Source organism: Burkholderia guangdongensis, from assembly GCF_013403875.1.
Classification (GTDB): Bacteria; Pseudomonadota; Gammaproteobacteria; order Burkholderiales; family Burkholderiaceae; genus Burkholderia; species Burkholderia guangdongensis.
Window position 1 is genome coordinate 1 of record NZ_JACBNX010000001.1, and the last position, 56489, is coordinate 56489.

52 protein-coding genes and 1 riboswitch (1 of these 53 running past the window's edge) are annotated in these 56489 nt (G+C 67.4%); of the genes, 34 read left to right on the forward strand and 18 right to left on the reverse strand.

Annotated features, from left to right (window positions below; translation table 11 throughout):
• Positions 1-599 (reverse strand): collagen-like triple helix repeat-containing protein (locus HZI36_RS27310; RefSeq protein ID WP_179400559.1); only part of this gene is annotated, 599 nt, incomplete at its 3' end.
• Here HZI36_RS27310 and HZI36_RS27315 point away from each other — a divergent pair.
• Positions 574-1185 (forward strand): hypothetical protein, encoded by a 612-nt coding sequence (locus HZI36_RS27315; RefSeq protein ID WP_179400560.1) that lies wholly within the window; start codon positions 574-576, stop codon positions 1183-1185. The genes HZI36_RS27310 and HZI36_RS27315 overlap by 26 nt on opposite strands.
• Positions 1186-1414: 229 nt before the next feature.
• Complete coding sequence (locus HZI36_RS00015) at positions 1415-1813, forward strand: carboxymuconolactone decarboxylase family protein (protein ID WP_179400561.1); 399 nt, start codon at positions 1415-1417, stop codon at positions 1811-1813.
• A gap of 63 nt (positions 1814-1876) precedes the next feature.
• Here the strand turns inward: HZI36_RS00015 and HZI36_RS00020 are convergent, their stop codons facing one another.
• Together HZI36_RS00020 and HZI36_RS00025 are read right to left on the reverse strand one after the other, a co-directional pair.
• On the reverse strand, positions 1877-2872 hold the full coding sequence (locus HZI36_RS00020; protein WP_179400562.1) for an alpha/beta fold hydrolase: 996 nt from the start codon (positions 2870-2872) through the stop codon (positions 1877-1879).
• 73 nt (positions 2873-2945) lie between these two features.
• A complete protein-coding gene (locus tag HZI36_RS00025; protein WP_179401027.1) occupies positions 2946-4562 on the reverse strand; it encodes a flavin-containing monooxygenase in 1617 nt (538 codons plus the stop codon).
• Positions 4563-4682: 120 nt separating this feature from the next.
• Between HZI36_RS00025 and HZI36_RS00030 the strand changes: the two genes are divergently transcribed.
• Positions 4683-5345: a TetR/AcrR family transcriptional regulator gene (locus HZI36_RS00030; RefSeq protein ID WP_179400563.1), complete on the forward strand. Its 663-nt coding sequence runs from the start codon at positions 4683-4685 to the stop codon at positions 5343-5345.
• 43 nt (positions 5346-5388) lie between these two features.
• Here the strand turns inward: HZI36_RS00030 and HZI36_RS00035 are convergent, their stop codons facing one another.
• Positions 5389-6117: a hypothetical protein gene (locus HZI36_RS00035; RefSeq protein ID WP_179400564.1), complete on the reverse strand. Its 729-nt coding sequence runs from the start codon at positions 6115-6117 to the stop codon at positions 5389-5391.
• A gap of 203 nt (positions 6118-6320) precedes the next feature.
• On the opposite strand from HZI36_RS00035, the gene HZI36_RS00040 reads away from it, so the two are divergent.
• On the forward strand, positions 6321-6863 hold the full coding sequence (locus HZI36_RS00040; RefSeq protein ID WP_179400565.1) for a MarR family winged helix-turn-helix transcriptional regulator: 543 nt from the start codon (positions 6321-6323) through the stop codon (positions 6861-6863).
• A 160-nt stretch (positions 6864-7023) separates the two neighbouring features.
• On the forward strand, positions 7024-8652 hold the full coding sequence (locus HZI36_RS00045) for a Fic family protein (protein WP_179400566.1): 1629 nt from the start codon (positions 7024-7026) through the stop codon (positions 8650-8652).
• A gap of 39 nt (positions 8653-8691) precedes the next feature.
• Here the strand turns inward: HZI36_RS00045 and argG are convergent, their stop codons facing one another.
• From argG to HZI36_RS00060, 3 genes are all read right to left on the reverse strand, one after another.
• The gene (gene argG / locus HZI36_RS00050; protein ID WP_179400567.1) at positions 8692-10026 is read right to left on the reverse strand and encodes an argininosuccinate synthase; all 1335 of its coding nucleotides are present in this window, start codon (positions 10024-10026) and stop codon (positions 8692-8694) included.
• A 94-nt stretch (positions 10027-10120) separates the two neighbouring features.
• A complete protein-coding gene (locus tag HZI36_RS00055; RefSeq protein ID WP_218883523.1) occupies positions 10121-11311 on the reverse strand; it encodes an FUSC family protein in 1191 nt (396 codons plus the stop codon).
• A gap of 23 nt (positions 11312-11334) precedes the next feature.
• Positions 11335-12873, reverse strand: a complete 1539-nt coding sequence (locus tag HZI36_RS00060; RefSeq protein WP_179400568.1) for a sensor domain-containing diguanylate cyclase — start codon at positions 12871-12873, stop codon at positions 11335-11337.
• A gap of 364 nt (positions 12874-13237) precedes the next feature.
• On the opposite strand from HZI36_RS00060, the gene HZI36_RS00065 reads away from it, so the two are divergent.
• Both HZI36_RS00065 and HZI36_RS00070 read left to right on the forward strand, forming a co-directional pair.
• Entirely contained in the window at positions 13238-14788 is a 1551-nt protein-coding gene (locus HZI36_RS00065; RefSeq protein ID WP_179400569.1) for an amino acid permease, read from the forward strand.
• Positions 14789-14832: 44 nt separating this feature from the next.
• Positions 14833-15630 (forward strand): alpha/beta fold hydrolase, encoded by a 798-nt coding sequence (locus HZI36_RS00070; protein ID WP_179400570.1) that lies wholly within the window; start codon positions 14833-14835, stop codon positions 15628-15630.
• Here HZI36_RS00070 and hutC read toward each other — a convergent pair.
• Positions 15614-16309: a histidine utilization transcriptional repressor HutC gene (gene hutC, locus HZI36_RS00075; protein ID WP_179400571.1), complete on the reverse strand. Its 696-nt coding sequence runs from the start codon at positions 16307-16309 to the stop codon at positions 15614-15616. The genes HZI36_RS00070 and hutC overlap by 17 nt on opposite strands.
• Positions 16310-16641: 332 nt before the next feature.
• Between hutC and HZI36_RS00080 the strand changes: the two genes are divergently transcribed.
• Genes HZI36_RS00080 through HZI36_RS00095 form a run of 4 tightly spaced genes read left to right on the forward strand, consistent with a single transcriptional unit; the run spans position 16642 to position 19677 of the window.
• Positions 16642-17415, forward strand: a complete 774-nt coding sequence (locus HZI36_RS00080) for an ABC transporter substrate-binding protein (RefSeq protein ID WP_179400572.1) — start codon at positions 16642-16644, stop codon at positions 17413-17415.
• Between the two features lie 56 nt (positions 17416-17471).
• The gene (locus HZI36_RS00085) at positions 17472-18161 is read left to right on the forward strand and encodes an ABC transporter permease (protein WP_179400573.1); all 690 of its coding nucleotides are present in this window, start codon (positions 17472-17474) and stop codon (positions 18159-18161) included.
• Positions 18158-18871 (forward strand): histidine ABC transporter permease HisM, encoded by a 714-nt coding sequence (locus tag HZI36_RS00090; RefSeq protein ID WP_179400574.1) that lies wholly within the window; start codon positions 18158-18160, stop codon positions 18869-18871. The genes HZI36_RS00085 and HZI36_RS00090 overlap by 4 nt, the downstream gene beginning before the upstream one ends.
• Before the next feature lie 38 nt (positions 18872-18909).
• The gene (locus tag HZI36_RS00095; RefSeq protein WP_179400575.1) at positions 18910-19677 is read left to right on the forward strand and encodes an ABC transporter ATP-binding protein; all 768 of its coding nucleotides are present in this window, start codon (positions 18910-18912) and stop codon (positions 19675-19677) included.
• A gap of 39 nt (positions 19678-19716) precedes the next feature.
• Here the strand turns inward: HZI36_RS00095 and HZI36_RS00100 are convergent, their stop codons facing one another.
• The gene (locus HZI36_RS00100) at positions 19717-21099 is read right to left on the reverse strand and encodes a polyhydroxyalkanoate depolymerase (protein WP_179400576.1); all 1383 of its coding nucleotides are present in this window, start codon (positions 21097-21099) and stop codon (positions 19717-19719) included.
• A gap of 281 nt (positions 21100-21380) precedes the next feature.
• On the opposite strand from HZI36_RS00100, the gene HZI36_RS00105 reads away from it, so the two are divergent.
• The gene (locus tag HZI36_RS00105) at positions 21381-22043 is read left to right on the forward strand and encodes a glutathione S-transferase family protein (protein ID WP_179400577.1); all 663 of its coding nucleotides are present in this window, start codon (positions 21381-21383) and stop codon (positions 22041-22043) included.
• Between the two features lie 13 nt (positions 22044-22056).
• On the opposite strand, the gene HZI36_RS00110 is transcribed toward HZI36_RS00105, so the two are convergent.
• A complete protein-coding gene (locus tag HZI36_RS00110; protein WP_179400578.1) occupies positions 22057-22548 on the reverse strand; it encodes an Lrp/AsnC family transcriptional regulator in 492 nt (163 codons plus the stop codon).
• Positions 22549-22688: 140 nt separating this feature from the next.
• Between HZI36_RS00110 and HZI36_RS00115 the strand changes: the two genes are divergently transcribed.
• The 3 genes from HZI36_RS00115 to HZI36_RS00125 all read left to right on the forward strand — a co-directional run bounded on the left by HZI36_RS00115 (position 22689) and on the right by HZI36_RS00125 (position 25832).
• Complete coding sequence (locus HZI36_RS00115; RefSeq protein ID WP_179400579.1) at positions 22689-23894, forward strand: amino acid aminotransferase; 1206 nt, start codon at positions 22689-22691, stop codon at positions 23892-23894.
• Between the two features lie 33 nt (positions 23895-23927).
• The gene (locus tag HZI36_RS00120) at positions 23928-24314 is read left to right on the forward strand and encodes a RidA family protein (protein ID WP_179400580.1); all 387 of its coding nucleotides are present in this window, start codon (positions 23928-23930) and stop codon (positions 24312-24314) included.
• A 111-nt stretch (positions 24315-24425) separates the two neighbouring features.
• Entirely contained in the window at positions 24426-25832 is a 1407-nt protein-coding gene (locus HZI36_RS00125; protein ID WP_218883524.1) for a tetratricopeptide repeat protein, read from the forward strand.
• A 94-nt stretch (positions 25833-25926) separates the two neighbouring features.
• On the opposite strand, the gene HZI36_RS00130 is transcribed toward HZI36_RS00125, so the two are convergent.
• The 4 genes from HZI36_RS00130 to HZI36_RS00145 all read right to left on the reverse strand — a co-directional run bounded on the left by HZI36_RS00130 (position 25927) and on the right by HZI36_RS00145 (position 29665).
• Positions 25927-27552 carry an amidohydrolase gene (locus tag HZI36_RS00130; protein ID WP_179400581.1) on the reverse strand — a complete coding sequence of 542 codons (1626 nt, stop codon included), beginning with the start codon at positions 27550-27552 and terminating at the stop codon, positions 25927-25929.
• A gap of 216 nt (positions 27553-27768) precedes the next feature.
• Complete coding sequence (locus tag HZI36_RS00135; RefSeq protein WP_179400582.1) at positions 27769-28611, reverse strand: helix-turn-helix transcriptional regulator; 843 nt, start codon at positions 28609-28611, stop codon at positions 27769-27771.
• Positions 28612-28714: 103 nt separating this feature from the next.
• A complete protein-coding gene (locus HZI36_RS00140) occupies positions 28715-29110 on the reverse strand; it encodes a DUF2471 family protein (RefSeq protein ID WP_179400583.1) in 396 nt (131 codons plus the stop codon).
• A gap of 135 nt (positions 29111-29245) precedes the next feature.
• A complete protein-coding gene (locus tag HZI36_RS00145) occupies positions 29246-29665 on the reverse strand; it encodes a DUF2628 domain-containing protein (protein ID WP_179401029.1) in 420 nt (139 codons plus the stop codon).
• A 139-nt stretch (positions 29666-29804) separates the two neighbouring features.
• Here HZI36_RS00145 and HZI36_RS00150 point away from each other — a divergent pair, with 139 nt between their 5' ends.
• Entirely contained in the window at positions 29805-31091 is a 1287-nt protein-coding gene (locus HZI36_RS00150; protein ID WP_179400584.1) for a DUF445 domain-containing protein, read from the forward strand.
• A 10-nt stretch (positions 31092-31101) separates the two neighbouring features.
• Positions 31102-31188, forward strand: a riboswitch (Fluoride riboswitch).
• A gap of 75 nt (positions 31189-31263) precedes the next feature.
• On the forward strand, positions 31264-32505 hold the full coding sequence (locus HZI36_RS00155; protein ID WP_179400585.1) for a voltage-gated chloride channel family protein: 1242 nt from the start codon (positions 31264-31266) through the stop codon (positions 32503-32505).
• Positions 32506-32533: 28 nt separating this feature from the next.
• On the opposite strand, the gene HZI36_RS00160 is transcribed toward HZI36_RS00155, so the two are convergent.
• The gene (locus tag HZI36_RS00160) at positions 32534-34438 is read right to left on the reverse strand and encodes an ABC transporter ATP-binding protein (protein ID WP_179400586.1); all 1905 of its coding nucleotides are present in this window, start codon (positions 34436-34438) and stop codon (positions 32534-32536) included.
• Positions 34439-34905: 467 nt separating this feature from the next.
• Between HZI36_RS00160 and HZI36_RS00165 the strand changes: the two genes are divergently transcribed.
• Positions 34906-35793: a Dyp-type peroxidase gene (locus tag HZI36_RS00165; RefSeq protein ID WP_179400587.1), complete on the forward strand. Its 888-nt coding sequence runs from the start codon at positions 34906-34908 to the stop codon at positions 35791-35793.
• Positions 35794-35870: 77 nt separating this feature from the next.
• Here the strand turns inward: HZI36_RS00165 and HZI36_RS00170 are convergent, their stop codons facing one another.
• Positions 35871-36272, reverse strand: a complete 402-nt coding sequence (locus tag HZI36_RS00170) for an OsmC family protein (RefSeq protein ID WP_179400588.1) — start codon at positions 36270-36272, stop codon at positions 35871-35873.
• Between the two features lie 644 nt (positions 36273-36916).
• Here HZI36_RS00170 and HZI36_RS00175 point away from each other — a divergent pair.
• Positions 36917-37681: a Rossmann-fold NAD(P)-binding domain-containing protein gene (locus HZI36_RS00175; RefSeq protein WP_179400589.1), complete on the forward strand. Its 765-nt coding sequence runs from the start codon at positions 36917-36919 to the stop codon at positions 37679-37681.
• Between the two features lie 142 nt (positions 37682-37823).
• The gene (locus HZI36_RS00180) at positions 37824-38840 is read left to right on the forward strand and encodes an NADP-dependent oxidoreductase (RefSeq protein WP_179400590.1); all 1017 of its coding nucleotides are present in this window, start codon (positions 37824-37826) and stop codon (positions 38838-38840) included.
• Between the two features lie 9 nt (positions 38841-38849).
• Here HZI36_RS00180 and HZI36_RS00185 read toward each other — a convergent pair whose 3' ends face one another.
• Complete coding sequence (locus HZI36_RS00185; protein ID WP_179400591.1) at positions 38850-39902, reverse strand: AI-2E family transporter; 1053 nt, start codon at positions 39900-39902, stop codon at positions 38850-38852.
• Positions 39903-40698: 796 nt separating this feature from the next.
• Here HZI36_RS00185 and HZI36_RS00190 point away from each other — a divergent pair.
• The 8 genes from HZI36_RS00190 (at position 40699) to HZI36_RS00225 (ending at position 47584) form a co-directional block, all read left to right on the forward strand.
• Entirely contained in the window at positions 40699-41052 is a 354-nt protein-coding gene (locus HZI36_RS00190) for a YciI family protein (protein WP_179400592.1), read from the forward strand.
• Between the two features lie 123 nt (positions 41053-41175).
• Positions 41176-41598 (forward strand): YciI family protein, encoded by a 423-nt coding sequence (locus tag HZI36_RS00195; protein ID WP_179400593.1) that lies wholly within the window; start codon positions 41176-41178, stop codon positions 41596-41598.
• A 41-nt stretch (positions 41599-41639) separates the two neighbouring features.
• On the forward strand, positions 41640-42059 hold the full coding sequence (locus HZI36_RS00200; RefSeq protein ID WP_179400594.1) for a VOC family protein: 420 nt from the start codon (positions 41640-41642) through the stop codon (positions 42057-42059).
• Complete coding sequence (locus tag HZI36_RS00205; RefSeq protein WP_179400595.1) at positions 42056-43327, forward strand: DUF6596 domain-containing protein; 1272 nt, start codon at positions 42056-42058, stop codon at positions 43325-43327. Before HZI36_RS00200 ends, HZI36_RS00205 begins: the two co-directional genes overlap by 4 nt.
• A gap of 168 nt (positions 43328-43495) precedes the next feature.
• A complete protein-coding gene (locus HZI36_RS00210; RefSeq protein ID WP_179400596.1) occupies positions 43496-43918 on the forward strand; it encodes a rubrerythrin family protein in 423 nt (140 codons plus the stop codon).
• A gap of 170 nt (positions 43919-44088) precedes the next feature.
• A complete protein-coding gene (locus tag HZI36_RS00215) occupies positions 44089-45426 on the forward strand; it encodes a (Fe-S)-binding protein (RefSeq protein WP_179400597.1) in 1338 nt (445 codons plus the stop codon).
• A gap of 42 nt (positions 45427-45468) precedes the next feature.
• Entirely contained in the window at positions 45469-46050 is a 582-nt protein-coding gene (locus HZI36_RS00220) for a DUF3501 family protein (RefSeq protein WP_179400598.1), read from the forward strand.
• Positions 46051-46558: 508 nt separating this feature from the next.
• On the forward strand, positions 46559-47584 hold the full coding sequence (locus tag HZI36_RS00225) for a transposase (RefSeq protein ID WP_179400599.1): 1026 nt from the start codon (positions 46559-46561) through the stop codon (positions 47582-47584).
• A gap of 79 nt (positions 47585-47663) precedes the next feature.
• On the opposite strand, the gene HZI36_RS00230 is transcribed toward HZI36_RS00225, so the two are convergent.
• Complete coding sequence (locus tag HZI36_RS00230; protein ID WP_179400600.1) at positions 47664-49217, reverse strand: mannose-1-phosphate guanylyltransferase/mannose-6-phosphate isomerase; 1554 nt, start codon at positions 49215-49217, stop codon at positions 47664-47666.
• Positions 49218-49648: 431 nt separating this feature from the next.
• Between HZI36_RS00230 and HZI36_RS00235 the strand changes: the two genes are divergently transcribed.
• The 6 genes in view from HZI36_RS00235 to HZI36_RS00260 are tightly spaced (at most 50 nt apart) and all read left to right on the forward strand, a layout consistent with a single transcriptional unit that may run on beyond the window.
• Positions 49649-51028 (forward strand): undecaprenyl-phosphate glucose phosphotransferase, encoded by a 1380-nt coding sequence (locus HZI36_RS00235; protein WP_179400601.1) that lies wholly within the window; start codon positions 49649-49651, stop codon positions 51026-51028.
• Between the two features lie 47 nt (positions 51029-51075).
• Entirely contained in the window at positions 51076-52488 is a 1413-nt protein-coding gene (locus HZI36_RS00240; protein WP_179400602.1) for a UDP-glucose dehydrogenase family protein, read from the forward strand.
• Between the two features lie 17 nt (positions 52489-52505).
• On the forward strand, positions 52506-52946 hold the full coding sequence (locus HZI36_RS00245; RefSeq protein ID WP_179401030.1) for an arsenate reductase/protein-tyrosine-phosphatase family protein: 441 nt from the start codon (positions 52506-52508) through the stop codon (positions 52944-52946).
• Positions 52940-54115 (forward strand): polysaccharide biosynthesis/export family protein, encoded by a 1176-nt coding sequence (locus HZI36_RS00250; protein ID WP_179400603.1) that lies wholly within the window; start codon positions 52940-52942, stop codon positions 54113-54115. Before HZI36_RS00245 ends, HZI36_RS00250 begins: the two co-directional genes overlap by 7 nt.
• 50 nt (positions 54116-54165) lie before the next feature.
• Complete coding sequence (locus HZI36_RS00255) at positions 54166-56391, forward strand: polysaccharide biosynthesis tyrosine autokinase (protein WP_179400604.1); 2226 nt, start codon at positions 54166-54168, stop codon at positions 56389-56391.
• Between the two features lie 17 nt (positions 56392-56408).
• A protein-coding gene (locus HZI36_RS00260; protein ID WP_179400605.1) for a glycosyltransferase family 2 protein crosses the window boundary here: on the forward strand, positions 56409-56489 show its start. Its footprint extends 882 nt past the window's final position; 81 of the gene's 963 nt are visible here — the first part of the coding sequence; the start codon lies at positions 56409-56411; the stop codon falls past the right edge of the window.

The following is a 56489-nucleotide window of genomic DNA, read 5'->3' on the forward strand; positions in this document are numbered from 1 at the left end:
CCGCCGTTCACGAGACCGCCGACGCTGGTGACGGTATTGCCGAGCTGGGTCACGACGTTGCCGAGATCGGTGCCGGCCGGGTTGGCGGTGGTGCCGGCGATTTGCCCGCCGGCGATGCCGAGGTCGTGGCCGATGGTGGTCAGCAGATTGTTGCCCGGGGTGCCGAGGCCGGTGGAGGTGCCGCCGGTCTGCGTCGTGTTGGAGAGGGCGTTGGTGATCGGGTTGATGAGGCTGTTGGCCTGGGTCTCGATCTGCAGGATAGGCGTGTTGCTGATCGTGGCGTTGAGGCCGGAGGCGGCGGTCTGGACGACGTTGCCGACGGTGGAGAGGAGGCCGCCGGCGGTGGTGGTGACCGGTGCGAGCGGGGACAACTGACCGGAGCCGGCGCTGGTCACGCCGACGCCGAGGTCGTTGACGGCCGCGCCGACGTCGCCGAGCAGGCCGGTGGTGGAGGAGAGCGTGGGAGCGGTGGGATTGGCGGCGACGCCGATGTTGCCGAGGCCGGAGTAGATGCCGTTGCCGAGTGCCTGGACGCCGGCGCCGAGCGCGGAGACGGAGTTGCCGAGCGCGGATGTGGTGGCGCCGTTGGCGCCGGGCACGGAGGTGCTGCCGACCTGGGCGCCGCCGTCGACGACGGCGGTGCCGACGTTGGTGGTGAGCGTGCCGACCTGCTGCAGGATGCTGCCGAGCGGCGAGACCCCGCCGGACGACGACGAAGACGACGAAGACGACGAGGTCGGCCCGGAGGACGACGACGAAGACGACGACGTCGGGCCGGACGATGACGACGAGGACGACGTCGTGCCGGAAGAAGACGACGACGTGGTGCCGGACGACGAGGAGGACGTCGTGCCGGAAGAAGACGACGACGTGGTGCCCGACGACGAGGACGACGTCGTGCCGGAAGAAGATGACGACGTGGTACCGGATGACGACGAAGACGACGTGGTACCGGATGACGACGAAGACGACCCGCCGGACGACGACGTGCCCGAGGGCGAGGCACCGGACGACGACGATCCCGAACTACTCGAGGAAGTCCCCACCCCGCTGGGTTTGATCGGCTCCGACGGACTGTCGATCGATCCGCAGCCGTACACGGTCAGCAGCGAGAAAATGGCGAGCGCGATGGTTTTTTTAGTGAAATGGTCATGCATGATGGTCTCTCGGGTTGGGTGTTTGTAATATTCGAGAAGCAATTCTTGCGCCATAGTCAACAATGCCGGAATGGCCCGCGTATTCGCGTCGGATGGATCGTTTGCGCCGGCATTGGCGCGCCCCGCGCGGACTACCCGTCGCGCGTAGTCGGCCCCGCCCCGGTGATGTTCCCGCGCGGTCCGTAACGAATACGGGAACGTTACGTAGCACCGGTATGTTTTTCCGATGCGTTCTACTTTGACGAAAAGGAAGCGATATGAGCGAGCAGGACAAGGAGCACGGCAAGGCACGGCGCGCGCAGGTGATGGGCGACGCGTTCGTCGAACGGGCGATGCGGGATCTCGACGGTTTCTCCCGGCCGCTGCAGGACTGGCTGAACGAGCACGCGTGGGGCAGCACGTGGCGGCGCGACGGGATCGACCTGAAGACGCGCAGCCTCTGCACGTGCGCGATGCTGGCCGCGCTGGGCCGCGAGACGGAGCTGAAGGGGCATCTGCGCGGCGCGATCAGCAACGGCGCGAATCTCGTCGAGATTCGCGAGGTGCTGCTGCACAGCGCGCTCTATGCGGGCGCGCCGGCGGCCGTCGCCGCATTCCGGATCGCCCGCGAGGTGATCGCGGAGCTCGGCCTGACGCTGCCGGACGACGCGGCCTGAGCGCGCGGTCGACCGTGCCGGCGATACATCCGGCTATCCCGACCTATCGCCGCGCATCTTTGACTATCGCGATTCCCGCGCCGGCTGCGAGGCTGGCGCGGCGGCGTCGGCGTCGACCGGCGCCGACGCGATGTCCGCGAGCCATTCGGTCGTGATGTCCGGAATCGTCACCGGCAGCATGTGCCCGCCTTCGACGACGCGCAGCCGCACGCGCGGCGACTTCCGCGCGAGCGCCTCGCCGTGGACCTTCCAGTTCAGGATCTGGTCGCCGCGGCCGTACAGCACGTCGACCGGCAGCGTCAGGCCCGGATAGCCGCGTTCCATCGCGGGCAGGTCGTCCGGCGCCGCGATCAGGTCCGACGACGTCGCGAAGAAGCTGCCCGGCCGCATCCCGAGCAGCCCGCCGCCCTTGACCGGGAAATCCCGCGGCGCCGCTTCGGGCCCGAACACGACCGCGAGCATCTTCTCGCCGTGCCGGATCGACATCGGGATCGCGAACGTCCACGAAACGAAGCGGCGCACGACCCGCGACGGAATCAGCAGAGCACGGAACGCCCCCGGCGCCGCGTCGACGAAATGCGAGAGCGGCGCGATCAGCGCGAGGCGCGACACGCGTTCCGGATGATTGAGGCCGACCGCGAGCGCGATCGCGCCGCCGAGCGAATGGCCGACGAGCACCGGCTTGTCGAGCTTCAGCGCGTCGATGAAGCCGGCGACCGTGCGCGCCTGCGCGAAGATGTTCGCCTGCGAGTGCGCGCCGCGGACCGAGTGCCCGGCGCCGGGCCGGTCGATCAGGATCGCGCGATGCCGCTCGGCGAGCCGCTGCAGAGGCAGGTACGCGAAATTGCGCATCTGTCCGCCGAGCCCGTGCACGAACACGATCGGCGGGCCGCTGCCGTATTCGACGTAATGGATCCGGTCGTCGCCGACGTCGACGAAGCGGCCGTCCGGCGGAAATCCGCGCGCCACGCGCCGGGCGACGTACGCCGTGAACAGCGCGAGCGCCCCGAGCACGGCGGCGATCGCGATCAGCACGATCTGAATCAGGTGGATCATCATCGTTTCCTGGCGATTCCGAGGATTCCGGGCGGATTGCCCGGCGACATGTTCAGCCGCATTTTCAGCCGCGTGTTCAGCGCGTTTCGAGCTCGGCCCGCCGCGCCGGCGCGCCGGCCGAGTCGGCGGTATGGGCCGCGTCCGGCTTCGCGCGGCGTTCGAAGTGCATCGCGGCGTCGGTCAGCGTACCGAATTTCAGCGACGCGAGATCGAGCACGTAGTTCTGATGGAACTTCCACGGCTTCCGGTGCCCCTGTTTCGGCAACTCGCCGGCCGCCCGCTGCACGTAGCCGGAGGTCAGGTTCAGCGTCGGCTCGGCGCCGAGGTCGCCGGCGCCGAGGCGCGGCACGCAGGTGTCGTAGCCGTTCGCGCGCATATGGTTCAGCAGCCGGCACACGTAGCGCGCGATCAGCTCGGCCTTCAGCGTCCACGACGCGTTCGTGTAGCCGAACGACGACGCGAGGTTCGGCACGTCGCTGTACATCATCCCCTTGTACGACACAGTCCGAGGCAGCTCGACCGGCTTGCCGTCGACGGTCATCGTCGCGCCGCCGAGCAGTTGCACCTTGAGGCCGGTCGCGGTGACGATCACGTCCGCGTCGAGCTGCCGGCCACTCTTCAGCGCGAGGCCGGTCGGCGTGAAGCGCTCGATCTCGTCGGTGACGATCGAGGCCTGGCCCGCGCGGATCGCGCCGAACAGGTCGCCGTCCGGCACGAGGCACAGGCGCTGGTCCCACGGCTTGTAGCGCGGCGTCAGGTGCGTCTTCACGTCGAATTCCGGGCCGAGCTGCCTGCCCGCCGCGCGGACGATGAACTTCGCGGTCGCCTCCGGCTTGCGCCGCGCGAGGTTGTAGAAGTAGATCGTCAGCAGCACGTTCTTGATCCGCACGAGCCGGTGCGCGAGCCGCGACGGCAGCCAGCGGTGCAGCGAGTTCGCGATCGCGTCGCGCGCTGGGCGCGACACGATGTACGTCGGCGAGCGCTGCAGCATCGTCACGTGCCGCGCGGTGCCGGCCATCGCCGGCACGAGCGTCACCGCGGTTGCGCCGCTGCCGATCACGACGACGCGGCGGTCCGAATAGTCGAGATCCGCGGGCCAGTGCTGCGGATGCACGACGCGGCCCTCGAAGCGGTTCATGTCGGCCCAGTCGGGCAGATAACCGCGGTCGTAGTCGTAGTAGCCGCTGCACATGTACAGGAAGCGGCAGGTCATCACGCAGGTTTCGACCTGGTCGCCGTCGGTGCGCTCGACGCGCACGGTCCAGCGCGCGCGGTTCGAGTCCCAGTCGGCGGCAACGACCTTGTGCCCGTAGCGGATCGACTTGTCGATGCCGTACGTGCGCGCGGTGTCCTGGATGTAGTCGAGGATCGTCTGGCCGTCGGAGATCGCCTTGTCGCTGTGCCACGGACGGAAGCTGTAGCCGAGCGTGAACATGTCGGAGTCCGAGCGGATGCCGGGATAGCGGAACAGATCCCAGGTGCCGCCCATCGTCGTGCGGCTCTCGAGGATCGCGACGCGCGCGCGCGGGCAGCGCTTGCCCAGGTGATACGCGGCGCCGACGCCCGACAGCCCGGCGCCGACGATCAGCACGTCGAGATCGGAGTCAGCGGAGTCAGCGGCATCGGCGCGGCCCGCTGGGGCCGACTGGTCGAAGGCGCGCGCGTGCGGCGTGCCTGAGCCTGCGCCGGTCATGGCGGCGACCTTGCCGGAAAATCCGTTCATCCGCTGTCCCTCCCGTTCTCGCTTGCGAAGCGCCGCCGGCGCGTCTAAATTTGGTGTTGATCGTCACCACTTTAGGTTCGACGCGTTCTGATGTCAAATAGCGGGATGGAGAACATTCTCGAAACGGACAAGACGGACAAGCGGGGTCGGCCGTACGGCGGCGTGGCGCCCGAGGCGCGGGCGGCGGAGCGGCGCGACGCGCTGATTCGCGCGGCGACGCGCGTATTCGGCACGGTGGGGTTCCGCAAGGCGACCGTGCGGTCGATCTGCCAGGAGGCGAAGCTGAACGATCGCTATTTTTATGCGGCGTTCGACGGCATCGAGGATCTGCTGCGCGCGACGTATCTGCATCATGCGGAGCAGTTGAGGCTCGCGATCGAGCGGGGCGCCGAAGCGTGCACGGGCCTGGACGCGCGCATCGACGCGGGGCTGCGCGCGTTCTTCGGGTTTCTGCGCGATCCGCACGCGGCGCGCGTGCTGCTGCTCGAAGTGATGGGCGTGAGCGCGGAAACCGACGCGACGTACCAGCGCGTGCTCGTCGGGTTCGGCAGGCAGCTGGTCGCGATCGGCGCGCCGGGCGACGCGGCGACGGACGCCGAGCGCGTCGATCGGCGGCTGATCGGGCTCGCGTTGATCGGCGCGATGACGAACGTCGGCGCCGCCTGGCTGCTGACCGGCTATCGCGATCCGGAGGAGCAGATGATCCGCAGTTGCCGGCGGGTGCTGCTTGGGACGTTGCGGGCGGATCGTTGACCGCGCGCGGCGCGCCGGCTGCCCGGGGTGGGCGGCGCGCCCGTCAGCCGCTTCCGTCTCCGTCTCCGAGCCCCAGGTTGTAGTACACGACAGCGGTGTTCTTCATCCATCGGATCAGCTCATGGTCCTTGCCGATGTAGTCGATTTGCATCCAGCCCATCCTGCGGGCCTGGATCGCGACCGGGTCGTGCTCGATCAGATACGCTTTGGTCATTTTGTCGTCCGCGGGCTCCGAATAAAGTGCGACCTTGGCATTCATTAGGGAGCCGATGATGCTCCAGGGGCGTGCGGAGACGAGCCTCAGAATGTCGCCCCGGACGATCGAAGGTCTCGGGCAGTGCTCCAACGGGCCCGTATAGACGACGTCGTGATATTCCGGCGTGACGCGCCACGTGCCGTCCTTTCGCTTTTCGAGAACGATAGTGCCGGGTGGATGGGAGGTGTTCTTCGTATCCCAGGTTTCGGGAAACAACTCGATCCGGTTCGGCGACAGCTTGTCGTCCGTGTTTCCCTGCAGAAAGAAACGGCATGTGTCGTCGACGCCCGCTTTTTTCGGCCCCGGAGAAGGGTTGTCGTAATAGCCCGTGATACTGGTGTCGGTGACCGCCAGGAACAGCTTGCGTCCGGGTAGCGCGACGCCGTCATCGGAAGTGCGAGGCGAAAGCTCGTAGATACCGGAAATCAGCTGTGTGCCTTCAGCGTGAGCCGGAGACGGCACGCCGGGCAGGATCGTCAGCAATGGCAACGCGGCAAGAAAGGAACGTGCGCTCATTTCAAGTCGATCTCTCAGGTTTCGTATGAATTTCGGAAGTGCGTCAGCTTAGCGTTTATTCGTGCGGAACAGTGTGATCGGGGCGATTGCCACGGCACCGGTCGGAGGTCGGGGCGCGTGACGGGCAGGGCTGGCGCTCGCCCTGCCGCCGTATAATCTCGCGTCGAATTCAACTACGCACACCAGCCGGGAGCACGGATGTCATGGCGAAGCAGCCCGAAGAACATGTCCTGACGATCACCCATCCCGCGTGCCTGGTCGATGGCGAGGATACCGAGTTCCGGCATCTGATCAACGGGCTGCTGCCGTTCGCGGCGCGGCTGCTGTCGGTGCGCGACGGCTTCGGCTCGCTGATCGGGCTGACCGGCATCCAGTATTCGCTGCTGATCTCGGTCGCGCATCTGTCGCACGACGACGACGTGACCGTCAACCGCCTCGCCGATCACCTGCATCTGAGCGGCGCGTTCGTGACGATCGAAACCGGCAAGCTGAAGAAGCTCGGCCTGATCGACAAGCGCGCGCATCCGGGCGACAAGCGCAAGATGCGGCTGACCGTGACGTCGGCGGGCTCGAAGCTCCTGAAGGAACTCGCGCTGACGCAGCAGCGGATCAACAACGTGCTGTTCGAAGGCGTGACGAAAACCGAATTCCGCGTGCTGTGCTCGGTCGTGGATCGGCTGGTCGCGAACGGCGATCGCGCGACGATCGATCTGTCGCATCTGATCGCGCGGCAGGAGAAGGGCTGAACTTTCAGAAAGGTGGGAGCCGCGGCGAAGGCTTACCCAGAGCGCGTAACGGGGCGGGGAAGCAGGATTCTAGTGAGATAGCGAAGCACTATTCTAGTGAAATAGTCGAGCATAATTCTAGTGATATAGTGAGGCACTATTCTAGTGAAATGCTCAAACCATGGCTTCTCCTCACGAAAAACTCGCCGAATCGCTACAGGTACTGAAGGCCCTGCAAGATAAGGGCATGAGGGTATTTCGGGCGTCCGAGCTGCCAGCCCTCACGCGCGTTCATCGGGAGCGGCTTCTCAAGGCGGGTTTTCTGAAGCTGGTCATCAAGGGGTGGTATCTCGCCAACAACCCCGAAGACGTGGATGGTGACTCCACGCACTGGTACGCGAACATGGAGGGGTTCGTGGCGGCCTATGCCAAGTCCCGCTTTGGTCGGGACTGGCAACTCGGTGCCGAACTGTCGGTGCTGAAGCATAGCGGTCACACCAGCATCGCGAAGCAACTGCAGATTCAGGCGCCGTCTGCAGACAATCAGCCGCAATCGCTGCCCTTTGACTGCTCCATCTTCTTCTACCGCGTTTCCGCCACGCAACTGGCGTCAACGCGTGTGCCGGACGCCAGTGGAATGCTGCTCATGCCTTTGCCGGAGGCGTTGATACGGGTAAGCCCAACGTTTTTCGCGCAGCACGAGATGGCCGCACAGATTGCCGTGCGGCAGGTCGACATTACGCAGCTCGTCGAAGCACTTCTCGCAGGTGGCCACAGTGTGGTGGCGGGGCGGCTGGCAGGTGCGCTTCAGGCGGTGGGGCGTGCGGCTGAAGCCAACCAGTTGCTCCTCACCATGCGGGCCGCTGATTTCAACGTGAATATCGACAATCCGTTCCAGCGGCCGCTCGCGCAGATTCGCGGTGGCCGAAACGTGTCTCCGTACGTGATGCGCATCCGGGCCATGTGGTCCGCGATGCGCGAGACAGTCATCCGTTTGTTTGAGACCGTGCCGCGCTCCGTGCCGGCCGACGCAGATGCACTGATATCCGACATCATGGCCCGGTACGTGGCGGATGCGTATCACTCGCTGTCCATCGAGGGTTATCGGGTCAGTGCAGCGCTGATAGAAAAGGTTCGCACGGGGCAATGGAACCCGGAGACCCATCCAGAGGACCGGCAGACCCGCGATGCCATGGCAGCGAAGGGATATGCCGAGACCCATGCGCACGTCAAGGCGCTCATCGGTCGCGTGGTACGGGACGGTGAGCGGCCAGCCGATGCTTTCGGCGCGGACTTCTTCCAGTGGTATCTGACGCTCTTCTCGCCCAGCGTGCAAGCGGGCCTTCTCAAGGTCGGAGACCTGGCGGGCTACCGGAATACCCAGGTCTTCATCCGCAACGCACTGCACGTGCCGCCAGCGCCCGACGCTGTGCGCGACTGCATGCCCGCGCTGATGGAACTGCTCGAGGAGGAGGGGCATCCGGGCGTTCGGGCCGTGCTGGGTCATTTCATCTTCGTATTCATCCACCCGTACATGGACGGCAACGGCCGGCTGTCGCGCTTCATCATGAATTTCATGCTGACCACTGGGGGCTACCCGTGGACAATCGTGACGGTTCAGTCGAGGCAGGCCTACCTTGCCGCGCTCGAGCAGGCGAGTACGTATCAGAACGTCGAGCCCTTTGCGAGCCTCATCTGCGAACTCATCGCCACGCAAGCGAACACGCCCGTCGAGCGCATCACGCAACGGCCAGAGTCAAGTAGCTGGACCGAGCCTTCGGTGAATGCGCCAGACGGGCGTCAGCCGTGATCCTCCAATAACCGCCCGATCCGGCCGTGTGCGCGCCGCTTACCGATCGTCGCTCTTGATCTGCGGCAGCGCCGACGATTCGCTCGGCGTCAGCAGCCCGGCTTGCGTGTAGACGCGCAGCTTGTCGCGCGTGTCGGTGATGTCGAGGTTGCGCATCGTCAGCTGGCCGATCCGGTCGCGCGGCGAGAACGTCGACGCGACCTTCTCCATCGACAGGCGCTCCGGCTGATACGTGAGGTTCGGCGACTTCGTGCTCAGGAGCGAATAGTCGTTGCCGCGGCGCAGCTCGATCGTCACTTCGCCGGTGATCGCGCGCGCGACCCAGCGCTGCGCGGTCTCGCGCAGCATGATCGCCTGCGGGTCGAACCAGCGGCCCTGATACAGCAGGCGGCCGAGGCGGCGGCCGTTGTCGCGGTATTGCTCGATCGTGTCCTCGTTGTGGATGCCGGTCACGAGGCGTTCGTACGCGATGAACAGCAGCGCGAGCCCCGGGGCTTCGTAGATGCCGCGGCTTTTCGCCTCGATGATCCGGTTCTCGATCTGGTCGCTCATCCCGAGCCCGTGGCGGCCGCCGATCCGGTTCGCCTCGAGCAGCAGCTCGACCGCATCCGGGAAGGTCTGGCCGTTCAGCGCGACCGGCTGGCCGTTCTCGAAGCGGACCGTCACCTGCTCGGCGTCGATCTTCACGTCGTCGCGCCAGAACGCGACGCCCATGATCGGGTTCACGATCTTGATCCCGCTCTCGAGGCTCTCCAGATCCTTCGCTTCATGCGTCGCGCCGAGCAGGTTCGAGTCGGTCGAGTACGCCTTCTCGGCCGACATCTTGTATTCGAAGCCCGACTGGCGCATGAACTCCGACATCTCCGAGCGGCCGCCGAGCTCGTCGATGAACTGCTGGTCGAGCCACGGCTTGTAGATCTTCAGGTCCGGGTTCACGAGCAGGCCGTAGCGGTAGAAGCGCTCGATGTCGTTGCCCTTGTACGTGCTGCCGTCGCCCCAGATGTTCACGCCGTCTTCCTTCATCGCGGCGACGAGCATCGTGCCCGTGACCGCGCGGCCGATCGGCGTCGTGTTGAAGTACGTGAGGCCGGCCGTCGACACGTGGAACGCGCCGGCTTGCAGTGCCGCGATCCCTTCCGCGACGAGCTGCGCGCGGCAGTCGATCAGCCGCGCGCCCGCCGCGCCGTACGAGATCGCGCGCTTCGGGATCGAATCGTAGTCGTCCTCGTCGGGCTGGCCGAGGTTCGCGGTGTACGCGTACGGCACGGCGCCCTTCAGCTTCATCCAGTGCAGCGCGGCGCTGGTGTCGAGGCCGCCGGAGAACGCGATGCCGACTTTCTGGCCGGTCGGGAGACTTTCAAGAATCGTGCTCATAGGTATTACCGTTGGAGAGGGAGTCCGGGAGGTGCTTTCGCGTGCGGCGATTTTACCTGAATGCGCGCGCGCGGCGGCGCGGCGGCCGCGCGCGTCAGATGTTCCACGAGCGCGCGGTGTCGAGCAGCCGCTCGCGAAGCTGATCGATCTCGTCGACGAGCTTCGCGGAGATCGACACGTAGCCGGATAGATGCGCGGGCACGCCGGCGTGCGGCACGGCAGCGGACGGTGCGCCCGCGGACAGAGTGCCGGCGGCCGGCGCGCCGCCGGACAGTGCACCGCCGGACAGCGCGCCACCGGACAGCGCACCGCCGGCGGCCGTGCCGGCATCGGCGTCGCCCGGCCGGCTTGGGCGCCGTGCGAGCCGGCCCGGCGAGCCGGCCTTCAGCGCGCGGCTCGCGCCGGCGAGCATGCCGCGGATCCGCCGGTTCTGGTCGGCTAGCGCGCCGCGCACGAATGCGCGGCCGGCCGCGTCGTCGCTCGCCGGCTGCGCGCTCGCGAGAATTTCGAGGTAGCTGATCACGAGCCGCAGGTTGCGCTGGATCGCCTCGAGCTGCGCCATCGGCAGATCGCATTCCTTCGACACCGACGGCATCAGCGAGCGCATCTGCACGAGCCGCTTGCTGATCGCGGCCATGTCCTTCAGATGCGCGTCGTCGCCGACGTGCCGGTCGCCGGCGATCCGCGCGTGCACGGCCGCGCAGCCGCGCAGCGCGTTGGCGAGCGCGTAGCGCCACGAGTAGGTCGCATAGAGCGGCAGCGCGAACGAGAACGCAAGCGCGATCGCGATGCCGACGAGCACGTTCACCGTGCGCCACAGGCCGTCGACGATCTCCGCGTTGCCGTGCCCGGCGACGATCACCATCGTGATCGCCGACAGCAGCGCGGTGTAGCCGGCCTTGCCGATCGCGTGGTATGCGCACACGCCGCACGCGGCCGCCATCACGAGATACGTCAGCAGCGGCAGATGGACGGCCGACTCGAGCAGGATCAGCGCGAGCCCGGCGAGCGCGCCGAACGACGTGCCGAGCGCGCGCTCGGCGGACTTCTTGCGGATGTTGCCGTGATGCTGGAGGCCGCCGACGACGACCAGCACCGTGATCGTCGACCATTCGCCGTGCGGGATCCGCAGGCCCGTCGACAGCGCGATCGACGCGAGCACGGCGAGCGACACGCGCGCCGCGTGGATCAGCTTCGCGTGCCGGTAGCGGCGGTACGGGTCGAGCAGCGGACGAAGCGCGTGGCGCACGAACGGCGGCAGTCGGGATGAAAGCGTGGTGGTCATGGCGTCGGGGAGAGAGGGCCGTGTCACGCGGCGCTTTCGTAGCGGGCGCCGTCTTCGCAGATCCGGTTGCGGCCGCCCGATTTCGCGCGGTAGAGCGCGTCGTCGGCCCGCTTGACGAGCGTGGCCGCGTCGATCGGCGCGTGAGCTTCATGCGTCGCGACGCCGATGCTGACGGTCACGTGGCTGTACGGACTGCGCGCGTGATCGATCCCGAGCCCGGCGATCGCGCGCCGGATCGCCTCCGCGACGTTCGCCGCGCCTTGCGCGTCGGTGTCCGGCAGCGTGACGACGAATTCCTCGCCGCCGTAGCGCGCGACGTGATCGCCCGGCCGCTGCAGGCAGCGCGACGCGCGTTGAGCGACCGCGCGCAGCACGTCATCGCCGGCCGGGTGGCCGTAGTAGTCGTTGTACGCCTTGAAGTGATCGACGTCGACGAACAGCATCGACAGCGGCTTGCCGTTCCGGTTCGCGCGCCGCGTCTCGCGGTCGATCACCGTGTCGAAGCGGCCGCGGTTGTCGAGCCCGGTCAGCGCGTCGGTGTGCGCGAGGCGGTAGAGCTGCGATTCCGCGAGCTGCCGTCGCCGCAGCTCGTGCGACAGCAGCAGCGTGCCCGTCATGACGATCGCGCTGAAGATGCCCATCAGCACGGCGAACCACGCCGCGCGCGTCTGCCACGGCGCGTAGACGTCGCTTTCGGCCGGCGCGACGTCGACGCTGAGCGGCAGGTCGGCCAGATGCCGGTACACGTAGATGCGCCGCACGCCGTCGATCGCGGCCGCGCCCGCGAGCACGCCTTCGCGCTGCGCCATCGACTGCGTGAACAGCGGCGACGTGTGCACGTCGCGGCCGACCATCCGCGGATCGAACGGCAGCCGGCAGACGACGGTGCCGTTGTCCTCGAGGATCGCGGCGGTGCCTTGCCTGCCGACCGCGATCCCGTGCAGCAGCGCGCGGAAGTAGTCGATGCTGAGCGTGCCGACGACGACCCCGCCGAACGAGCCGTCCGGCCGCGTGATGCGGCGGCTGAGCGCGATCGTCAGCGCGCCGTTGCGCAGCCGCGATGCGTAGGGCCGGCTGATGTAGAGGCCGTGGAAGTGGCCGTCGCGGTGGATCGCGAAGTAGTCGCGATCGGCGAAGTTTCCGCGTCGCGGCGGCGTCGCGCCGGAGTCGATCGTGATTGCGCCGTGTTCGTTCATCACGAAGATCGAGCCGAGATACTTGCCGTTCGCCGCGCGGTCGAACAGCACCTGGTCGCGCAGCCGCGGGGGCAGCGCCATCGCGTCGGGGTCGGCGATGCCGTCGACGACGTTCTGCAGCGACAGGTCGTAGAGCTCGATGTTGCGCGCGATGTCGCGCTCGATCAGCAGCATCAGGTTCCGCGCGTTCTCGACCGCGTGGTTGTACGCGTCGCGCCGGGATTCGATCAGCACCGACGCGCACAGCGTCCAGCCGAACAGGGTCAGCACGAGGCCCGATACGATCACGCCGCGCGGCGACAGCGTCCGCGCGATGATCGCGGAGAACTGGTGGCGCAGGGCCTGAGGCAGCGGGTTGAACATCATCCTGTCGGGAGCGGGGCGGTGGGCGCGATGCGTTCTGTCGTTTCGTTCTTCGGTCTTGTGCGGCGAGCCGATTGGAAAGAGCGTCATTATCACGCGAATTGTCGCGATCCGATTCCGGTATGTCGGGCATCTGCCCCCGGTTGCGCGGGCGCATTGTTACGATTTGTTACGCAGGCGCGCGGCGTGCGTAATAGTGACCGGGAAGTGACCGGGAAGTGACCGGAACGAGCCGGCGCACGATCGGGACCGGTCAATTTTTCGCGACGACGGTGGCGGGCGCGATGTGTCATCCGGCGGCGCGCGTCGGCGATTCGGGTAGAATCCGCGCGGGCCGCAGCGGCCCGCTTTCCCGTTCGTCCCGTTTATGTCCGCACATCCGACTCCCGACTTTCCCGATTCCTCCTCCCCGGATTCTCCCCGGCTGCATCGCGCGCTGAAGGCGCGCCACCTGACGATGATCGCCATCGGCGGCTCGATCGGCACGGGCCTGTTCGTCGCGTCCGGCGCGTCGATTTCGCAGGCCGGCCCCGGCGGCGCGATGCTCGCGTATCTGCTGATCGGCGTGATGGTCTACTGCCTGATGACGAGCCTCGGCGAGATGGCCGCGTTCATGCCGGTGTCGGGCTCGTTCGCGACCTACGGCGCGAAGTACGTCGACGAGGGCTTCGGCTTCGCGCTCGGCTGGAACTACTGGTACAACTGGGCGGTGACGATCGCCGTCGAACTGGTCGCCGCGCAGCTCGTGATGAACTACTGGTTCCCGCACGTGCCCGGGCTCTGGTGGAGCGCGGCGTTCCTCGCGGTGATGTTCCTATTGAACGCGCTGACCGTGCGCGGCTTCGGCGAGGCCGAATACTGGTTCGCGCTGATCAAGGTCGTCACGGTGCTCGCGTTCATCGGCGTCGGCCTGCTGATGATCTTCGGGATCATGAAGGGCGCGCCGGCCAACGGCTGGCACAACCTGACGATCGGCGACGCGCCGTTCGCGGGCGGTCTGCCCGCGATGATGGGCGTCGCGATGATCGCCGGCTTTTCGTTCCAGGGCACCGAGCTGATCGGCATCGCGGCCGGCGAATCGGAAAATCCGCGTAAGACGATTCCGCGCGCGGTCAAGCAGATCTTCTGGCGAATCCTGCTGTTCTACGTGCTCGCGATCTTCGTGATCGGCGTGCTGATTCCGTATACGGACCCGAACCTGCTGAAGAGCGACGTGACCGATATCGGCGTGAGCCCGTTCACGCTCGTGTTCCGCCACGCGGGCCTCGCGTTCGCGGCGGGCGTGATGAACGCGGTGATCCTGACCGCGGTGCTGTCGGCGGGGAACTCGGGGATGTACGCGTCGACGCGGATGCTCTACACGCTCGCGACCGAAGGCCGTGCGCCGAAGCTGTTCGCGAAGCTGTCGCCGGGCGGCGTGCCGCGCAACGCGCTGTTCGCGACGACCGCGGTCGGCGCGCTGTGCTTCCTGACGTCGCTGTACGGCGACAAGACGGTCTATCTGTGGCTGCTGAACACGTCGGGGATGACGGGCTTCATCGCGTGGCTCGGCATCGCGGTCAGCCACTACCGGTTCCGCAAGGGCTTCGTCGCGCAGGGCTACTCGGTCGTGCAGCTGCCGTATGCGTCGCCGCTCTTTCCGTACGGGCCGATCTTCGCGTTCGGGCTGTGCGTCGTGATCGCGCTCGGGCAGGACTATCAGGCATTCCTCGCGAACCGGATCGACTGGGTCGGCGTGCTCGCGACCTATGTCGGCATTCCGCTGTTCCTCGCGGTGTGGGCCGGCTATCGGCTCGTGCGCGGCGGGCGCTTCGTCCGCTACGATGAGATGGAGATCGCGCCGTGGATCGCCGCGCATCGCGACGCGACGCGCGGCGGGGCGCCGGCGACGATCGACGTGCCGGAGACGGTAAGCTGAGCGCGGCGAATTTCCACCTGGACGACGATGCCCGACGATTCCCGATGACGACACCCGCAACCGACGAAACCTGGATCGACACGCCTCACGGGCGTCTCTACGCGAAACGCTGGCGCGCGACGCCGGCGGCCGGCGATGCGCGGTGCCCGATCGTGCTGCTGCACGATTCGCTCGGCTGCGTCGCGCTGTGGCGCGATTTTCCGGCGCGACTGGCGCAAGCGACCGGGCGCGACGTGATCGCGTACGACCGGCTCGGGTTCGGCCGGTCCGATCGGCATTCGGGCGGGCTGGAGACGACGTTCGTGCGCGACGAGGCGGACCATGCGTTCGCCGCGGTGTGCGCGCGGATGGGCATCGACGCGTTCGTCGCGTTCGGGCACAGCGTCGGCGGCGGAATGGCGGTCGCGTGCGCGGCGCGGTTTCAGCACGCGTGCCGCGCGCTCGTGACCGAGTCGGCGCAGGCGTTCGTCGAGGATCGCACGCTCGACGGTATCCGCGACGCGCAGCGGGCGTTCGCCGAGCCGGGGCAGATCGAGCGGCTCGCGCGCTATCACGGCGACAAGGCGGAATGGGTGCTCGGCGCGTGGGTCGACACGTGGCTCGCGCCGGCATTCCGGGACTGGCATCTCGACGATGTGCTGGCGAACGTGCGGTGCCCGGTGCTCGCGATTCACGGCGAGCACGACGAATACGGCTCGCTGGTGCATCCGGAGCGGATCGCGGCGCGGGTCGGCGGGACGGCGACGGTCGAGATCGTCCGCGATTGCGGGCACGTGCCGCATCGCGAGCATCCCGATCGGGTGCTGCTGACGGTGGAGACGTTTCTCAAAAGTGTCCGGTAAACCGGTAGCGGCTTCCCGGATGCCACAGATTCACCGTCGACGCGACGAGGCCCTGCGACCACGTCCGCCGATGCAGCATCAGGCACGGCTCGCGCTCGTCCATCTTCAGCAGCCGGCGCGTGTCCTCGTCGGGCATCGCGGCCTCGATCCGGTATTCGACGCGCTGCAGCGGCGCGACGCGCATCAGGTACTGGTTCGGCGTCGTCGCGGTGAAGTCCTGCAGCGCGTATTCCGGCGCGACGTCCGGATTCACCCAGCGCTCCTCGAACTGCACCGGCGTGTCGTTCTCGAAATGCAGCACGCGCGAATGGAAGATCGGGCTGCCGGCGCCGAGCTGCATCTCGTCCGCGAGCTTCGCGTCGGCGACCGCCGCGCCGACCTCCAGCACCTGCGCGTGATAGCGATGGTCGCGCGCGACGATTTCGTCCGAGATGCTGCGGATCGCGACCAGCGTCGATTCGTACTTCGGCTGCGCGACGAACGTGCCCGCGCCGCGCGTGCGGGTCAGCACCTGCTCGGCCGTCAGCTCGCGCAGCGCGCGGTTGACCGTCATCCGCGCCACGTTGAATTCGCGCGCGAGCTCGTTCTCAGACGGCACCTGATCGCCTTCCGACCATTCCCCGGCGTGAATCCGCGCGAGGATGAAGTCCTTGATTTCCTGATAGATCGGTGTGGTCATTGCGTGGTTGTCGTTCCAGTGGGGGCGGCGTGTCGTGCGCGCCATCGCGGTGCGCCAAGTCTAGACAGGTTTGCGGAACGTGAAAATGCTCCGATGCCCGAATAGAAAGCCAATCTTCATCCGGATGTAATCAATAATTAATTGAAAAATAAGGAAATTTACGTTTCACGAATACAAACGTCCGACAATTAGAGAGAAACACGTATTGCCGGCGACGGGCGCGCAAGGCAAAGTTGTATGTACAACTTGGGTGACGCCAGCGCGGCGCACAGGTTGGGCGGGCGCCGGACTGCGCTCGCGGTCCGATCCCGATCGTCAATTACAGGAATGTCATGAAAAAACTCGCGCTCAGTCTTGCCCTTGCCTGCCTCGCCGTCGGCGCCCATGCCAAGGATTGGTCGACGATCCGCTTCGGCGTCGACGCCAGCTATGCGCCGTTCGAATCGAAGGCGCCGGACGGCAAGCTCGTCGGCTTCGATATCGACCTCGGCACCGAAATCTGCAAGCGCCTGAACGCGAAGTGCGTGTGGGTCGAGAATGACTTCGACGGGATGATCCCCGCGCTGAAGGCGAAGAAGTTCGACGGCGTGCTGTCGTCGATGTCGATGACGCCGCAGCGCGAAGAGCAGATCGCGTTCTCGAACAAGCTGTTCAACACGCCGACGCGCCTCGTCGCGAAGAAGGGCACGAGCCTGCTGCCGACGGCCGACTCGCTGAAGGGCAAGACGGTGGGCGTCGAGCAGGGGACCATTCAGGAAACCTACGCGAAGACGTACTGGGCGCCGAAGGGCGTGCAGATCGTGCCTTACCAGAACCAGGACCAGGTGTACTCGGATCTGATCTCGGGCCGTCTCGACGCGGCGCTGCAGGACGCGGTGCAGGCCGACATCGGCTTCCTGAAGTCGCCGCGCGGCGCGGGCTTCCAGTTCGCGGGCGGCGATATCAACGATCCGAAGACGCTCGGCTCCGGCGCCGGCATCGGTCTGCGCAAGGACGACGCCGACCTGAAGCAGAAGCTCGACGGCGCGATCGCCGGGATGCTGAAGGACGGCACGTACCAGAAGCTCGAGAAGAAGTACTTCGCGTTCGACGTCTACGGCAACTGATCGCAATCGCGGCGCGTGCCTGAACGCGCGCGCCGCGCCTCATTGGATGTACTGACATGATCTTCCAGGGATTTGGCCCGCTGCTATGGGCCGGCACGCTCCAGACCGTGCAGCTCGCGGTGCTGTCGCTCGCCGCGTCGCTCGTGCTCGGGCTCGCCGGCGCGGCCGCGAAACTGTCGACGAACCGTGTGCTCGCGGCGATCGGCACCTGCTACACGACGCTGATTCGCGCCGTGCCCGATCTCGTCCTGATGCTGTTGCTGTTCTACGGGATGCAGATTCTCCTCAACCATTTCACCGATCTGCTCGGCCTCGACCAGATCGATATCGATCCGTTCGCCGCGGGCGTCGTGACGCTCGGCTTCATCTACGGTGCGTACTTCACCGAGACGTTCCGCGGCGCGTTCCTCGCGGTGCCGCGCGGCCAGCTCGAAGCCGGCGCCGCGTTCGGGATGAGCGGCTGGCGCGTGTTCCGCCGCATCCTGTTTCCGCAGATGATGCGCTTCGCGTTGCCCGGCATCGGCAATAACTGGCAGGTGCTCGTGAAGGCGACCGCGCTCGTGTCGATCATCGGCCTTGCGGATGTCGTGAAGGCGTCGCAGGACGCAGGCAAGGCCTCGCTCGAGTTCTTCTACTTCACGCTCGTCGCGGGCGCGATCTATCTCGTGATCACGACGGTGTCGAACGTCGTGCTCCATCACCTCGAAAAACGCTATTCGGCCGGCGTGCGGAGGCTTGCACTGTGATCGAGATCATCAGCCAGTATTGGCAGAACTATCTGTACTCCGACGGTTATCGGCTGAGCGGGCTCGCGATCACGCTGTGGCTGCTCGTCGTGTCGATCGGGCTCGGCTTCCTGCTCGCGATACCGCTCGCGATCGCGCGCGCGTCGAGCAACCGCTGGGTGTCGGGGCCGGTGTGGCTCTACACGTATGTGTTCCGCGGCACGCCGCTCTACGTGCAGCTGCTGATGTGCTACACCGGCATCTACAGCCTGCACTTCGTGCACGAGCACGCGCTCCTGAACGAATTCTTCCGCGACGCGATGAACTGCACGCTGCTCGCGTTCGTGCTGAACGAATGCGCGTACGCGACCGAGATCTTCGCGGGTTCGATCAAGGCGACGTCGGCGGGCGAGATCGAGGCGGCGCAAGCGTATGGGATGTCGAAGTTCACGATGTACCGGCGCATCATCCTGCCGTCGGCGCTGCGCCGCGCGCTGCCGAGCTACAGCAACGAAGTGATCCTGATGCTGCATGCGACGACGCTCGCGTTCACCGCGACCGTGCCCGACATCCTGAAGGTCACGCGCGACGTCAATTCGGCCACCTATATGTCGTTTCAGGCGTACGGGATCGCGGCGCTGCTGTACGCGTCGGTCGTGTTCGCGCTGATCTGGGCGTTCCGGCGGCTCGAGTCGCGCTGGCTCGCGTTCCTCGGGCCTCGCAGCCACTAATGCGTCGCAGCCACTAATCGAATTCGCAAGGAAGTCATATGTACAAGCTCATCGTTGAGGATCTGCACAAGAAGTTCGGCGACAACGAGGTGCTGAAAGGCGTCTCGATGAAGGCGAAGGCCGGCGACGTGATCAGCATCATCGGGTCGAGCGGCTCGGGCAAGAGCACGTTCCTGCGCTGCATCAACTTCCTCGAGCAGCCGTGCTCGGGGCAGATCACGATCGGCGCCGAGGCGATCCAGACGACCCGCGACAGGAACGGCGCGTTGCGCGTCGCGGACCAGAAGCAGCTTCAGCGCATGCGCACGAAGCTCGCGATGGTGTTTCAGCATTTCAACCTGTGGGCGCACATGACGGTGATGGAGAACATCATCGAAGCACCGATGTGCGTGCTGGGCTTGAGCAAGGAAGAAGCGCAGGCGCGCGCGCGCAAGTATCTCGAGAAGGTCGGGCTGCCGGCGCGTGTCGAGACGATGTATCCGTCGCATCTGTCGGGCGGCCAGCAGCAGCGCGTCGCGATCGCGCGTGCGCTCGCGATGGAGCCCGAAGTGATGCTGTTCGACGAGCCGACGTCGGCGCTCGATCCGGAACTCGTCGGCGAAGTGCTGAAGGTGATGCAGAAACTGGCCGAGGAAGGCCGGACGATGGTCGTCGTCACGCACGAGATGGGCTTCGCGCGCAACGTGTCGAATCACGTGATCTTCCTGCATCAGGGCAGGATCGAGGAAGAAGGGAATCCGCAGGACATCCTCGTGAATCCGAAGAGCGAGCGGCTCGGGCAGTTCCTGTCGGGCCGGCTGAAGTAAGCGGGCGGATGTCGCGCCCGGAGCACCGGCGTCGCACGATCAGCGCGACGCCGGTGCGCCTGAACCCTCAATCGCCGCGGCTGCAGGGGCTGCAGGGGCCGCCGCGCCGCTCGCGATCCGCGCGTCGAGCAGCGCGCGCAGCGTGACCCACTGCGCGCTCGCCGCGTCGCGCGTCGCGGCGGCGGTCATGTCGTACGGCTCGTTGTCGTGGATCGTCGCGCGCACGAGCGGATAGATCTGCGTTTCCCACTTGTGGCCGTTGAACACGCCGTAGTGGCCGGCGCCCGTCTGCACGTGGTGCGTCTTCAGATACGGCGGCAGTCCCGAGCACAGCTCCTGCGCGGCGACCGTCTGCCCGACCGCGCAGATGTCGTCCTTCTCGCCTTCGACGGTCAGCAACGCGGTGCGATGGATCGCCGCCGGCTCGACGAGCCGCCCGCCGACCGTCAGCTCGCCGCGCGCGAGCGCGTACTGCTGGAACACCTTCTCGACCGTCTCCAGATAGAACTCGGCCGTCAGGTCGGCCGTCGCGAAGTATTCGTCGTAGAACTGACGGATCGCGTCGGCCTTGCCGGGGTCGCCTTTCGCGCGTTCGTAATACAGATCCGAGAACGACGTCGCGTGGCGATCCGGATTCATCGACATGAACGCGCCGACCTGCACGAAGCCCGGGTACACGCGCCGCTGCGCGCCGGAGAACCCCGGCGGCACGACGCCGATCAGGTGTTTCGCGAACCAGTCGATCGGATGGCTGTTCGCGAGCTCGTTGACCTTCGTCGGGCTTACGCGGCAGTCGATCGGGCCCGCCATCAAGGTGAGGCTCGCGGGCTGCGCGGGGTCGCCGTCGGCCGCCATCAGCGCCACCGCCGCGAGCGCGGCGACGGTGGGCTGGCAGATCGCCAGCACGTGCGCGTCCGGCCCGATGTGGCGGATGAAGTCGATCACGTGCGTCACGTATTCGTCGAAGCCGAAGCGTCCGGCCACGAGCGGGATGTCGCGCGCGTTGTGCCAGTCGGTCACATAGACGTCGTGATCGGCGAGCATCGTGCGAATCGTGCCGCGCAGCAGCGTCGCGAAGTGGCCGGACATCGGCGCGACGATCAGCACGCGCGGCTCTCGCGCGGGCGCCTGCGCCTTGCGGAAGTGCAGCAGCGTGCCGAACGGCGTGCGCGTCGCCACTTCCTCGATCACCGCCACGCTCTCGCCGTCGACGTCGACCGCGTCGATGCCGAACGGCGGACGCGCGTGAGAGAACGCGCCGCATTCGAACAGCTCGCACCACGCGTCGAATGCGCGGCCAGCCGGAACCGACGTCGACGGCGGCCACAGCGACAGCGCGACGCGCGTGAACGACGCCCATGCGCGTGCCGGCCGCAGGCATTCGGAGAACCACTCGTAGAAGGGGTACGCCAGGATGTTCATCGTGTCCGCTCCGTGTCGAGCCGCGTCGTCCAACACAAGCAGGCCGTGTGCCAGTCGGCGCACTGGCATGCGCCTTGCACGAAATACGAACGGCGGCGCACGTGCTGCGCGCCCGTGCGCCGCGCGGCGTGCCGGTGCGACCGTCTCGCGCGCGCGGCCGGCGTGGTGTCGCACCATGCCGTGCCGCATCGTCGGGCAAGCCGCACCGCCGAGGTGCGCGCCCGGCACCGCGCGCGCCGCATTGGTGCGAGGCACAGCCGGACATCCGCAAGGGGAACGACATGCAATCAGCAGACGAAACGACGCTGACGATCAGCAGCCGGAATTATTCGTCGTGGTCGCTGCGGGGCTGGCTGCTCGGCAAGCTGAGCGGCCTGGCGTTCGAGACCGTCAGCGTGCCGATCGATGCGGCGTCGCGCGCGGAGCTGCTGCTGCTGTCGCCGTCGATTCTGGTGCCGTGCCTGACGCACGACGGGATCAAGGTGTGGGACACGCTCGCGATCGCCGAGTATCTGAACGAGATCCGCCCGGACGCGCACCTGCTGCCGCACGAGCGCCACGCGCGCGCGCATTGCCGGTCGATCTGCGGCGAGATGCACTCGGGCTTCAGCGCGCTGCGTTCGGCGCTGCCGATGAATCTGCGCGCGCATTTCCCGAACTTCCGGATCTGGTCGCGCGCGCAGCACGACATCGAGCGGATCGTGACGATCTGGCGCGATTGCCTCGCGCGCTACGGCGGCCCGTGGCTGTTCGGCGACATCATTGGCATGGCGGACGCGATGTACGCGCCCGTCGTCACGCGCTTTCTGACCTACGACGTGAAGCTCGAGCCGGACATCGCCGAATACTGCATGCGCGTGCTCGCGCAGCCGTTCGTCGCCGAGTGGATCGACGCCGCGAAGGCGGAGCAGGAAGACATCGACGAGCTCGATATGGAGTTCTGACCTCCCCCGGGCGTTACCCGCCGTGCCCGCCGGCGGACGGCTCGACCAGATCGAGAATCGATCCGTCGCGCTTGAGCGTCGTCAGCACGATGCTCGAGTTGATCGCCATCACGCCGCTCGCGCGGTGCAGCTTGTGGATCACGAAATCCGAGTAGTGATCGAGATCGCGCGTGCGCACGGTCAGCACGTAATTCGACGCGCCGGTGACGATCTGCGCGGACACCACCTCCGGCCACGACTGAATCGCGGCGACGAAGCTGTCGTGCCACTCGGGCACGTCCGGGCGCATCGACACCTGCACGAGCGCCTCGAATGCGACGCCGACGTTCTTCGGCGAAATCGTGCAGCGATATCCTTCGATCACGCCGCGCTCCTCGAGCAGCTTCACGCGGCGCAGGCACGCGGACGGCGACAGCGCGACCGCGTTCGCGAGATCCTGATTGCTGATGCGTCCGTCCTGCTCGAGGTGCCGCAGGATCCGCATGTCGGTGCGGTCGAGAGTCATGTCGAAGATTCCGTGGAATTGAAGGCGATTTATCGCAGACTCTACTGCGTACGGCGCATTTTGTCCGTGAAATATGAAGCTCATTCTATTTCATCCTCGATAACATGCGGTTTATCACAACCCTCGAACCGCCAGACGCCATGTACGACCACATTCCTGCCTATCCGGGCGACCCGATCCTGTCCCTGTTTCAAGACTTCCAGCGCGACGCGCATCCGAGCAAGGTGAACCTCAGCATCGGCCTCTACTACGACGATGCGGGCAGGATTCCGGTGCTCGGCAGCACGCGCATCGCGGCCGACCGCGTGCGCGAGGCCGATGCGCCGCACACGTATCTGCCGATGGAAGGTCTCGCCGCGTATCGGCAGGGGCTGCAGCGCCTCGTATTCGGCGCGGACTGCGCGGCGCTCGCCGAAGGCCGCATCGCGACGCTGCAGACGCTCGGCGGCTCCGGCGCGCTCCGGCTCGGCGCCGAGTTCGTCAAGCGCTACTTCCCGGATAGCGCGATCTGGATCAGCGATCCGACGTGGGACAACCATCGCGTGATCTTCAGCGCGGCGGGGCTCGACGTGCACACGTATCCGTACTACGACGCGCAGACGAACGGCGTGCGCGTCGATGCGATGCTCGCGGCGTTCGACGCGCTGCCCGCGCGCAGCGTCGTGCTGCTGCAGCCGTGCTGTCACAACCCGACCGGCATCGACCTCACCCGTGACACGTGGCGCGACGTGATCGACGTCTGCCAGCGCCGCGGGCTGATTCCGTTCCTCGACATGGCGTACCAGGGCTTCGGCGACGGCCTGGCCGAAGACGCGTGGGCGGTGCGCGCGATGACGGACGCGGGCCTGCCGGTGATCGTCAGCAATTCGTTCTCGAAGAATTTCTCGCTGTATGGCGAGCGCGTCGGCGGGCTATCGGTCGTCTGCGCGAGCGCGAGTGCTTCGGCGACCGTGCTGAGCCAGCTTCAGGCCGGCGTGCGCCGCACGTACTCGAGCCCGCCGCTGTTCGGCGCGCAACTCGTCGCGACCGTGCTGAACGACGACACGCTGCGCGCGCAGTGGGAAAACGAGGTCGCCGGCGTGCGCGAGCGGATCAAGCGGATGCGCGGCGCGCTGAAGACGCGGCTCGACGCGCAGCTGCCGGGCCGCGCGTTCGACGCGCTCGTCACGCAGCGCGGGATGTTCAGCTATACCGGTATTGGCGCGGCCGACGTCGACCGGCTGCGCACCGAGCACGGCGTCTATCTGCTGCGCTCGGGCCGCATGTGCATCGCGGGCCTGAACGACGCGAACGTCGACCATGTCGCCGCGTCGATCGCGGCCGTGCTCGGCGGCGCGGGCCACTGAGCGTTATCCACGACCAACGAAACGGAGGCCACGATGGCCGAACTCATCCCTGTCGATCTGCCGCAGCTCAACCAGCCGTTCTCGTGGGCGACGCGCGCGGCCGGCCTGATGTTCACCGCGCACGGCCCGGTCGACGCGTCGGGCGCGATCGTCGACGCGACGATGACCGAGCAGGCGCGGCTCACGCTGTCGAACCTCGGGAAGGCGGTCGCCGCCGCCGGCGCGACGATGGACGACGTCGCGCAGGTGATCGTCTACTTGTCCGACGTGAAGGAGATGGCCGAATTCGACGCCGAATACCGGCGCCATTTCCGCGAGCCGTATCCGAACCGCTCGTGCGTCGGCGGGCTGAGCTTCGCGCATCCGGCGATGCGCGTCGAACTCGTCGCGTATGTCGCGTTGCCGGAGGCGCGTCGATAGGCGTGCGCCGCCATCGTGCCGGATAACCGGGGCGCGATCCCACGGGTTTTCAAAATCCCGGGCGCCGAAGCGTCTTGTGTCTGAAGACACGACTCTTTCGGAGAGACGCCCATGAGTGAAACCGGCCGCCCCGCGCCGCCCCCGGTCCCGGACGGCATGACGCCGTCCGACGCCGCACCCGAGGCGCCCGACACGCTGTCGACGGAAGTGTCGTACGACGACGCGCTGCGCCTGGCGCTGACCCTGCATCGCCAGGGCAAGCTCGACGCTGCTGCCGAGATCTACCGGGCGCTGCACCGCCTCGACCCGCAGGATCCGAACCCGACGCACTTCCTGGGCGTGCTGTGCGATCAGCGGGGACAGAGCGAGGAGGCGCTGGCGCTGATCCGCGAGTCCATCGCGCTGGATCCCACGGTGCTCGACTGGCACAACAATCTGGGCAACGTGCTGCTGGGCCAAGGCCGGCTGGACGACGCGGCGCGGGCATACGAAGCGGCGGCGCGCGTGGACGCGAGCCGCGCCGACGTGCACAACAACCTCGGTGTGCTGCGCCGCGAGCAGGGCCGCCTGGCGGACGCGGAAGCCGCCTACCGCCGTGCGATCGAACTCGAGCCGGAAAACGCGGACGCCTATTCGAACCTCGGCCGCCTGATGGCCCAGCTCGGGCGCGGCGAGGAAGCGCTGCGCGCCCATTGCCAGGCCCTGGTGCTCAAGCCCGGCCACGCGCCGGCGCGCGAGGCGCTGGGCATGGCCTACTACACGCTCGGGCGCATGGACGAGGCCGCGCAGGTGTACCGCGACTGGCTTCGGGACGATCCCGGCAATCCCGTCGCGCAACACCATCTGGCGGCCTGTGCCGGCGCCACGGTGCCGGCGCGTGCGGCCGACGCGTACGTGGAACAGGTATTCGACGGTTTCGCCGACAGCTTCGACGCCAAGCTCGCGGTGCTGCAATACCGCGCGCCGGCGCTGGTGGCACAGGCCGTGGCCGACGTGTACGGGGCGCCTGGCGGCGCGCTGCGCGTGCTCGATGCCGGTTGCGGCACCGGCCTGTGCGGCCCGCTGCTGGCGCCGTATGCGCGGCGGCTGGACGGCGTGGACCTGTCCGAGCGGATGCTGGCCAAGGCGCGCCCGCGCCAGCTTTACCACACGCTCACCAAGGCCGAACTGACCGGGTTCATGGAGGCGCTCCCGCCCGCCAGCTACGATCTGATCGTGTCGGCCGATACGCTGTGCTACTTCGGCGACCTGCGGGCCGTCGCGCACGCGGCCACGCGCGCGCTGGCGCCGGGCGGCACGCTGGTGTTCAGCGTCGAGGCCTATGACGAAGCCGGCAACGGCGATGCGACGGGCTACCGCCTGCAGCCGCACGGCCGCTACAGCCACCGCGACGACTACCTGCGCGAGGTGCTGACCGCCGCCGGGCTGTCGGTGGCCGCGCTGTTGCACGTGCACCTGCGCACCGAAGGAGGCCGGCCGGTGGACGGCCGCATCGTGACGGCCACGCGGCGGATGTGATGCGCATCGAATGAAACGAATGCGCGGCGCACGACATCGTGCGCCGTTCATTTTGGGGAAACGGGTGGATACGTTTCGCGCTCCACCCACCGGATCAGTCCGCCCAGCCCGGCGCCGCGTACACGACCTCGCCGCGGAAGCACGTCTCGACGATGCGTGCGCTCGTCAGCTCCTCGACCGGATGCAGCAGCGGATTGCGATCGAGGATCGCGAAGCTCGCATCCTTGCCGACTTCGAGTGAACCGGTGCAGTCGTCGAAACGGATCGCGTACGCGGCGTTGACGGTATGCGCTTCCAGCATCGTCATCAGGTCGAGCCGCTCGTGCGGATTCCACGGTTCGGTGCCGGGCGCGTCGACGAGCACGTGCGTGACGCCGGTCTGGATGATCTGCAGCGGGTCCATCGTCGTCACCGACCAGTCCGAGCCGCCCGCGAGCAGCGCGCCCGCGTTGCGCAGGCTGCGGAACGGATAGTTGCGCGCGGTGCGCTCCGCGCCGAGCAGGTCGCGATAGAGCTGCTGCTGCGCGGGGGGCGCGGCGGTCCACAGCGCCTGCATGCTCGCGATCGCGCCGAGCTGATGGAAGCGCCCCATGTCGGCCGGATCGACGATCTGCAGGTGTGCGAACTGCGCACGGCGGTCGCGCTTGCCGTTGCGCTGCTGCACGTATTCGAGCGCGTCGAGGCCCATCCGCACCGCGCGATCGGCGAGCGTGTGGAAGTGCAGGTCGAAGCCGGCCGAATCGGCGAGCAGCGAGATTTCGTTCAGCGCTTCCTGCGTCCACAGCGCGAGGCCGCAGTCGTCGGTGCCCGCGTACGGCTCCAGCAGCGCGGCCGTCTTCGATTCCGGCACGCCGTCGATGAAGATCTTCACCGTGTGCAGGCGCAGGTTGTCGCATTCGTACTCGTTGCGCCACGCGACGAAACGCTCGACCTGCTCGCGCGGATCGCGGCGCGGGTTCGCGTACAGCCCCGCGCTCATGTACGCCTTCAGCGTGCCGTCGCGCTGCGCGGCCGCGTACGCCTTCAGCTCCGCTTCCTCGACGCGCGCGTCGAACCAGCCGGTGATCCCGTACGCGTGCGCCATCTTGTGCGCCTTCGCGAGCGACTTCGGGTAGCCTGCCGGGCTCAGTTGCGGAATCAGCGGGCAGATCTTGTAGAACGCGGCCTCGTGCACGACGCCGGTCGGCACGCGGTTCGCGTCGCGCTCGTAGACGCCGCCCGAGATGTCCGGCGTGTTCTCGTCGATGCCGAGCGCCTCGAGCCCTTTCGTGTTCAGGCAGCCGCTGTGCACGTCGAAGCCGACGACGAGCAGCGGGCGATCCGGCACGATCGTGTCGAGCAGCTCGCGGGTCGGGTATGCGCCGAACGCGCCGAAGTTCGCGCCGCCGAGATAGACCCAGCGCTCGTTCGGCGTCGCCGCCGCGCATTCGCGAATGCGGTCGACGATCTTCTGCTGGTCGTTGATGCCGGACAGGTCGAAATCGCCGAGGATCTGGTGGCCTTCGAGCGGATGCACGTGGCCGTCGATGAAGCCCGGCAGCATCATCCCGCCGCGCAGATCGACGACGCGCGTCGCCGGGCCGGCGAGCGCGCGGATCTCGTCCTCGAAGCCGACCGCCTGAATCTTGCCGCCTCGCACCGCGAGGGCCTGGGCGAAGCGACGGTTCGCGTCGCCGGTGTAGAGCGTGCCGTTCAGATAGACGGAATCCGCGTATTGCATGTGTCTCTCTCCAGTGCTGGTTGTGGGGACCGGGCGCGTGCGTGGCGCCGGACGAACCGCGTGGTTCTTGCGGGTCGTCCGGTTTCGTGCGGTTACGCAGCCGGGGTCCGGTGTGTGTGTGCCGATACTAGGGAGAGGGGCGGGCGCTGTCTGTCCTCGTTTTGAGGACAATGTGCGACAAAGCCGCTGCAGGGTAGGAGGGTTGCCGCCCGGCTGCTACCCGAACCGGTTCGGGCTGGTTCGGGCGGGCACGGGCACGGGCACGGGCGCGTCGCCGGCGACGCACCACGCGAACAGTCCGGCGCGGTTGTCGATGCCGAGCTTCGCGAGCGCGCGCCCGAGATAGGTGCGCACGCTGCACGCCTGCACGTCGAGCGCGCCGGCGATCTGCGCGACCGGTTGCCCCTGCAGCACCGCGCGGCACACGAGCCGCTCGCGCTGCGACAGCGCCGCGCCGGACGCGGCGACCCGCCGGTCGAAGCGCTGCAGCAGCGCTTCGTCGTCCGAGCGCGGCGCGATGCTCGCGAGCCGCGCGTGCTGCACCAGCAGCGGCAGCAGGAAATCGCCGAGCTGACGCAGCAGGCTCAGCTCGGGCAGTGTGAACGACGGATGGTCGCGGTGGCGGAACAGCGACAGCGCGTACACGTAGTCGTGCTCGCAGCTAAGCAGCGTGCAGTCCTCGCCGAGCTCGCCCGCCTCGAACTGGCGGCCGTACTCGGTTGCCGTGCTGATGTCCTTGTTGTGCGAGAACACGAGTTGCGGATCGGTCAGTCGCTCGACATAGGGCAGGATCGTGTCGTGGCGCCATTCGCCACGCTGATACAGGTCGATCGCGCGGCGCGTGTCGTCCGGATCGCCGGCGCCGGCGAAGAACAGCACGTCGACGCCGTCGACCGGCTGCGACGGCGCGCGGCGCCGGTAGCGGGCCGCGACCGTGTGATACGTGTATGGCTCGGCCGTGCTGCGCAGCCACGCCCAGAGCCGGGACGGGAACAGCGGGCTGCCGAGGCTGGCGATCAGCTCGCCGGCGCTGCTCAGCGAAATGTGGGCGGAGTTCATCGGTCGCGCGGTCCTTGCGAATATGGCGAGGATCGTACCGTGCGCGCGGCGGAAAAGATGCCCCGGTTCAGGGGTGTCAAGCCACTCAAGCCGCTCAAGCCACTCAAGCCGCCTCGGCCGCTTCCGCGTCGAGCATCGCACGGACGATCAGGTACACGGCCGGCAGATCGTCGTCGTCGCGGCGCCAGTCGACCGCTTCGTCTAGATCCGGGCCGGGCAGCCGGCTGTCGTGGACGCGGAGGAACGCGCCGACGATCGCTTCGTCGTGACGCCCGCGAAAGCCGGGCGCGGAGAACGCGAGTTCCTCGACGTCGAGCAGCGCGCGCCAGCTCAGCGTGCGGACCGCGCCGGGATGCGCGCGCCGGCGCAGGCCGAGCGCGCGCTGCGCGATCGGCACGACGACGCGCTGCAGATCGGTGACCGCGCGCTGCGCGGCGCGTTCGAAACGGACGGGGTCGAAGCCGGGCTGTTCTGGATCGAAGGCGGTGGGCTGGAACATGGCGTCTCGCAATGCCCGGCGGCCGGGCGGCGGCCGAAATCGGGCCATATGGGTTGAAGTACTGTGAATATATACAGTACTTCGGCGGGTTTCAAGTCCCCGCCGAATGCGCAACGCCGGCCTTCGAACGCGCGCTTACGCGATCCGCATGCCTTCGAACGGATTCCAGCCGTTGCTGTTGCGGACGTGCTTCAGGTAGTACGAGTAGTTCACGGTCATCGCGGACAGCATCGCGATGCCGATGTTGATCCCGAGGTCGATCGCGGGCGGAATGTCGATTCCGGTCGAGATCACGACGATCGCTTCCAGCACGCCGATGCCCAGCGAGATCGCGAGCAGCACGAGCGCCTTCCTCCACATGCCGAGCGTGAAGAAATAGAACGGGCCGAAGAAGAACCCGAGGAAGCTGTAGTTGATGAGCCGCTTCTGGCGGCCCGGCAACTCCTTGAGGGCGGCGCGGAACTCGGGCGAGTTCGGCGCGCCGTACGCGTCGAAGAATGCGAAGCGCTCTTGCCATTTCGGCTTGAGCTCGGCGGGGTCGTCAAAGGTCGGCATGTTCAAGTCGAGACTCCTTGCTTGTCGTTGTGCGTGTCGGTGGAACGGTTGATGGGAGAAAAACATTGCGCGTCGCGACGTTTGTCGAGCGCCGTCGAATCAGTGCATATTAGCGATTCCGCCAACCGCCGACGCGCCCATGACGCCAGACAAAGCCCAGGAACTGAACCGGAGCAAGCGCCGCGCGCTGCTGCTGCTGCTCGTCGCGGCCGCGGTGTTCGTGACGACGCTGTTCCTGCCGCGCGGCGTCTGGATCGACGGGATCAAGGCGGTCGCGGAGGCCGCGATGGTCGGCGCGCTCGCCGACTGGTTCGCGGTCGTCGCGCTGTTTCGCCGCGTGCCGATCCCGATCGTGTCGCGTCACACCGAAATCATCCCGCAGAACAAGGACAAGATCGCGGACAACCTCGCGACGTTCGTCCGCGAGAAATTCCTCGGCCCGGACGCGCTCGTCGCGCAGATCCGCCAGCACGATCCGGCGAAGTGGCTCGGCACGTGGCTGTCCGAGCCCGCGAACACCGACGCGCTCGGCGGCTACGTGACGAAGATGATGGGCTTCGCGCTCGACATGACCGACGACGGCCGGATCCAGACGTTCATCCGCGATGCGTTCCGCGCGCTGGTCGACAAGGTCGACCTGTCGCAGTCGGTCGGCGCGATCCTCGACACGCTGACGAAGGACGGCCGCCATCAGACGCTGCTCGACGACGGCATCGCGCAGCTCGTCGACGTGCTCGCGAAACCGGAGAACCGCGGCATGATCGCCGCGTACATCGTCGACTGGCTGAAGAACCGCTATCCGACCGTCGAGCGGCTGTTGCCGAAGAACTGGATCGGCGAGAACGGCGCGGAGATGCTCGCGAACGCGGTGAGCCGCGTGCTGCAGCAGATCGCCGAGGATCCCGAGCACGAGCTGCGGCAGCGCTTCGACGCGACGGTCGCGAAGCTGGTCGACCGGTTGAAACACGATCCGCGCTTCATCGAGAAGGGCGAGGAGATCAAGCGCTACATCCGCGACGGCGATGCGTTCAACGTCTACGTGAAGGATCTGTGGGAGCAGCTGCGCGCGTGGCTGAAGGCCGATCTCGAACGCGACGATTCGGCGCTGCACCGGCGGGCCGCGTCGCTCGGCGGCTGGCTCGGCGCGCGGCTCGGCGAGAGCGGCACGCTGCGCGCGTCACTGAACGAGCACATCGAGAAGGCCGTGCACGAGATGGCGCCGGATTTTGCGGCGTTTCTCACGCGCCACATCCGCGACACCGTGCGCAACTGGGACGCGCGCGAGATGTCCGAGCAGATCGAGCTCAACATCGGCAAGGATCTGCAATACATCCGGATCAACGGTACGCTGGTCGGCGGGCTGATCGGGCTCGGGCTCTACGTCGTGTCGTACGCCGCGCACGGGCTCGGCGCGCTGGCGCGCTGAAGTGTACAATGCGCGCCACGGAGATGGCATGCCTCCTTTAACCGCCGGCGAGTTGCAGAATGTGCAGCATGGCCCGGCTGATGATGCCTACGCGTCCTGGGTTTCGGGAGGTCGTAGGCCGTCCATGCGGTATCCTGCCGCCCAGGTTTGATTTCCGTCGAATCTGGCCATCATGAAATCCTTCTCTTCCGCCGACCTGTTCTCGTCCGCGCGCTACCTGTGCCGCTGGCTCGCGCTGTCGTCCGCGCTCGGCGCGCTCGCCGGCTCCGCGTCCGCGCTGTTCCTGATCGCGCTCGACTGGGCGACCGGCACGCGCGTCGCGCATCCTGCGCTGCTGTGGGCGCTGCCCGCGGCCGGCTTCGCGACCGGCTGGGTCTATCACCATTTCGGCCAGTCGGTCGCGCGCGGCAACAACCTGCTGATCGACGAGATCCACGATCCGAAAGCGCTCGTGCCGAAGCGGATGGCGCCGCTCGTGCTCGTCGCGACCGTCGTCACGCATCTGTTCGGCGGCTCCGCCGGCCGCGAGGGAACCGCGGTGCAGATGGGCGGCGCGCTCGCCGATCGCGTCACGCAGCTGTTCGGCCTCGGCCGCGACGAGCGGCGCGTGCTGCTGATGGGCGGCATCGCGGCGGGCTTCGCGTCGGTGTTCGGCACGCCGCTCGCGGGCGCGGTGTTCGGCCTCGAGGTGCTCGCGATCGGCCGCGTCCGCTACGACGCGCTGTTGAGCTGCGTCGCGTCGGCGATCGTCGCGGATGCCGTGTGCCGGCTCTGGGGCGTTCATCACACGGTCTACGCGATTCCGTTCGTGCCGCGCGTGAGCCCGGCCGGGCTCGCGGCGACCGTCGTCGCGGGCATCGCGTTCGGCGTCGTCGGGATGCTGTTCGCGGAAGCCACGCATCGGTTGTCCGCGCTGTTCAAGCGCCATATCCGCTACGCGCCGCTGCAGCCGGTGGTCGGCGGGCTGATCGTCGCGGCGGCCGCGACCGCGCTGAACGTGCCGCAATATCTCGGTCTCGGCATTCCGACGATCGAGGCCGCGTTTCACGGCGCGCTGCCCGCGTACGATTTCGCGGGCAAGTTCGCGTTCACGGTCGTCACGCTCGCGTCGGGCTTCAAGGGCGGCGAGGTGACGCCGCTGTTCTACATCGGCGCGACGCTCGGCAACGCGCTCGCGCCGCTGCTCGCGCAGCCGGCGCCGTTGCTCGCGGGGCTCGGCTTCGTCGCGGTGTTCGCGGGCGCGGCGAACACGCCGATCGCGTCGACGATCATGGCCATCGAGCTGTTCGGCGCGGACGTGGGCGTCTATGCGATCGTCGCGTGCGTGGTCGCCTATCTGTTTTCCGGGCACGCGGGAATCTATCGCGCGCAGCGCGTCGCGATCGGCAAGGGCGAGGTGGAGCCGGGCGAGTGACGGTGCTCGCCGTGCGGCTCCGGCTCGGCTACGCCTGCGCGCGCAGATCCGCGCCGGCCGGATCGTCGCGATCGCCCGGCGCCGGCCCGTCGGCCAGCCCCTTCGCGAGCTCGAGCGCCTGCCGCTCGAACAGCCGGCGATAGACGCCGCCGTCGACGCGAATCAGCGCGTCGTGGCTGCCTTCCTCGATCACCGCGCCGCGCTCGAGCACGAGCAGCCGGTCGAGCGCGCGCACGGTCGATAGCCGGTGCGCGACGACGAGCGTCGTGCGGCCTTCCATCAAGCGCTCCATCGCCTGCTGGATCAGCACTTCGCTTTCGCTGTCGAGGCTCGACGTCGCTTCGTCCAGGATCAGGATCGGCGCGTCGGCGAGGAACGCGCGCGCGATCGCGACGCGCTGGCGCTCGCCGCCGGACAGCTTCACGCCGCGTTCGCCGACGAGCGTGTCGTAGCCGTCGGGCAGTGTCGCGATGAAGTCGTGCGCGTTCGCGAGTTGGGCCGCGCGCTCGATCTGCGCGCGGCTCGCGCCGGGCCGCGCATACGCGATGTTCTCCGCGAGCGTCCGGTGGAACAGCACCGGCTCCTGCTGCACGATCGCGATCTGGCGGCGCAGCGAATCCTGCCGCACGCGCGCGATGTCCTGGCCGTCGATCGTGATCCGCCCGTCCGACACGTCGTAGAGTCGCTGGATCAGCTTGATGAACGTCGTCTTGCCCGAGCCCGAGTGGCCGACGAGCCCGATCCGCTCGCCCGGCGCGATCCGCATCGAGAAGTCGTCGTAGAGCGGCGCGTCGTCGTCGCCGTTGTAGCGGAACGTCACGCGCTCGAAGCGGATCTCGCCCGCGCCGATCGCGATCGGCTGCGCGCCCGGACGGTCGTCGATGCCGAGCGGCTGGCGGTCGAGCGCGACGAGCTCTTCCATGTCGTTTACCGAGCGCTGCAGGTTGCGGATGTGCAGCCCGATGTCGCGCAGATAGCCCTGCAGCATGAAGTACGTCGTCAACGCGAACGTGACGTCGCCGACGCCCGCCTCGCCGCGCGCCCACAGCAGCAGCGCGGTGCCGATGATCGCAGCCTGGATCGCGACGAGCATCGTGCTCTGCACGCCGCCGTTCAGCGTGCCGCGCACCCACGTGCGGCGCGTGCGCTGCCGCCACTTGCCGAGCACGCGCGCGAGCCGCGCTTCCTCGCGCGTCTCCGCGCCGAACGCCTTGACGACCGCGTTGCAGCTGACCGCGTCCGCGAGCGCGCCGCCGACGCGCGTGTCCCACGCGTTCGCGAGCCGCGCGGCCGGCGCGACGAAGCCGAGCGACAGCGCGACGGTGACGCCGACGTACAGCAGCGAGCCGGCGCCGATCACGAGCCCCATCAGCGGCCAGCGCGCGCCGAGCAGCGCGGTCGCGCCGACGAGCATCGTCAGCGACGGCAGGAGCGCGATCAGCAGCGTGTCGTTGAGCAGGTCGAGCGCCCACATGCCGCGCGTGATCTTGCGCACGGTCGAGCCCGCGAAGCTGCTCGCGTGCCAGTCGGTCGACAGCCGCTGCACGCGGTGGAACGCCGCCGACGCGATCTCGCTCATCATCGTCAGCGTCAGCGCGATGATGTTCATGTAGACGAGCTGGCGCATCAGCATCGCGCCGATGCCGAGCGCGGCGAGGCCGGCGAATGCTTCGACCGCGGCATGCAGCGCCGCGTGTGTCGCGTGTGTCGCGTGTGGAGCGTGTGCGGAGGCCGCGCGGTCGGCCGCGCCGGCGGATAGCGCATCGACGAGCCGGCCCGCGAACATCGGCGTGAGCACGTCGGCGAGCGCGGCGACGAGCGCGAACAGTGCGACGCCGCCGATCCGCCACGGCTGCCTGCGCCAGTAACGGAACGTGAAGCCAAACACAGCGCGGAAGGCCTGCCCACCGCGAGAGGTCGTTTGTCGAATCATGTGCGCGTGCCCGGCGCGTACGGCGACGGGACTTTCCAATGGATTCAGCGAATCGGGAAAACGCGACAGCCGTGCCCGCGCGAACGGCGCGGGCGATGCTTCAACGGCTGGCGGGACGGGCGCGGCCGATCGGGCCGACGCGGACGGCGAGCTGGGTCAGCTTCGCCGCGGGATCACGCTCGAGGGCGCTGGCTGCGGTCGAGACATCAGGCACCTCCTTTGCGTGTCGATTGAAAGGGCGTCGAAAAGACGTGAAGGGATTCTATCAGCAGTGCTCGGGAGGCGGCAATGTCTGATGAATGGGCCGCGCGGTGAAAGCGCGCCGGCATATCGATTAAACTGCGCGATCAAATCGCCCGACTGAGCGCCCGACTGAGCGCCCGACTGAGCGCCCGACCGAACCGCATGGGCTCGCGCCCGTCGGGCGGCGCGGCTTTCGACCATTCACGAGACTTTCCGAGGAAACGATGAGCGACGTTCAGCAAGGCATTCTGGATCCGATCGACGACGCGTCCCGATACCTGACTTTCACGATCTCGAACGCCGATCGGGTGGCGGCGACGCTTCGCGCGCTGCGCGACGTCGTCGACGGGCGCGGCGCCGTGGTCGGCATCGGGCGCTCGCTCGTCGAGCACAGCGGCCGCTCGATCGACGGGCTGAGCGCGTTCCCCGAGATCGCGGCGAACGGCTTGTCGGTGCCGTCGACGCCCGCCGACCTGTGGGTCTGGCTGCGCTCGGACGATCGTGGCGACGTCACGCTGCGCGCGCGGGCGATCGAGCGCGCGCTCGCGCCGGCGTTCGCGCTGCAGGACGCGGTCGACGGCTTTCGTTACGGGCGCGACGGCAGCGATCGCGATCTGTCGGGCTACGAGGACGGCACCGAGAACCCGACCGGCGACGACGCGCTCGAGACGGCATTCGTCGCCGGGCAGGGCGCGGGGCGCGACGGCGCGAGCTTCGTCGTCGTCCAGCAGTGGCTGCACGACTTCGCGAAGATGGAAGCGACGTCCGCCGACATGGACAACGTGATCGGCCGCCGCCGGTCGGACAACGAGGAGCTCGACGACGCGCCCGAGTCCGCGCACGTGAAGCGCACCGCGCAGGAGAGCTTCGAGCCGGAGGCGTTCATGCTGCGCCGTTCGTCGCCGTGGTCGGATGCGCGCCGCGCGGGGCTGTATTTCATCGCGTTCGCGCATTCGTTCCGCGCGTTCGAGGTGCAGATGCGGCGCATGCTCGGCCTCGACGACGGCATCGTCGACGGGCTGTTCCGCTTCACGCAGCCGCTGACGGGCGCGTATTTCTGGTGTCCGCCGATGAAGGACGGGAAGCTGGATCTGTCGGCGCTCGGGTTGTAAGCCACGCGCGAGCGTCGGGACGACGGGCGGGCCATGCACGATGCATGGCCCGCTTTTTTTTTTGCGTCCGCGTTTCGTCAGCGCAGCGTCGTTTCGATCCGTGTGCCGCGCTTGATGAAGAGCGTGACGGGCGTCTTCTCGCTGATTTCGGCGAGGCGCTGGCGCTGGGCTTCGTCGAGCGGACCGTCTAGCGTCACGACGCGGCGCACGTACTGGGCGCCTTCGCGGTCCGCGTGCAGCTCGGTGTGGACTTCGATGCGCGAAGGCGGCCAGCCTTTGCGCTGCATGTACATCCGCAACGTCGCGGCCGTGCAGGCGGCCAGGCCGGTCAGCACGAATTCGTAAGGCGCCGGGCCGCGGTTGCCGCCGCCTTCGCGTTCGGCTTCGTCGCCGATCAGCGCATGCGAGCCGGCTTGCAGGCCGACGACGTAGTTGGGGGCGTCAGGTTCGAGGACGGCGGCGGCTTGAATCAGCGGCATGGCGGGGGGCTCCGGTGGATGTCGGTCACGCTGCCGCGTCGCGCGGCGGCTCCGGGCGCCAGCATATCCGCTTCGTCCGCGTCGCGTCGACCACGAGATCGGCTCGCGTCGTTCGGCAATGGGCAATGGGCAATGTCCGCGTGTCACGTTACGGCAGGTCAAGCGTGGCAGGAAACGTTACGTGACGTCGGTGTCATTCGAGCGCATTTCCGCTCCCTTCGCATGCCGGCAATGCGCTGCGCGGCGACAGGTAGAACGCCTGAAAAATCAATCGGCAAATCGTTTGCGTGCCACGTGGCCATGCGGTCCGGCAAGGGCCGTTATTGCCTCTTGATCGGTGGGTGGCGCGGATATTGCGGAGGTATTCGCGCACGGTAGGCAAGGAACCCATAACCATCGCGCGCGTGACGCGCTCCCGCCCAACCGTTTGTCCGCGCTCCAAAGAAAAAAGGCGGTGACCAGCGCCTGCGCGAGAGCGGAAAGGAACACTTTAAGCATTCGGGGGAAGTATGACGATTAATCGGCAGGCCGGCGGAGGGGATTCGATGACCGCCGCGGCGATCCGCAATGTGTATGACGGGGCTGTGTGCCCGCCGATGGTGTGCCGCACGACGAGCAGAACCGCCGTATCCGCGACCCGGTCGATGCTTGCTGGCTCGCTCGATTTCGCGGTCGTCGTGTCGGGCGCATTTATCGCGTCCTATGTGCATGTCGAGGACGACTCGCTCAACAGGCCCGGGCCGTGGCTCATCGTATGCGTCGTGCTGCTGACGCTCGCGGCCTTTTCGATGTTCGGCGTGTACGAGCCGTGGCGCGGTCGCCCGCTGTCCGCGCTGATCGCGCGCACGGGCGCGGGCTGGCTCGTCGCGCAGCTCTGCGCGCTCGCGCTGCTGCCCGTGCTGCCCGACGCCGGCCTCGTCGAATGGCCTCAGTTCGCGTACTGGGCCGGCCTGTCCGGCGTTGCCTTTATCGTGATTCGCGTGTTTGCGTGCGCGGTGCTCGCGCACGTGAGGCTCGCAGGGTTCGACCTGTGCAAGGTCGCGATCGTCGGCGACGGCGCGTATGCGACGGATGTGATTGCCGGGCTGGCGTCGGCGAGCGAAAGCGGTTTCCGCGCCGTTGCGCTCTATCACCCCGAGGGCGACGCCCTCACCACGCGCGAGGCGGTGCCGACCTTCGGCGATCTCGACGCGTTTGCGGCGGCCGTGCGAGCCGAGCGCGTGACGGAACTGTGGTTTGCGATGCCGATGTCGGACGCGTGCGTGATTCAGGCGGTATTGCGCGAATTCGGCAGTGAAATCGCCCACGTTCGCGTGGTGCCGGACGAGCACGGTCTCGGCTCCATCTCCGGGGCGGCGACGCGCCTGATCGACATGCCGACGATCAATCTCGCGGTGCCGCTGGTGTAAGGCGCCGGTTTATTAATCCACTGCATGAATCGACGCGTGCAATATTCATTTAATTTATTCACGCGGTTCGCGTACGCTGACCGTTTTGCCCGGGCGCCCGCGTGACGCGGCGCGCTCGGCGAGACGACGGAGGAGAACCGACATGTCCACGCTGATCAATCGTCAACTGCTGCTGAAGACGCGCCCGGACGCGCGTGTCGGCCGCGAGCATTTCTCGCTCGTCGAGACGCCGGTGCCCGAGCTCGCGCCCGGCGAAATCGTCGTGCGTGTGCTGTATCTGTCGATGGACCCGACGAACCGCGTGTGGATGAGCGACATTCCGCAATACCTGCCGCCGGTCGCGATCGGCGAGGTGATGCGCGCGCTCGGGATCGGGCGCGTCGTCGCGTCGCGTTCGCCGGATTTCGCGGAGGGCGATCTCGTGCAGGGGCTCGTCGGCTGGCAGGACTACATGGTCGCGACGGCCGAGCAGGCCGCGCAGTTCCTGACGCTGCCCGCGTCGCCGGGGCTGCCGCTGCCGACGCTGCTCGGCGCGTGCGGGATGAGCGGGCTGACCGCGTATTACGGCCTCACCGAGATCGCGCCGGTGCAGCCGGGCGAGACGCTCGTCGTGTCGGCGGCCGCGGGCTCGGTCGGCTCGATCGCCGGGCAGATCGGCAAGATTCACGGCGCGCGCGTCGTCGGCATCGCGGGCGGCGCGGACAAGTGCCGCTATCTGACCGAGACGCTCGGCTTCGACGCGGCCGTCGACTACAAGGCCGACGACTTCAAGCAGCAGCTGAAGGCCGCGACGCCCGACGGCGTGCACGTGAACTTCGAGAACGTCGGCGGCGACGTGATGCGCGCGGTGCTGTCGCGGATGGTGATCGGCGGGCGCGTCGCGCTGTGCGGCGTGATCGCGAACTACAACAACACGCGGCCGACGGATGACGTCAGCGTGCTGATCTCGAAGCGGCTGACGATGCGCGGCTTCCTGATTCTCGATTACCGGAAGAGCCGCGAAGCGGTCGAGCAGCTCGGCGCGTGGCTGCTCGCCGGCAAGCTGAAGGCGGAGGAGACGGTCGCGGACGGGCTCGAGAACGCGCCCGAGGTGCTGAACCGGCTGTTCGACGGCAGCCATCGCGGCAAGCTCGTGCTGCGCGTGGATCCGCAGGCGTGATAGTGGCTTTCACTCGCCTTCTTCGGTGCGGGTGAAAATATCCCAGCTCGCCATGAACAGCGCGGCGACGAGCGGCCCGATCACGAAGCCGTTGATGCCGAACACCGCCATCCCGCCGATCGTCGAGATCAGCACCGCCCAGTCGGGCATTTTCGTGTCCTTGCCGACGAGCACCGGGCGCAGCAGGTTGTCGACCATCCCGATCACGCCGACGCAGAACGCGACGAGGATCACGCATTTCCAGACCGCGCCGATGATCAGGAAGTAGATCGCGGCCGGCACCCACACGAGCCCGGCGCCGATCGCGGGCAGCAGCGACAGGAACGCCATCAGCGAGCCCCACAGCACGACGCCGTCGATCCCGAGGATCCAGAAGATCAGCGCGCCCAGCGCACCCTGCACGAGCGCGACCGCGATGTTTCCCTTGACGGTGGCGCGCACCACGGTCGTGAACTTCGTCAGCAGCAGGCCCTTGTGCGCCTCGTCGAGCGGCAGCGCGCGGCGCACGCGGCGGCCGATCTCGCCGCCGTCGCGCAACAGGAAGAACACCAGATACAGCATCACGCCGAAGCTGACGACGAACTGGAACGTGTTCTGGCCGATGCTGAGCGCCTGCGACGCGACGAACTGGCTGATCTGCGCGGCGCCGTCGGTCAGCCGTTTCTGGATGCTCGGGATGTCGTTCAGCCCGTAACTGGCGAGCAGATGCTGGACGGACGTCGGCAGCGCGTGCAGCGCGTCCTTGAAGTACGTCGTGTAGTTCGGCTGCGCGCTCTTGATCTCCTGATACACGTAAGCGATTTCCTGCACGAGCGTCGCGGTCACGAACACGAGCGGCAGGATCACGATCAGGATGATCAGCGTCATCGTCAGCAGCGCGGCGAAATTGCGCCGCTTGCCGAGCCGGGCCGCGAGCCAGCGCTGGATCGGCTGGAACAGGATCGCCAGGATGGCCCCCCAGAAGATCGCGCCGAAGAACGGCGCGAGGATCCAGCAGAGCCCGATCGTGACGACGAACAGCAGGAAATGGAAGAATTTTTGGTGATCGTTTCCGCTATCCATGATGCGTTCGCGTATCGGTTGGATGATCTCGAATGCCCGGGTGCCTGCCGGGGCGGCCTGTACGACGGACGGCTCGAACCGGAGTATGCCCGCAAAGACGCGGCGCTGATAGGTGTGAACATTCCACGGCCCCGACCAGGGGAGCCGCGTGTCCGGACTTCCGACCTGCGCGTGCGGCGGTTTGATCTCCGCGCCCGGACCTCCAGCGTCCGTGTACGAGGGCCTGACCGCCGCACTCGGACCTCTGGCCGCCGTGCGTGAATGTTTGACCGCCGCACTCGGACCTCCGGCCGCCGTGCGCGAGTGTTTGACCGCCGCACTCGGACCTCCGACCGCCGTGCGCGAGTGTTTGACCGCCGCACGTGGACCTCCGACCGCCGTGCGCGAGTGTTTGACCGCCGCACGTGGACCTCCGACCGCCATGCGCGAGTGTTTAACCTCGGGCACGCGGACCTCTGACCGCCGCGCGCGGACCTCCGGCCTCCGCGCACGACGGTTCAACCGCCACACGCGGACCTGCGGCCGCCGGACACGGCGGTTTAACCTCGGAAACGCGGACCTCCGACCGCCGCGCACGAGGGTTTGACCGGGACACGCGGACCTCCGGCCGCCACGCATGAGGGTTTGACCGGAACACGCGGACCTCCGGCCGCCACGCACGGCGGTTTGACCACCGCACGCGGACCTCCGATCTCCGCGTACGGCGGTTTGACCGTGACGTCGGCGCGGCGCCGGCTCAGAATAACGAACCGTCGACGGCGCACCGCCGTCGCGAGCTGAATGAAAGGAGTTCCGGATGGCCTACATGCTGCTGATAGTCGAGCCGGTCGGCGAGCGCGCGCAGCGCACGCTCGCCGAAGGGCAGGAGCTGTACGCGAGGATGCAGGATTTCGCGGCGACGTTGCAGGCGCGCGGCGTGCTGCGCGGCGTCGAGTCGCTCGAATCGGCCGAGCGCGGTGCGCGCGTGCGGGTTCGCGGCGGCGAAACGCAGTTGATCGACGGCCCGTTCGCCGAAGCGAAGGAGATGATCGGCGGCTTCTTCGTCGTCGACGTCGATACGCAGGCCGAAGCGATCGCGATCGCGCGCGAGTGCCCGGCGGCGCAATGGGCGACGGTCGAGGTGCGCGCGGTCGGCCCGTGCTTTCTGTGAACGCATTTAGGTATTTACCCTGATGCGTTCGTTCGCCTGTCGATCGGGCCTGCGGTCGCGCGTCGTGCTGGCAGAGCGCCGGCGAATCGGCGCCGCAACCGATCCGCTCAAGGAGAGAACACGATGCGATTCATGATCATGGTGAAGGCGAATGCGATCAGCGAATCGGGCGCGATGCCCGACGAAAGCCTGATCGCCGCGATGGCGACGTACCACGAGGCGCTCGCGAAGGCGGGCGTGCTGCTCGACGCGTCCGGCCTGCAGCCGAGCGCGAAGGGCTGGCGGATCCGCTACGCGGACGGCAAGGGCACGGTGGTCGACGGGCCGTTCGCGGAGACGAAGGAGCTGATCGCCGGCTATACGCTGATCCAGGTGCGCTCGCGCGACGAGGCGCTCGAATGGGCGCGGCGCTTCCCGGCGCCGTTCGGCGCGCAGATGGACGGCGAAATCGAAGTGCGCCCGCTCTTCGAGCTCGACGACTTCGCGCAGAGCGACGCGGTCGAGCGGTTCCGCGAGCTCGAGACGACGCGCCACCCGGCCGGCTGAACGCAGTATCCCTATTCATATAGACAGAAAAGGAGCGAACCATGCACCAACAGATTTTCGTGAACCTGCCGGTCGCCGACCTGCCGCGCGCGAAGACGTTCTATATTGCGCTCGGCTTCGAGACGGTGCCCGCGTATACGAACGACGACGCGGCGTGCATCAAGCTCGGCGACACGATCTTCGCGATGCTGCTCGTGAAGCCGTTCTTCCAGAGCTTCACCGACAAGGCGCTCGCCGATCCCGCGACGCATCTGCAGACGCTGCTGTGCCTGTCGTGCGCGAGCCGCGACGAAGTCGACGCGCTCGTCGTGAAGGCGCGCGCGGCCGGCGGCGCGATCCCGCGCGCGCCGCAGGAGTATCCGGGCATGTACGGCCACAGCTTCGCGGACCCGGACGGGCACACGTGGGAGCTGATGTACGTCGCGCCGGACGCGCCGCCGCCGCACGGATCCGAATCGTGACGCAGCAGGCGGCCACGCTCCGTGCGGTCGAGGCCGCCTGGCGAATCGAGGCGCCGAAGATCATCGCGCGCGCCGCGCGGGTCGTGCGCGATGTCGGCGTCGCGGAGGAGCTCGCGCAGGACACGCTCGTCGCGGCGCTCGAGCACTGGCCCGTCGACGGCGTGCCCGACAATCCGGCCGCGTGGCTGATGACGGCGGTGAAGCGTCGCGCGCTCGATCGCGTCCGCCAGGAGGCGCTGCACATGACGAAGCGCGAGCAGCACGGCTACGAGCTCGACGCGCTCGGCGCGCACGTCGTGCCCGACATTGCGGACGCGATCGCCGACGCGCAGGACGACGACATCGGCGACGATCTGCTGCGGCTGATCTTCATCGCGTGCCACCCGGTGCTGTCGACCGACGCGCGCGTCGCGCTGACGCTGCGCCTGCTCGGCGGGCTGACGACGGGCGAGATCGCGCGCGCGTTCCTGACGCCCGAGCCGACGATCGCGCAGCGGATCGTGCGCGCGAAGCGCACGCTCGCGGCCGCGCGCGTGCCGTTCGAGGTGCCGCGTGCCGACGAGCGGCCCGCGCGCGTCGCGTCGGTGCTCGCGGTGATTTATCTGATCTTCAACGAAGGCTACGCGGCGACGGCCGGCGACGACTGGACGCGCCCCGCACTGTGCGACGAGGCGCTGCGGCTCGGCCGCGTGCTCGCCGGGCTCGCGGCCGACGACAGCGAAGTGCACGGGCTCGTCGCGCTGATGGAGCTGCAGGCGTCGCGGATGCACGCGCGCATCGACGCGCAGGGGCGTCCGGTGCTGCTGCTCGACCAGGACCGCGGCCGCTGGGATCCGCTGCTGATCCGGCGCGGCTTCGCGGCGCTCGAGCGCGCGCAGCGGCTCGGCGGCGTGCGCGGGCCGTATGCGCTGCAGGCGGCGCTCGCCGCGTGCCATGCGCGCGCGCGGCACGCGGCCGACACCGACTGGGCGCAGATCGTCGCGTTGTACGACGCGCTCGCCGAGGTGTCGCCGTCGCCGGTCGTCGAGCTGAACCGCGCGGTCGCGGTCGGGATGGCGTTCGGCCCGGCGGCCGCGCTCGCGCTCGTCGACGCGCTGCGCGACGATCCCGCGCTCGCGCGCTATCACTGGTTGCCGAGCGTGCGCGGCGATCTGCTCGCGAAGCTCGGCCGCGCGGACGAAGCGCGGGCCGAATTCCGCCGCGCGGCGGCGCTCACGCGCAACGCGCGCGAGCGCGAGCTGCTGCTCACACGCGCGGATCGGGCGTGACGCGCCTGCCCGACGACTATCGCGCGGATTGAAAAAGCCTATTGGGGAACGCGTGCGCGAGCGCCTAGATTGAATAGCACGGCGCGGCGGCCGTGTGCCGCACGCATCGTTCCCCACAATCACCGGTCCGGCTCGGCGCTCGGCCACGCCGGCCGCACGGAGGCGCAGATGGCTCAGCTCAAAGGCAGCAAAACCGAAGAGAACCTGAAGTTCGCATTCGCGGGCGAATCGCAGGCGAACCGACGTTACCTGTATTTCGCGTCGAAGGCGGACGTGGAAGGGCAGAACGACGTCGCCGCGCTGTTCCGCTCGACCGCCGAAGGCGAGACCGGGCATGCGCATGGCCATCTCGAGTATCTCGAAGCGGTCGGCGATCCGGCGACCGGGCTGCCGTTCGGCTCGTCGCGGCTGAACCTCGAATCGGCGATCGCGGGCGAGACCCACGAGTACACCGACATGTACCCGGGCATGGCGAAGGTCGCGCGCGAAGAAGGCTTCGACGAAATCGCGAACTGGTTCGAGACGCTCGCGAAAGCGGAGCGCAGCCACGCGAACCGCTATACGAAGGCGCTCGACGCACTCGTCGATTGATTCCGCACTCGTCGATTGATTTTGCGCTCGTCGACTGATTCCGCGCGGGTCGACTGATTCGCGGGCCGCGCGCCGGCCCGTGTGCGCGCGTCCCGTTCAAGACCGCCGCGTCGCGCTTGCCGTGACACGCGGCGGGCGCACGCGCGCATTTCGTTTCGCTGGAGCGCCTCATGCCCCACAAGGAAGGCAGCCTCGAAGCCCCGACCCGGCATCCGCTCGACTGGCAATCGGACGCGTTCTACGATCAGTCCGCGATCGATGCCGAGATGACCCGCGTGTTCGATATCTGCGCGGGGTGTCGCCGCTGCGTGTCGCTGTGCGGCGCGTTCCCGAAGCTGTTCGATCTCGTCGACGAGACGCCGATGGGCGACGTGCATGAAGTGTCGACCGACGCGTTCGCGCAGGTCGTCGACCAGTGCTATCTGTGCGATCTCTGCTACATGACGAAGTGTCCGTACGTGCCGCCGCACGCATGGAACGTCGATTTCCCGCATCTGATGCTGCGCGGCAAGGCCGCGCGCTACAAGCGCGGTGAAGTGGCGCTGCGCGACAAGGTGCTGTCGAACACCGACGCGCTCGGCCACTTCGCGGGCATTCCGATCGTCACGCAGACGGTGAACGCGGTGAACCGCACGCCGCCCGCGCGGCAGGCGCTCGAGTCGGTGCTCGGCGTCGACCGGAAAGCGTGGCTGCCCGAGTTCGCGCCGCGGCCGTTCCGCCGCGCGGCAAAGCGTTCGAGCGGCGCGTCCGTGCGCGACGGCGAGCGCACGCCGGGCAAGGTCGCGATTTACGCGACGTGCTACGTGAACTTCAACGAGCCCGGCATCGGCCACGATCTGCTCGCGATCCTCGCGCACAACGATATTCCATATGAGCTCGTGAAAAGCGAGGCGTGCTGCGGGATGCCGCTGCTCGAGCAGGGCAATCTCGACGGCGTCGCCGCGAAGAAGGCGAAGAACATTCCGGTGCTCGAACGCTACGCGCGCGACGGCTATGCGCTGATCGGCGCGATTCCGAGCTGCGTGCTGATGTACAAGAGCGAGCTGCCGCTGATGTTCCCCGGCGACGCGGCGGTGCGCGCGGTCGCCGACGCGTTCTGGGATCCGTTCGAATACGTGATCGCGCGGCATCGCGACGGGCTGCTGAAGACCGACTTCAAGACCGGGCTCGGCACGGTGTCGTATCACGTGCCGTGCCACGCGCGCGTGCAGAACATCGGCCGCAAGACGGCCGACGTGCTGTCGCTCGTGCCGGAAACGCGCGTGAACGTCGTCGAGCGCTGCTCGGGCCACGCGGGCACGTTCGGCGTGAAGAAGGAGTTCCACGCGGACGCGATGCGGATCGGCACGCCGGTGTTCAAGTCGATGGCGGGTGCGTCGCCCGACTACATCTCGTCCGACTGCGCGCTCGCCGGCCATCACATCGCGCAGGGGATCGACGAGGCGGGGCTCCAGGCGGCGCCGCTCGCGCATCCGCTGACGCTGCTGCGCAGGGCATACGGCATCTGAAGAAATCTGAAGGCATCCGAATTTTTTTTCGAGGATATCGATATGGCATTGACCCGCGATTCCCTGCTGACGCTCGAGGCGTACGCGAAGATCCGCAAGGCCGAGCATGCGCGGCTGATCGAGCACAAGCGGCGTCGCGCGGTGCCGCTCGGCAATCACGTGCGCTTGCTGTTCGAGGACGAAACGACGATCCGCTATCAGATCCATGAGATGCTGCACATCGAGAAGATCTTCGACGAGGACGGCATCGCGGGCGAGCTCGAAGCGTATCTGCCGCTCGTGCCGGACGGCACGAACCTGAAGGCGACGATGCAGATCGAGTACGAGCACGAGGCCGAGCGGCACGCGGCGCTCGCGCGGCTGATCGGCATCGAGGACAGCGTGTTCGTGCAGGTCGACGGCCACGAGCCGGTGCATGCGATCGCGGACGAGGATCTCGATCGCGAGACGGCCGAGAAGACGTCGGCCGTGCATTTCGTGCGCTTCGAGCTGAGCGGGCCGATGCGCGACGCGCTGCGGCGCGGCGCGGCGCTGTCGATCGGCTGCGATCACGCGCACTATCGGGTGCCGTCCCGGCACATCGATCCGGACGTCGTCGCGTCGCTCGTCGCGGACTTGCGCTGAGCGGTTTCAGGCAGTCGCCGCGCGGTCGCCGCACGACTGTCACGATGCGGGCCGAACCGCATTCAAGATTGCGCGAGAAGAAAAGATCGGACGATAAAAAATCGAACGAATTACCGATCGAATAATATTCAGCGATGAATTTCCCGTGATTTACCGATTATCACGAATCGATCTGGATATTTTTACGGCCGCAGGGTCGAAACCGCGCCGTTACACATCTTTCATTTTATTTCTATCGGTGCATCGCCTTGCAGGGCGGGCATCACAGGCCTATCGCCGGCTGGCATAAAAAGAAAATCAACAATAAATGGTTCACGCATCGGCGGCATCTTGTTTCAGTAAGTAACATTAAGTCAATGTCATCCTGAGACAAACCCTGAGGATGGTATCCTTCGTGCACAAAAAAATTCCCCACATAGGAACCATAATGTGCAACCAGGCCGCCGTGCGACTCTTCGCGCCGGCGCCGTCAATCGCAGCCCGGCCTGGCTGCGTGGAGAGATTGACTATGTTCTTCGATGAGCTAAACGATGAGGAGTGGAACCGCCTTTCGACGTTGATTGCCAACGAGCCTATCCGCCTGAATCGTCGTGGACGTCCGCGTGCCGATACGCGCGTCGTCGCCAATGCCGTGCTCTGGATCCTGACCACGGGCGAACCGTGGTCGAAACTACCCGGACGCTATCCGTCCGGGCCGACGTGCCGCCGCCGCTTCGAGGAGTGGCTCGCGGACGGCACGATGCTGAAGATGATCGATACGCTGACCGCATTCAGCGGTCGCACGTTCGCGTACATTCCGCCGCCGCCCGTGCCCGTCGCGCCGGTCGCGCAGGCGGAGCCCGCGCCGGACAACGACCGTCTGCGCGGCGTGTTCTGGCAGAACCCCGAGTCGTGGCAACTGCCGATCGGGCAGTCGGACGCATGGCCCGACGCGCTCGGTCTACGCGGTCGCGCGGACCATGAGAGCAATGTGGACGACGCGGACGATGCGGACGATGCGGAATCGTCGACCTTCACGGTGCCGGGTGCGGCGGTCGGCGCGCAGGCAGGCTTGCGCGATCCGCATGCGTCGGCCACGCAGCTCTCGCCGTCCGAGCCGCAGATCGACACGTATCGCGGCTACACGCTGTACTGCATCGCGCAGCCGGTGCAGAACCTGATGTATCGCGCGTGGGCCGAGATCGTGCTGGACGACCGGCGCATCGAGCGCTCGGGCCTGATCGGCCCGCGCTTCACCGATGCCGAATCGGCCGAGCAATACGCGCTCGACTGGGCGCGCCGATGGATCGATCGTCACGGTGTGCGGGCGGCGCCGGCGCGCGCGTCGAGAAAGCGCGTGCAGGTGATCGCCGGGCTGTCCGCGCTGGCCGTGGCCGAGTCGAACATCCGGCGCTTCGTCGCACAGCGCCGCAAGGCGCCGCTTGCAGACGGCCGCAAGGCGCCGCTAACGGACGGCCGCAAGGCGCCGCTCGCCGACAGCCGCAACGATTCGGTGCAGGCGGAGCGCCGCGAGCTCATGTATCGCGTGGGTTGAGCGTCGCGCGGCGTTCGGGCCGCATCCGCATCATGTATTGTGTATCGTGACCTGACGGGCGCCGCGGCGCCCGTCGTCTTTACTGCCGGCCGTAGGTGTCGTCGAAGCGGACGATATCGTCCTCGCCGAGATACGAACCCGACTGCACTTCGATCAGCTCGAGCGGCATCATGCCGGGATTCTCGAGCCGATGCGACACGCCGAGCGGAATGAATGTCGATTCGTTCTCCGACAGCAGGAACGTCTCGTCGCCGCGCGTGATGCGCGCGGTGCCGCGCACGACGATCCAGTGCTCGGCGCGGTGATGATGCATCTGCAGCGACAGCCGCGCGCCCGGCTTCACGACGATCCGCTTCACCTGGAAGCGCTCGCCCATGTCGACCGAGTCGTAATGACCCCACGGGCGATGCACCTTGCGGTGATCGGTCGCTTCGGCGCCGCGGTGCGCCTTGATGCGGCCGACGATCTTCTTCACGTCCTGCACGCGCGACTTGTCCGCGACGAGCACCGCGTCCGGCGTCTCGACGACGACGAGGTTCTGCGTGCCGACGCACGCGACGAGCCGGCTCTCCGAATGCACGAACGTCGATTCGGCATCCTCGAGCAGCACGTGGCCGCGCGCGACGTTGTCCGCGCCGTCCTTCGGCAGGATCTGCCAGATCGCGTCCCACGAGCCGACGTCCGACCAGCCCGCGTCGAGCGGTACGACGACGGTTTCGCAGATCGACGATGCGTTCGACAGCGGTTCCATCACCGCGTAGTCGATCGAGTTCGACGGCGACGACGCGAACGCGTCGCGATCGACGCGGAAGAAATCGCCGTCGTCGTGGCCGAGCGCGATCGCGCGCTCGCATGCGTCGAGCATCGCCGGCGCGAAATGGCGGATCGCGTTCAGCCACACCGACGCGCGGACGATGAAGATCCCGCTGTTCCACCAGTATTCGCCGGACGCGACGTATTTCCGCGCGAGTTCGAGATGCGGTTTCTCGACGAAGCGCTCGAGGCGCTTCACGTCGATGTCGCTGCTGTCGCCATTGCGGCGGCCGTCGTACGACGCGCCGACGCGAATGTAGCCGTAGCCGGTTTCGGCGTGCGTCGGCACGATGCCCATCGTCGCGATCCGGCCTTGCGCCGCATGCTGCACGCCGGCGGCGACCGCCGCGTGGAAGCGCGGCAGATCGGCGACCGCGTGATCGGCGGGCATCACGGTCATCACCGCGTCGCCGCCTGCATCACCCTTGTCCGCGAGGATCCGCAGCGCGGCGAGCGTCAGCGCGGGCGCGGTGTCGCGGCCGAGCGGCTCGAGCACGATCGACGCGCGCTTGCCGGTCACGCGCAATTGCTCGGCGGTCGTGAAGCGATGGTCCTCGCCGCAGACGACGAGCACGTCGTCGATGCGCGGATGGCCGCTCGTCAGGCCGTCGAGCCGGCACGCGGTCGCCTGCAGCAGCGAATGCTCGCCGAGCAGGCCGATCAACTGTTTCGGATAGTGCTCGCGCGACATCGGCCACAGGCGCGTGCCGGAGCCGCCGGCGAGAATCACGGGCTGTACCGCGACACGCGCGCCGGCGCGCGTGTCCGTGTCGGAAGAAGGGGCGCGGAGCGTGTCCGCTGCGGTTGCCGGAGCATTCATGACGATGGCACTCCTCGGTTGCTGTCAGTGCCTGTCGTTTTAGCATGAAGTAAATCGACAATAAAACCGCGCGAATTCGGTGGCGATTCGCGTGATATTGAGCCCGTAAAATTTTTTGATCCAAGGTTCGGCACGGGCAAAAAAATCAGAAATAAATCCGATCGGAACAGCGGAGAGCCTTGATGTAAAAGGCTTACAGCCTATTCTTCCGATCTTTTCCCTGGTGCGAGCGTGAGTCATTCGGGAAAACGTGCCGAATTCATTCGTCATTCGAAAGGGAAAGATTTTCCGATTAAATTTCGAAATACTTGTGCGCTTGAGGGGGGATTTTCTTGCCGGTTCAATAGCGTCATGCAACGTATGAATCGAATCCGCGGCAGGGCCCGCGCGGCGCGCAGTCCGGCAAGCATCTGTCCAGTGAGGAAGCGAACATGTTGAGCGTGCTGGCGAGAATCATCGACATCGCGATGGTCGTGGCGGGAGCCGCGATCGCCGCCGCGCTGCACGATACGAGCCTCGTGTGGCTCGACGATCCGCAGCGCACGATGGTGCTGGTCGACTGCCTGCTCGTCGTCGTGTGCTTTCCCGCGTTCGGCATCTATCAGTCGTGGCGCGGCAAGCGCTTCATCGGGCTGATGGGGCGCGTCGCGCTCGCGTGGCTCGTCGTCGAAGGCGCGGGCATCCTGATGAGCGTCAGCTTCCATCAGTCGGGCGATCTGTCGCGTCTGTGGCTCGGCTACTGGGCGATCGTGTCGATCGTGCTGCTCGCGGGATCGAAGGCGTGCGTGCACGCGATCCTGCGCGAGCTGCGGCGCGGCGGTTACAACCACAAGGCGGTCGCGATCGTCGGCGGCACGCCCGCGGCGCGGCGCCTGATCGCGCAGATGCGTGCGCGGCCCGAGGCGGGCTTCCGGCCGGTCTGTGTGTTCGACGACGGCGACGCGGCCGAAAGCGACGTGATGCTCGACGACGTGCGGATCGAGCGCAGCTTCGACACGCTCGTGCGCCTCGTGCGCAGCCGCGCGATCCACGAGCTGTGGCTCGCGCTGCCGGTGTCGGAGGAAGCCCGGATTCACCGGATCGTGACCGTGTTCCGCCACGACTTCGTGAACATCCGGCTGATTCCGGACGTGCGCACGCTGTCGCTGTTCAACCAGGAAGTCGTCGAGCTGCTCGGCGTGCCGGCGATCAATCTCGCGGCGTCGCCGATCACCGACGTGCGGATCCTGCCGAAGTTCGTGTTCGACCGGATGTTCGCGCTCGTCGCGCTGACGGGGCTCGCGCCGCTGATGGCCACGATCGCGCTGATGATCAAGCTGACGTCGCACGGGCCCGTGTTCTTCCGGCAGAAGCGCAAGGGCATCGACGGCCACGAGTTCGAGATCTACAAGTTTCGCTCGATGAAGGTGCACAGCGAGACGGCGGGGCAAGTCACGCAGGCGACGAAGCACGACCCGCGCGTGACGGCGGTCGGCCGCTTCCTGCGCCGCACGAGCCTGGACGAGCTGCCGCAGTTCATCAACGTGCTGAAGGGCGAGATGTCCGTCGTCGGCCCGCGCCCGCATGCGCTCGAGCACGACGACATCTACAAGGATCTGGTGAAGGGCTACATGTTCCGCTACCGGATCAAGCCCGGCATCACCGGCTGGGCGCAGATCAACGGCTATCGCGGCGAGACCGACCGCGTCGAGAAGATGATGGGGCGCGTGAAGCTCGATCTCTACTACATGCAGCACTGGTCGTTCTGGCTCGACATCAAGATCGTCGCGCTGACGCTCTGGAAAGGCTTCATGGGCAGCAACGCATATTGAACGCTGTCTTCCGAATCACTGGCAACACGCAAGAGGTCCGACACATCATGAATCTGACTATCATCGGCAGCGGCTACGTAGGGCTCGTCACTGGCGCCTGTCTTGCCGACATCGGGCACGACGTGTTCTGTCTCGACGTCGACCAGGCGAAGATCGACGTGCTGAACGGCGGCGGCGTGCCGATCCACGAGCCGGGCCTCGACGGGATCATCGCGCGCAATCGCGCGGCGGGCCGCCTGCGCTTCTCGACCGACGTCGAGGCGGCGGTCGCGCACGGCGACGTGCAGTTCATCGCGGTCGGCACGCCGCCGGACGAGGACGGTTCCGCGGATCTGCAATACGTGCTCGCGGCCGCGCGCAACATCGGCCGCCACATGACCGGCTTCAAGGTGATCGTCGACAAGTCGACGGTACCTGTCGGCACCGCCGAGCGCGTGCGCGCGGCGATCGCCGACGAGCTCGCGAAGCGTGGCGAAAGCCCGATGTTCTCGGTCGTGTCGAATCCGGAGTTCCTGAAGGAAGGCGCGGCGGTCGACGACTTCACGCGGCCCGACCGCATCGTGATCGGCTGCGACGACGACGTGCCGGGCGAGCGCGCGAAGGAGCTGATGAAGAAACTGTACGCGCCGTTCAACCGCAATCACGAGCGCACGCTGTACATGGACGTGCGCTCGGCCGAGTTCACGAAATACGCGGCGAACGCGATGCTCGCGACGCGCATCTCGTTCATGAACGAGCTCGCGAATCTCGCCGACCGCTTCGGCGCCGACATCGAGTCGGTGCGGCGCGGGATCGGCTCCGATCCGCGGATCGGCTATCACTTCCTGTATGCGGGTTGCGGCTACGGCGGCTCGTGCTTTCCGAAGGATGTCGAAGCATTGATTCGCACCGCGGCCGAGCACGGGCACGCGCTGCAGGTGCTGCAGGCGGTGTCGGCGGTGAACGCCGCGCAAAAGCGCGTGCTCGCGCAGAAGATCGTCGCGCGCTTCGGCGAAGACCTGACCGGCCGCACGTTCGGCGTCTGGGGCCTCGCGTTCAAGCCGAACACCGACGACATGCGCGAGGCGTCGAGCCGCTCGCTGATCGCCGAGCTGCTCGAGCGCGGTGCGTCCGTGCGTGCGTACGACCCGGTCGCGCAGCGCGAGGCGAAGCGCGTGCTCGCGCTCGATCTCGCCGCGCATCCGGCGTGGCTGAAACGGCTCGCGTTCGTCGACGACGAGGCGCAGGCCGCGCGCGGCGTCGATGCGCTCGCGATCGTTACCGAATGGAAGGTGTTCAAGAGCCCGGATTTCGCGGCGCTCGGCCGGCTGTGGACGACGCCCGTGATCTTCGACGGCCGCAACCTGTACGAGCCGGCCGCGATGAGCGAGCTCGGCATCGAATATCACCCGATCGGCCGCCCGGGCTCGCGGCAGGCGATCGCCGCGCGCGCGCCGGGTGCGGCGCGCGCGAACGCGTGAGCGACGGATCGAACGCGATGTTCACGAACGTGCTGATCGTCTGCCACGCGAACGTGTGCCGCAGTCCGGCCGCGGAGGCGCTGTTCAGGACGCTGTCGCGCGAGCGTGCGCCGTCCGTCGCGTTCCACTCGGCGGGCCTCGACGCGAACGAAGGCGACGGCATCGACCCGACCATGGCCCGGCTGCTCGCCGAGCACGGCGTCGACGCGACGCGGCACCGGTCGCGGCGCGTGAGCCGCCGCATCGTTCGCGATGCGGACCTAATCCTCGTCAGCGAGCGCGCGCAGATCGCCGCGGTCGAGGCCGTCGATCCGTTCGCGCGCGGCAAGGTCCATTTGCTCGGCAAATGGGAAGACGCCGACATCGCCGATCCGCATGGCGGCCCCGAGGCCGATTATCGCGAGAGCTACACATTGATCGAACGTCTGGTTCAAGGATGGCTGCAAAAACTATGTTGAATCGCTCGATGCGCCCGGTGGCGCTTTCCACCGCACTGATGTTCCTGCTGTCCGCGTGCGCGACCGCGCCCGGCAACTATCTCGACTCGTCGAACCTGAAGGACGAGGGACGCCAGCACCCGACCGAGACGTATCCGGTGCACTTCATCGACGCGCAGCTCGTCGCGGCGATGCTCGCGCAGCACGTCGACAATCCGCTGCCGCCGTCGCGTCTTTCGAGCGCGTCGCAGTACGTGTATCGCGTCGGGCCGCAGGACATCCTCGGCGTGACGGTCTGGGATCACCCCGAGCTGACGACGCCGCAGGGCCAGTCGTTCTCGGCGGGCGGCAACACCACGCAGACGGTCGCGGGCGCGCTGCAGCAGCCGTATACGAACGCGCTGCCGGGCCAGGCCGATCCGTACGGACAGACCGTCTCCGCGGACGGCACGATCTATTTTCCGTTCGTCGGCCGGATGCAGGCGTCGGGCAAGACGGTCCAGCAGATCCGCGACGAGCTCGCGTCGAGCCTCGCGCACTACATCAAGAATCCGCAGGTCGACGTGCGCGTGCTGTCGTATCGCAGCAAGAAGGTGCAGGTGACCGGCGAGGTGAAGACGCCGGGCCCGCTCGCGCTGACCGACGTGCCGCTGACGCTCGTCGACGCGATCTCGCGCTCGGGCGGCACGACGTCGGACGCCGACCTGCAGCGCGTGCGCCTCACGCGCGACGGCAAGTTGTACAAGCTCGACGCGAACGCGATGCTCGATCGCGGCGAGGTGTCGCAGGACGTGATGCTGCAGCAGGGCGACATCGTCAACGTGCCGGACCGCAGCGACAGCCGCGTGTTCGTGATGGGCGAAGTGAAAGCGCCGATCGCGGTGCCGATGATGAAGGGCAAGCTGTCGATCGCGGACGCGCTGACGTCGGGCGGCGGCATCCTCGACACCGACGCGAACCCGCGCAAGATCTACGTGCTGCGCGGGATGAAGGACAACCCGACGAAGCCGGAAGTGTTCCGCCTCGACATGACGCAGCCTGACGCGCTGATGCTGTCGAGCCGCTTCCCGCTGCAGCCGCTCGACGTCGTGTACGTGAGCACCGCGAGCTCGGTGCAGTTCAACCGCCTGCTGCAGCAGGTGCTGCCGACGATTCAGACGATCTTCTTCATGAAGCAGATCGTGAAGTGACAGCCCGCCGGGGCGACGCCTTCGCCCCGGCACCACTCAAGCGGGAACGCATGGTGAATACGCAAGCAAAACATCCTTACGCGGATCTGGCCGCGAAGACCGAGGAAGAGGACGTCGTGCTCGGTCAACTGCTCCAGGTGATCCTCGACGATCTCTGGGTGTTGCTCGGCATCGCGGTGACGGTCATCGCGCTCGCCGGCCTGTACTGCTTCATCGCGAAGCCGGTCTATCAGGCCGACGTGCAAGTGCGGGTCGAGGCCGGCGACAACGCATCGCAGGCGCTGACGCAGACGCAGACCGGTGCGGCGATCAACAGCGGCCCGACGACGCCGCCGACCGACGCGGAGATCGAGATGGTCAAGAGCCGCAGCGTCGTCGAGCCGGTCGTGAATCAGTTCAAGCTGAACTTTTCGATCACGCCGAAGACGATTCCGGTGCTCGGCTCGCTCGCGGAGCGGCTCGCGCGCCCGGGCGAGCCCGCGAAGCCGTGGCTCGGCCTCGGCTCGTACGCATGGGGCGGCGAGGTCGCGAACGTCGATTCGATCAGCGTCGCGCCGCAACGCGAAGGCGAGAAGCTGACGCTGATCGCCGGCCAGAACGGCAGCTACGTGCTCGACGATTCGACCGGCGCGCGCGTGTTGAACGGCCAGGTCGGCGAGGCCGCGCAGGGCGGCGGCGTCACGCTGACGGTGTCGAAGCTCGTCGCGCGGCCCGGCACGCGGTTCACCGTGGTTCGCGACAACGATCTCGACGCGATTACCGCGTTCCAGTCGAAGATCCAGGTGTCCGAGCAGGGCAAGCAGACCGGCGTGGTCCAGATCTCGCTCGAAGGCAAGGATCCGCAGCAGACCGCGCAGATCGCGAACGCGCTCGTGCAGTCGTACCTGAACCAGCACGTGATCGCGAAGCAGGCCGAGGCGACGAAGATGCTCGCGTTCCTGAAGAGCGAGGAGCCGCGCCTGAAGTCCGATCTCGAGAACGCAGAGGCCGCGCTGACCGCGTACCAGCGCACGTCGGGCTCGATCAACGCGAGCGACGAGGCGAAGGTCTACCTCGACGGCAGCGTGCAGTACGAGCAGCAGATCGCCGCGCAGCGGCTGCAGCTCGCGTCGCTCGCGCAGCGCTTCACCGATTCGCATCCGCTCGTGATCGCCGCGAAGCAGCAGCTCTCGGAGCTCGAGGGCGAGAAGTCGAAGTTCGACGGGCGCTTCCGCAGCCTGCCCGCGACCGAGGTGAAGGCGGTGCAGCTGCAGCGCGACGCGAAGGTGGCCGAGGACATCTACGTGCTGCTGCTCAACCGTATCCAGGAGCTGTCGGTGCAGAAGGCCGGCACGGGCGGCAACATCCACCTCGTCGATTCGGCGATGCGCCCGGGCGACCCGGTCAAGCCGAAGAAGGTGCTGATCCTGTCGGCCGCGACGTTCCTCGGCCTGATTCTCGGCACCGGCATCGTGTTCCTGCGCCGCAACCTGCTCCAGGGGATCGAGGATCCGGAGCGCGTCGAGCGGGCGTTCAACCTGCCGCTCTACGGCCTCGTGCCGGTGAGCGCCGAGCTGGAGCGCCTCGACGCGGCGGCCGACAAGGCCGGCGGCCGCACGCGGCCGGTGCTCGCGAGCCTGCGCCCGAAGGATCTGAGCGTCGAAAGCCTGCGCAGTCTGCGCACCGCGATGCAGTTCTCGCTGATGGACGCGAAGAACCGCGTGATCGTGCTGACCGGGCCGACGCCCGGGATCGGCAAGAGCTTCCTCACGGTGAACCTCGCGGTGCTGCTCGCGCACTCGGGCAAGCGCGTGCTGCTGATCGACGCGGACATGCGTCGTGGCGGGCTCGACCGCTACTTCGGCCTCGCGCCGCAGCCGGGCCTGTCCGAACTGCTGAGCGACCAGTCCTCGCTCGGGGACGCGATCCGCGAGACGTCGGTGCAAGGGCTGTCGTTCATCCCGGCCGGCACGCGCCCGCCGAACCCGTCGGAGCTGCTGATGTCGCCGCGGCTGCAACAGTACCTCGAAGGGCTCGGCAAGCGCTACGACGTCGTGCTCGTCGATTCGCCGCCGGTGCTCGCGGTGACCGACGCGACGATCTTCGGCCGGATGGCCGGCTCGACGTTCCTCGTGCTGCGCTCGGGCATGCACACCGAAGGCGAGATTGCCGACACGATCAAGCGCCTGCGCACGGCCGGCGTGTCGCTGCAGGGCGGGATCTTCAACGGCGTGCCGGCGAAGGTGCGCGGCTACGGTCGCGGCTACGCGGCCGTCCACGAGTATCTGAGCGCATGACGGGAGGCGCGCTCGCGATGAAGATTTCCGTGCTCGTTCCGACCTTCCGGCGCCCGGCCGATCTCGCGCGCTGCCTGCATGCGCTGCAGCGGCAGCAG

Bases quoted from the DNA above. Each gene is read 5' to 3' on its own strand.
- HZI36_RS00150 (WP_179400584.1), top strand. From the start codon at position 29,805: ATGACGCCAGACAAAGCCCAGGAACTGAACCGGAGCAAGCGCCGCGCG.
- HZI36_RS00140 (WP_179400583.1), bottom strand. From the start codon at position 29,110: ATGTTCCAGCCCACCGCCTTCGATCCAGAACAGCCCGGCTTCGACCCC.
- HZI36_RS00190 (WP_179400592.1), top strand. From the start codon at position 40,699: ATGGCCTACATGCTGCTGATAGTCGAGCCGGTCGGCGAGCGCGCGCAG.
- HZI36_RS00100 (WP_179400576.1), bottom strand. From the start codon at position 21,099: ATGAACATCCTGGCGTACCCCTTCTACGAGTGGTTCTCCGAATGCCTG.
- HZI36_RS00040 (WP_179400565.1), top strand. From the start codon at position 6,321: ATGGCGAAGCAGCCCGAAGAACATGTCCTGACGATCACCCATCCCGCG.
- HZI36_RS00200 (WP_179400594.1), top strand. From the start codon at position 41,640: ATGCACCAACAGATTTTCGTGAACCTGCCGGTCGCCGACCTGCCGCGC.
- HZI36_RS00225 (WP_179400599.1), top strand. From the start codon at position 46,559: ATGTTCTTCGATGAGCTAAACGATGAGGAGTGGAACCGCCTTTCGACG.
- HZI36_RS00095 (WP_179400575.1), top strand. From the start codon at position 18,910: ATGTACAAGCTCATCGTTGAGGATCTGCACAAGAAGTTCGGCGACAAC.
- HZI36_RS00165 (WP_179400587.1), top strand. From the start codon at position 34,906: ATGAGCGACGTTCAGCAAGGCATTCTGGATCCGATCGACGACGCGTCC.
- HZI36_RS00155 (WP_179400585.1), top strand. From the start codon at position 31,264: ATGAAATCCTTCTCTTCCGCCGACCTGTTCTCGTCCGCGCGCTACCTG.
- HZI36_RS00160 (WP_179400586.1), bottom strand. From the start codon at position 34,438: ATGATTCGACAAACGACCTCTCGCGGTGGGCAGGCCTTCCGCGCTGTG.
- HZI36_RS00235 (WP_179400601.1), top strand. From the start codon at position 49,649: ATGTTGAGCGTGCTGGCGAGAATCATCGACATCGCGATGGTCGTGGCG.
- HZI36_RS00070 (WP_179400570.1), top strand. From the start codon at position 14,833: ATGACGACACCCGCAACCGACGAAACCTGGATCGACACGCCTCACGGG.
- HZI36_RS00045 (WP_179400566.1), top strand. From the start codon at position 7,024: ATGGCTTCTCCTCACGAAAAACTCGCCGAATCGCTACAGGTACTGAAG.
- HZI36_RS00080 (WP_179400572.1), top strand. From the start codon at position 16,642: ATGAAAAAACTCGCGCTCAGTCTTGCCCTTGCCTGCCTCGCCGTCGGC.
- HZI36_RS00085 (WP_179400573.1), top strand. From the start codon at position 17,472: ATGATCTTCCAGGGATTTGGCCCGCTGCTATGGGCCGGCACGCTCCAG.
- HZI36_RS00185 (WP_179400591.1), bottom strand. From the start codon at position 39,902: ATGGATAGCGGAAACGATCACCAAAAATTCTTCCATTTCCTGCTGTTC.
- HZI36_RS00180 (WP_179400590.1), top strand. From the start codon at position 37,824: ATGTCCACGCTGATCAATCGTCAACTGCTGCTGAAGACGCGCCCGGAC.
- HZI36_RS00220 (WP_179400598.1), top strand. From the start codon at position 45,469: ATGGCATTGACCCGCGATTCCCTGCTGACGCTCGAGGCGTACGCGAAG.
- HZI36_RS00240 (WP_179400602.1), top strand. From the start codon at position 51,076: ATGAATCTGACTATCATCGGCAGCGGCTACGTAGGGCTCGTCACTGGC.
- HZI36_RS00245 (WP_179401030.1), top strand. From the start codon at position 52,506: ATGTTCACGAACGTGCTGATCGTCTGCCACGCGAACGTGTGCCGCAGT.
- HZI36_RS00255 (WP_179400604.1), top strand. From the start codon at position 54,166: ATGGTGAATACGCAAGCAAAACATCCTTACGCGGATCTGGCCGCGAAG.
- HZI36_RS00115 (WP_179400579.1), top strand. From the start codon at position 22,689: ATGTACGACCACATTCCTGCCTATCCGGGCGACCCGATCCTGTCCCTG.
- argG (WP_179400567.1), bottom strand. From the start codon at position 10,026: ATGAGCACGATTCTTGAAAGTCTCCCGACCGGCCAGAAAGTCGGCATC.
- HZI36_RS00145 (WP_179401029.1), bottom strand. From the start codon at position 29,665: ATGCCGACCTTTGACGACCCCGCCGAGCTCAAGCCGAAATGGCAAGAG.
- HZI36_RS00025 (WP_179401027.1), bottom strand. From the start codon at position 4,562: ATGACCGGCGCAGGCTCAGGCACGCCGCACGCGCGCGCCTTCGACCAG.
- HZI36_RS00195 (WP_179400593.1), top strand. From the start codon at position 41,176: ATGCGATTCATGATCATGGTGAAGGCGAATGCGATCAGCGAATCGGGC.
- HZI36_RS00060 (WP_179400568.1), bottom strand. From the start codon at position 12,873: ATGATGTTCAACCCGCTGCCTCAGGCCCTGCGCCACCAGTTCTCCGCG.
- HZI36_RS00210 (WP_179400596.1), top strand. From the start codon at position 43,496: ATGGCTCAGCTCAAAGGCAGCAAAACCGAAGAGAACCTGAAGTTCGCA.
- HZI36_RS00110 (WP_179400578.1), bottom strand. From the start codon at position 22,548: ATGACTCTCGACCGCACCGACATGCGGATCCTGCGGCACCTCGAGCAG.
- HZI36_RS00120 (WP_179400580.1), top strand. From the start codon at position 23,928: ATGGCCGAACTCATCCCTGTCGATCTGCCGCAGCTCAACCAGCCGTTC.
- HZI36_RS00015 (WP_179400561.1), top strand. From the start codon at position 1,415: ATGAGCGAGCAGGACAAGGAGCACGGCAAGGCACGGCGCGCGCAGGTG.
- hutC (WP_179400571.1), bottom strand. From the start codon at position 16,309: ATGACCACACCGATCTATCAGGAAATCAAGGACTTCATCCTCGCGCGG.
- HZI36_RS00250 (WP_179400603.1), top strand. From the start codon at position 52,940: ATGTTGAATCGCTCGATGCGCCCGGTGGCGCTTTCCACCGCACTGATG.
- HZI36_RS00170 (WP_179400588.1), bottom strand. From the start codon at position 36,272: ATGCCGCTGATTCAAGCCGCCGCCGTCCTCGAACCTGACGCCCCCAAC.
- HZI36_RS00020 (WP_179400562.1), bottom strand. From the start codon at position 2,872: ATGATGATCCACCTGATTCAGATCGTGCTGATCGCGATCGCCGCCGTG.
- HZI36_RS00230 (WP_179400600.1), bottom strand. From the start codon at position 49,217: ATGAATGCTCCGGCAACCGCAGCGGACACGCTCCGCGCCCCTTCTTCC.
- HZI36_RS00125 (WP_218883524.1), top strand. From the start codon at position 24,426: ATGAGTGAAACCGGCCGCCCCGCGCCGCCCCCGGTCCCGGACGGCATG.
- HZI36_RS00175 (WP_179400589.1), top strand. From the start codon at position 36,917: ATGCTTGCTGGCTCGCTCGATTTCGCGGTCGTCGTGTCGGGCGCATTT.
- HZI36_RS00035 (WP_179400564.1), bottom strand. From the start codon at position 6,117: ATGAGCGCACGTTCCTTTCTTGCCGCGTTGCCATTGCTGACGATCCTG.
- HZI36_RS00130 (WP_179400581.1), bottom strand. From the start codon at position 27,552: ATGCAATACGCGGATTCCGTCTATCTGAACGGCACGCTCTACACCGGC.
- HZI36_RS00135 (WP_179400582.1), bottom strand. From the start codon at position 28,611: ATGAACTCCGCCCACATTTCGCTGAGCAGCGCCGGCGAGCTGATCGCC.
- HZI36_RS00105 (WP_179400577.1), top strand. From the start codon at position 21,381: ATGCAATCAGCAGACGAAACGACGCTGACGATCAGCAGCCGGAATTAT.
- HZI36_RS00030 (WP_179400563.1), top strand. From the start codon at position 4,683: ATGTCAAATAGCGGGATGGAGAACATTCTCGAAACGGACAAGACGGAC.
- HZI36_RS00065 (WP_179400569.1), top strand. From the start codon at position 13,238: ATGTCCGCACATCCGACTCCCGACTTTCCCGATTCCTCCTCCCCGGAT.
- HZI36_RS00055 (WP_218883523.1), bottom strand. From the start codon at position 11,311: ATGACCACCACGCTTTCATCCCGACTGCCGCCGTTCGTGCGCCACGCG.
- HZI36_RS00215 (WP_179400597.1), top strand. From the start codon at position 44,089: ATGCCCCACAAGGAAGGCAGCCTCGAAGCCCCGACCCGGCATCCGCTC.